Origin of the sequence: Mesorhizobium sp. M0808 (assembly GCF_040320025.1) — a bacterium.
Taxonomy (GTDB): domain Bacteria; phylum Pseudomonadota; class Alphaproteobacteria; order Rhizobiales; family Rhizobiaceae; genus Mesorhizobium.
Genome location: NZ_JAMYOX010000006.1, coordinates 114422 through 170316, shown reverse-complemented (window position 1 = coordinate 170316; position 55895 = coordinate 114422). Strand labels below are relative to the sequence as shown.

Genomic DNA, 55895 nt, shown 5'->3' with positions numbered 1-55895 from the left:
AACAAAATGGCCTTCTCCGGCCTGACCAGCGACGACGACATCGCCAATGTCATCGCCTACCTCAAGGCCGATCCCAAGCCCTGAGCGTCGCGCCCGACCTAAAATCCAGCCGCGGTTGAAGCGGTGTCTGACCGGACGGCAGTTACACCGTAATCATTGCCTGACTATCCTGCGGTCGGCCTCCTGAAATTCTTTTGTTTTCCTGTAATCCCATGGCTTCCGTCTTTCATTCGCCAAACCCGGCACATATATTCGCGGCGGTTTGCGAAACGAAACCGATGCCGAAGCGGGAGGCCCCAATGGCGACATTGCAGAATTTCGATGCCGAGATTGCCAAGACCAAGCAGGTCGTAGAGGACATGCGCACCAAGATCGAGCAGTCCGGTTCTGTGCTCGATACGCTCGCCACCGCCGACAAGAAGATCGGCGACGCCAATTTCGACATCGAGAATGCCCGCATTGAGGATGTGCTGAAGCAGCAGAAGGTGATGGAAGGCAATATCGCCGACCTGATTATCGGCCTCGAGGACGCCACCAACGTCTTCGGCGCCGAATTCGAGAGCATGAAGAACTACACCGGCTGGGAGAATTTCGTCGGTGTCTTCTCCAGCCAGCGCAAGCAGCGCCTGCGCACCGACCGCGTCCGCAACATGTCGCTGGCCGGCAATCTGCAGGAGCTGCTGGCGAAATCCGACACCATCGTCGGCATCCTCAAGGCACAGAAGCAGGTTCTCGACACGCGCTACAAGACCTCCGAGGCCAGCCTGTCGCAGGTGATCGAGCGCCGCAAGACCACCATGTCCAATCTCGAGACCGTGCAGAAGCGCATCGAGGAACTCAACCCGATGCTGCTCGACATCGAGAACAAGATCGCCGCCTCGACCAGCCAGAAGGAGCGCACGCAGCTTGAAGGCGAACGCTCGAAACTGGCCACGGAATACAACGAGAAGCAGGCCAAGGAGCAGGAATTGCTGGCCGAAAGCCAGACGCTGGAGCGCTACACCTCGATGTTCCAGACCTTCGTCGATTCGCTCAACAACCAGATCGCGGCGCAATCGACGCTGATCAACAAGCTGACCATCGATACCGAGCAGCGCATCGTTCTGTACAAGGCGCTGGAAGATTCGCTGAAGACCGCCGCCCAACAGGATGTCGCCCACAAGATCAACACGCTGGGCAGCCAGGTCGACAACACCGCCGAAGAGACCATGGCCGGCATTGGTGCCGCCTCGCAAAAGCACATCGGCGATCTCCTTGAAATGCACGAGAAGAACATGGTCGCCACCGCCGACATCCAGCGCCGCAAGAAGCTCGCCGACGATGCCTTCGCCCGCCGCTTCGACGATGTGATGAAGAAGCACAATTCGGCAAATTACGTGCAGTCGTAATTGCTGCACGTGCATTGCTCCCAAGGGCTGGCAGCATGACCCCCGAAAACGAAGCTGCGGCGCGCTATTTCTCGGCGATCGCGGCGGCACTTGGCGGCCTCGAAGTGTTCATGCGCGACGATCGCTCGCCGCTCTACCGGCACGGCATCGTCGCCAAGGTCGTCGCCGAATATATTGCGCGGCTCGACAAGTCGTTCTCGTGCTGGCGCAACCGGCTGGGCTTCACCGAGACGTTCCGCATCTCGCGCGCCGAAAGCGGTTTTCCGGTTTTCCAGAACCTGCTCGAACTGGAAAACGACCGACTCCAGGCCGACAGCCGTCTCGCCGTCATCCCTTCGGCCAGCGAGCTGCGCGAGGAAATGGCCGACTTCATCCTGCGCCACAAGGAATTCCCCGAAGCGCTGCAGAAGTCGATGGCCGAGCGGCTTTACCTCGAGGACGTCAAGAGCGAGACCACCTTCGGCCCGTTCACGCTAGCCCAGACGGTCAAGGTGTCGGTCAATCCGAAGACGTTGCGCCCCTATTATCTGGTCCACTGGGCCTGCTTCGACGGCAGCGCCAACCTGCCGCTTGTGTATATGGTGACGGTCGAGGATTCCTCGGACGACATGATCCGGCAGCTTGTCGACTCCAGCGGCAAACTTAATGAGAGGGTCGACATTCCGCTGCCGGTCGACGGCTTGCTCAATCCCGAGCTTGCCCACCGTTTCGACGATTTCACCGAGAAGAATTCCGCCTACGCGCTGTCGCCGGCGACCATCGCGGTCAACCTCGACAAGGATTTCGAGCCGCTGCATCCCAAGCAACTGCGTCGCGTCGTGCTCGGCCCGTTCTATTCTGCAGGGATTACCGATAACAATTCGACGGTGAGCGAAGTGCTGGCCAAGGTGCGCAAGCCGGAAAACGCCTGGCTGCTGACCTGGACCATCCAGGAGGTCTTTTCCAAGGCCGAAAAGCCAGGCCGCAAGGGGCTGTTTTCGAGCGAAAAGACGACGCAGGAATTCTTCATCAATACCGACGATCTCGAGGCCGCGCGGCAAGGCGTGTCGAGCTATGAGAACCATGCGCTGATTCCGCACGAGGCCTATCAGGCGCTCTATGCCGCCGGCGAGGCGCAGAAGATCTTTTCGGGCTACAAGGTCCACATCCTGTCCAAAGGACAGGTCATCAGCGACGTCTGACCGTCAAATCGCGGAGCATCCTCCATGGACACCGGCCTGACCACCATCCCGGAAGCGGCAATTGAAAAGCACCGTGCCACTGCGCAAAGTTTCATCACTCGCATCGTCGTGCTGGAGGACCCATCGCGCGAGTCCGGCACCGCGCTTGCCGGCACCAACCGCCGCTTCGTCTCTACCGTCTCGGTCGGCTCGGTGCGCCGCACGCGCGAGGTCGAGCTCTCCAAAACCGTCGCCGCCGTCCATTCCGACGACCAGTTGCTGACCATCCCGCAGCACACGCTGTTGTTTCGCGCCCGGCGCGGCACAGCGATAGCGCTGGCCATATCGGATGTCTTCGCCGAGGGCTCGGACCTCGAAAGCCTGCAGGCGAAAAACGCCCGCGCGCCGCTCGAAGGCGATGAAGCTGCCACCTTCAAGAAGCTGCTGTCGGCCTCTGCCTACATCTCCGCCTTCAGCCTTGCCTCCTATTTGTTCCAGCTGATCGACAGCGACGGCGAGGCGCCGAACGACACGCCCGAGCCGGACTTTCTGTTCGACACGCCCCAGGATGCGGTGAAGTCGATCGTGGCCGGGCTCGACAGGGCGATAGCAGGTTCGAAGGACGATGCCGACCTGATGACCCGCGCCCGCGCCTTTGCCCGTGTCGCCATCGACGGGCTGTTGGCGCGAAAGGGCCGCTTCGACGGCATCGGCCCGTTCGAGAACGCGCATATCCGCATCGACGTCGACGATTTTACCCTTGACGGCTTCGACGTCGCGCCGGGTAAGCGGGCAAAGCCGCTGGTGATGACCTTCAAAAAACCGGAAGAGGTCGTCGGCAACCACATCGCCAAATACCAGTCGGTCAAGCTTGCCAAGATGCTGATGGCCTATGACTTCGAGCGCGAGCTGAACCCGTTCGTCGAGCTCGGCGGCTTCCTGTTCACTTTTATCGGCGATGGCGCGCCCGGCACCGGCAAGACAACCTTGATCCAGATGATCGCCGGTCTTCTCAATGGTTATTGCCAGGTCGCCGGCTATCCCTTCGCCTACGAGAATTTCGGCGTCGACCAGATCTCGTCCTACCAGGGCAAGTCCGGCCAGAACTGCCGCCAGTTCGTCAACAATGTGCTGAACCCGCGCGTCATCGGCTTCGGCACCATCGACGATATCGACCAGGTGGCGGCACGCCGGTCCGACGACCGCGCCTCGGCCGGCCAGCAGGAAATCACCGGCGTCCTGATGGACGCCTTTGGAGGTGCGGCGACCGTGGTGCGCGGCAACTGCTCGTTCGGCATGTTCTCCAACTATCCCGAAAACGTAGACGACGCGCTACGCCAGCGCGCCGGCGCGCGCTGGCTGGTCGATGGCCCGCAGAGCCGCGACGACTACATCGACATCTTCGTTCTGCTCGCCGGCAAGAACCACAAGATCCCGCTCGGCGACCACAAGCTCTATGCGGCGCAAGAGATCCAGCGCGCGGTGACGGAAGCTTACGAGGAACATGAGAAGCCACAGGAAGACGGGTTGATGAAGGTCTATGAGCGCTACATGAAGGAGAATGGCGCGCCAAAGACGATGGCCGACATCGGCACTTATCTGCATATGATCAAGGATGCCGAGCCGCGCTTTACCGGCCGCGCCATCAAGAACGTTACCGATGCCATCAAGATGCGCGCCATGGACATCGAATTGCCGGACGAGTGGTTCGAAAAGCCGGAAGCCTTCATGCACAAGGGTTACGACGACAAGAAAGCGATGATCGAGGAGCTGCGCGGGCCATTCTCGATGGACATGGTCATGCAGGAGATCAACCGCTACGCGGATTCCGAGTTCCGCTATTCCGACAAGTCCGATGATGCGGCGGTGACCAAGATGATCCGCGACACCCGTCTGCGGGAGCGTGCCGTGCGCGAGATCGAGGAGTTGAAGAAAAAGGGGCTGTGGAATGCGTGAGATGCGCCGACGCCCCCTTCTCCCCTTGTGGGAGAAGGTGTCGCCGAAGGCGACGGATGAGGGGTATTCGTCAAGCTGGAACACCCCTCATCCGACCGAGCTTCGCTTGGCCACCTTCTCCCACAAGGGGAGAAGGAGCGTTCGCGCCCCTCATCCGCCCTTCGGGCACCTTCTCCCCGTGAACGGGGAGAAGGAATAATGGCCAAGAAACCCGATCTGTTGCGCGACAACGAACTGATCTACGGCCGGCTGCTGACGATCGACGAGCCGCACCTGATCCAGCGCTACAACAAGGCGATAGTCGCGTTCGGCTTGAAGCCGACCAAGCTGAAAAGCTTCGAGATCGACCGCACCGGCTTTTCGCCGCAGGTCGCCGAGGAATGCGGCGACTACAGCTACCTCGATCCGAACGAGGTCAACCGCCGCTTCATCATCCTGACGCCGTCGCAGATCGACCTGCCGGTGGTGCACACGGCGTTCTCCAACACTTCGCTGCTGATGTACGAGTTCATGTCCAAGAACCAGCGCGCCATCGATGCGCTGACGATCAAGGACGTCATCTACGGCGAGATCGAGGATTCGGTCCCCAAGGTCGACGACATCGAGGACCTGCTGTCGATCAATCAGGTCGAGTTCAAGGTGTTGTCGGCGGAGGATGTGCTCGGCAAGGCCGCCGAACTCGGCAAGCTGGTCGACCGGCTGAAGCAGGAGCCGGATGCCTGGCGCGACAACGCCATGCTGGCCCACATGGTCGAGCTGGCGAAGATCTGCGGCGACATCCGCGAGAATGCGCTGGTGCCGGACCAGGTGATCTTCCGCCACAATGCCTATTGGACCAGCCATTTCGGCGGACTTTATGTGTTCGTCGATCCCGACGTGACGACGGTGATCAGCGACCCGGCAGCGCCCGGTTTCCGCCGCTCGCGGCCATGGCAGGTGAGTTACCTTTCGATCCACGATGCCGACAAGGTATTCAAGTTCCTCGCCTCGACCGGCCGCATCGAGCTGCCGCGCGCCTCATGGATCGAAACCTCCGGTTATCTCGAGCATCGCGCCGAAATGGTGGTGCGCGCGCTGATCCGCGACGCCGATCCCGACCGCAATCTGACCGACGTCGACAAGGTCTGGCTGCAGACCTGGATCCACGGCCATACCGATCTGATCACCAGGGACGGCAATTTTCCCTTCCTCAACGCCGCCAAGCGCGAGATCGCCCAGCTCGGCCATCTCAAGATAGAGGACGTGTTCCCGCAGCAGCGCTTCCTGGTCATCCGCGCCAAGCCGGACCATCCCGACGCCTGGCTGACCAACCAGCTGATCTCGGACTTCGTGCCGCAGGACTTCGTTTCGCGTTACGTCTTCAACAAGCCGGGCTTCTACAGGGACTATGAAGGCTTCAGCGACGCCTGGCGATCGCATGTTGTGGACGTTCTGAAAACCACATATCTGAAGGACAAGGTGGCGTTTCGCACACGCCTCTACGGCTTGACTGACTGAGGGGTGACATCGCCATGCTTGATCCGATCGTGAATTTCTTCACCCGGATTTTCCAGTGGATTGGCCGCGGCATCGGCCTGCTCATCGGCGCGATCCTGTGGCCGTTCCTGTGGGCGGGGCGCTGGTACACGCAACGCGGCTGGATCCTGAAGGCGGTGCTCGGCCTGGCTGTGCTCGTGCTGATCGGTCTCTATGTCAACTTCTTCTACGCCACCCAGTGGTGGAACAATTTCGACCCGAATTACGTCGACAAATACACGTTCGAAAAACGCAACAGCTCCGCCGGTGAACAGGTTTCCGCGGGCGCCGGCACCGACACGGCCAAGACCTGCGGAAATTCAGCCATTGCCCAGGTCGCTGCCGACCTGACCGACTTCAACGTCAACCAGAATGCCTGGGTGTCGTCGATGATCCTCTACAAGCTCGGCCTGTTCGGCATCGACTGGGACCACACGCCGTTCATGGACAACAAGGCTTCGTTCCAGCGCGGCATCAACCAGGCGGTGCGGCGCACGGCGACCGAACTTGCCGATAATCTCGGCCGCGTCCGCACCACTTCGCAGATCGACGCCGACCTGCAGGACGCCCGCGGCAATCTGCAGTTTGATGAGGAAACCTGGTACTTCGGCTTGAACCCGTTCGGTCCCAAGACGCCGACGCCGAGCTACTATCGCGACGCAGTGCGCAAGCTGCGTTCCTTCAACGCCCGCCTCGCAGCCTGCCAGGCGACGTTCGATGCCCGCGCCGACAATCTCAAGCAGTATATCGACCGCATCTCGTCCGACATCGGTTCGACCTCGGCGATCCTCAAGGAGCGTGCCGAAAACCACAATAATGGCTGGTTCGACACTCGCGCCGACGACCGCTTCTGGTTCGCCTATGGCCAGCTCTATGCCTATTACGGGCTGATGAAGGGCGCACAGGCCGACTTCGAGGACGTCATCAAGGAAAAGCACCTGCAGAACCTGTGGGATACGATGGACGCGCAGTTCGTCTCGGCGCTGCGCATCCAGCCCTTCATCATCGCCAATGGCCGCGAGGACGGCTGGCTGTTGCCGACACATCTGACGACGATGGGTTTTTACATACTCAGGGTGCGCTCGAACATGGTCGAGATCAGCAACGTGCTGACGCAGTAGCGGATCGTCCCGCACAGCCGGCGCTGGTGAATTTGCGCCGTTGCTTCTGTCGCTTTTCGCGTATTACGCGGCTGTTTTGAGACGGCGGAACCGCGCCTGCTCTGGCTTCTATACGGCGCGGCAACCGGCGCGAAAAGAACCTGTAGCAGGGCAGCCGGCCGCAGAGGCATTTTCTTCGTAGGAAACATAGTTGCATGAAAGTTGACGCCGCGGCAGCGACAGGGGTAGAACATGCCCGCGCCTGCAATGCCGGGCTATTCTTGCGACCACACTAGTCAAATCCGTCCAATTCAGAGGGAAGTCGTCCATGGCCGAAGTGAAGTCCGACATCGAGATCGCGCGCGGCGCCAGGAAGAAGCAGATCCAGGAGATCGGCCAGAAGATCGGCATTCCGAGCGAACATCTTCTGCCCTACGGCCACGACAAGGCGAAGATCTCGGCCGAGTTCATCAAGTCGGTGAAGGGCAACAAGGATGGCAAGCTGATCCTCGTCACCGCCATCAACCCGACACCGGCCGGCGAAGGCAAGACGACGACGACGGTGGGCTTGGGCGATGGCCTCAACCGCATCGGCAAGAAGGCCATCGTCTGCATCCGCGAGGCTTCGCTCGGACCGAATTTCGGCGTCAAGGGCGGTGCCGCCGGCGGCGGCTACGCGCAGGTCGTGCCGATGGAGGACATGAACCTCCACTTCACCGGCGATTTCCATGCCATCACCACCGCGCATAATCTGCTGTCGGCGCTGATCGACAACCACATCTATTGGGGCAACGAGCTCGGCATCGACACCCGCCGTGTCGTCTGGCGCCGCGTCATGGACATGAACGACCGGTCGCTGCGCGAGATCATCTGTTCGCTCGGCGGCGTCGCCAACGGTTTCCCGCGCGAGGCCGGTTTCGACATCACAGTCGCCTCGGAAGTCATGGCCATCCTGTGCCTGTCGACCGACCTGAAGGACCTGGAAAAGCGCCTCGGCGACATCATCGTCGCCTATCGTCGCGACAAGTCGGCCGTCTATGCGCGCGACCTCAAGGCCGACGGCGCCATGGCCGTACTCTTGAAGGATGCCATGCAGCCCAATCTCGTGCAGACGCTGGAGAACAACCCGGCCTTCGTGCATGGCGGCCCCTTCGCCAACATCGCGCATGGCTGCAACTCCGTCGTTGCCACGACGACGGCGCTGAAGCTTGCCGACTACGTCGTCACCGAAGCCGGTTTCGGCGCCGATCTCGGTGCCGAAAAGTTCTTCGACATCAAATGCCGCAAGGCCGGCCTGAGGCCCGCCGCGGCGGTCATCGTCGCCACGGTTCGCGCCATGAAGATGAACGGCGGCGTCAAGAAGGAGGACCTCGGCAAGGAGAACGTCGAGGCGGTCAAGAAGGGATGTGCGAATCTCGGCCGCCACATCGAGAACATCCGCCAGTTCGGTGTGCCGGCAGTGGTCGCCATCAACCATTTCTACTCCGATACCGAGGCCGAGGTCCAGGCGATGAAGGACTACGTCGCCTCGATGGGCGAAGAGGCGATCCTGTGCAAGCACTGGGCTCAGGGATCGGCCGGCATCGAGGAACTGGCCAAAAGAGTCGTGGCGTTGGCCGAATCCGGCGCGTCGCAATTCGCCCCGCTCTATCCCGACGCCATGCCGCTGTTCGAGAAGATCAACACCATCGTCCAGCGCATCTATCGCGGTTCCGAAGCGATCGCCGACAAATCGGTGCGCGACCAACTCCACGCCTGGGAGCACGCCGGCTACGGTCATTTGCCGGTCTGCATGGCCAAGACGCAATATTCCTTCTCCACCGATCCGAATCTGCGCGGCGCGCCGACCGGCCACACCGTGCCGGTGCGCGAGGTCAGGCTGTCTGCCGGCGCCGGCTTCGTCGTCATCATCTGCGGCGAGGTGATGACCATGCCCGGCCTGCCCAAAGCGCCATCCTCGGAAAAGATTTTCCTGAATGAAATGGGCCAGATCGAAGGCCTGTTTTAGGGATAATCAATGCTCGAACGGCAAAGGGCGCCGCAACGCTGCGGCGCCCTTTTTGGCGACTTCGCGACGAGCTCGTCCCTAAGCCGCGCTTCGCGCCAGCGCGCGCTGGTTGGAGGCATAGGGTGTGTCGTGCTGGGGTACCACGCCGGTCTTCAGGCAATCGATCCACTCGGCGGTTTTGAGAACGGCCGCGAAGCGCGACTGCAATACGACCGTCACGACGCGATGGATTTCCTCCCCCGAAGCGTAGCCGGCGCTGTTGGCGTACGGCAACGATCCCGTTGCGTCCGACAGGAACTCGACCTCAAAACCCATATGCACGGCGTGGATGACCGTCGACAGGTCGCAATTATGCGTCATGTAGCCGATGACTGTGATCGTATCGATAGAGTTGGCGCGCAGCCACTCCTCGAGGTCCGTGCCGGTGAAGGCGCTGGGCAAGTTCTTTTCGATGTAGTGGTCGCGGTTTCGCCTGGCGATTTCCGGGTGCAACTCGGCGCCATGGCTGCCCTTGGCGAACACCGGTGAGGTTTCCGGCGCCAACTGTTTGATGACCACCACCTTGACGCCTGCCTCGGTGGCCGCATCCATCGCTCGCGCCACATTGACGACGCTATCGCGGAAGGGCGGATGCTGGATGGCGAGGTTGCCGCCGTCATAGTCGTTTTGAACATCGATGACGATGAGGGCGCGGCGTGGAGCTTTGCCTTTGGCTGGTTGCGACATGGGGTTTTCCTTTCCCGTTGGACATTGACGGGTGCACGATAAGCTCGGCACCGGATTGCAAGAAGTGTCCCGATTGACATTATTCGAAAGAATTGGGACAATCGGCCTCACCCGTTGCTGGAGCTCCCATGACCGATCCTGCCGTTGCCGCCATCGCCTTCGATGGCATCAGCCCGTTTCATCTCTCCGTGCCGTGTCTCGTGTTCGGCGCGGATCGCACGGAGCTCGGCCTGCCGCGCTTCGACTTCCGGGTCTGCGCGATTGAGGACGGGCCGATCCGCACCGATGCCGGGCTGACCATCAGCGTCCCGCACCGGCTTTCCGCGCTCGATGACGCCGACATCGTCATCGTGCCAAGCTGGAAGGATCTCGGGAGCTCGCCTCCAGCCGCATTGATCGACGCGTTGCTTGGCGCGCACGAGCGCGGCGCGCTGATCGTCGGACTGTGCTTGGGAACGTTCGCTGTTGCGGCGACCGGACTGCTTTCGGGGCGGCGAGCGGCGACGCACTGGGCCTACGCGGATCAGCTGCAGGAACTCTATCCCGACATTCTCGTCGAACCGGAAGTGCTCTACATCGACAATGGCGATGTCGTGACATCCGCCGGTGTCGCCGCCGGGCTCGACTGCTGCCTGCACGTCGTACGGGCTCGTTACGGCGCGGAGGCGGCACTTCGCCTTGCCCGGCAGATCGTGCTTTCTCCGCACAGGCAGGGCGGGCAGGCGCAATTCATCGAACGTCCCATCGCCAGGACCGGCAATGCGGACCGCTTCACCCAGGCTCTCGAAACGGTGCGCAAAACCCTGGGTGGTCCGCACAGTCTGGACAGCGTTGCCGGTCTCGCCGGCCTCACCCGCCGGACGTTCACGCGCCGTTTCCAGAAAACGATCGGCACCAGTTTCGGCGACTGGCTGACCGACCAGCGTGTCCAGCTGGCGCAGCAGCTGCTGGAAGCAACGGAAAAATCGATGGACACGGTTGCCTTCGAGGCCGGCTTCGGCAGCGCTACCTCGCTGCGCCAGCACTTCGCAGCGCGCCTCAGAACCTCGCCGGCGCAGTACCGGCGCGAATTCTCGAGGAGTGCTCAGGAGCAGCGCGTGGCGCACATGCCGAGGTGAAATTCGGCTCGCGCTCGATTCCAAGGCAATCGCTTCAGTGCCGACGTTGGACTGCCAGCTGGCCCGAGTAGGCTATCTTTTCTCTCGAAGCGATTGCCCTGCTCTCGATCCTGTCGTGCTTGAAAGGCTGCGTCATCTGTCATATATTAAAGCGACAGATGACGCGAAGAGGGCTCGCCGTGGCGATGGCATTGGAAAAGGCTGCGCCAGCAGCAAAAAACAATGAACTTCAGAAGGTGGCGAGATTGCTAGGCGGCAGCCGCATTCTGGCAAGGCGCCTCAGCAGCGCTTTGGATGCCCACGAGTTGCTTCTGCACGGCCTGCCGGCGTCAGCGCTGGACCATCTTATCGGGCAACTCGTCTTCATCCAGAAGACCGATACGCTGGAGAAGGCCGTCGGCATGAGTCTGCGCACCTATCAGCGCCGCAAGGATGCTCCTTCCAAGCCTCTCAGTCAGGACCAGAGCGGACGCACCTGGAAGTTCGCGGAGATCCTGTCGAAAGCTACCGACGTGTTCGGTTCGCAGGCGGAGGCAGAGCAATGGCTGGAGCGCCCGGCGATTGGGCTCGACCAGCGTCGTCCAATCGACCTTCTAGCGACGCCGGCGGGGATCGAGCTTGTAGAAGACTATCTGGAACGGCTTGAATATGGCGTTTATGCATGACGCCGCTGCCGGCGGCGCTTGGTGGCTCCGACCTCATCGGATGGCGCCTCGATCAAGCCGCGTTTGCGCCTACATGGGATAGTGGCGAGGGCGCATGCAGGGTGGGCGGACGCTGGAACAGCAAGGGCGTGCGCGCCGTCTACTGCTCGATCGATCCGTCGACTGCGATCCTCGAAGTTGCGGTCCATAAGGGCTTCAGGGCGCTCGACACGATAGCGCATGTCATGACGGCAGCGATCGTCAGCGATGTCGCGGATGTGCATATCGTCGACCCCGCCGCCGTGCCCAACCCCAACTGGTTGCGCCCGGGCATTCCGAGCTCCGGGCAACAGGCGTTTGGCGACGATCTTCTGCAACGGCACCGGTTCGTGGTAATTCCGAGCGCCGTATCGCAGCATAGCTGGAACCTGATCTTCGACGCGAGCCTCGCCAGAGGGGCATACGCCATGAAGACCCAGGGGGCGTTTGCGCTCGACACACGGTTGCATCCACCTCCGGCCAAATGACACAGCCGCCCATGTCCATCAGAACGAGGACATGACCGGCGACAGAAGCACGGTGCTCAGCTGTTGCTGACTATCCGTGCCGGATTGCCAACCACCGTGGTGTTCGCCGCGACGTCGCGCGTAACCACAGAACCGGCGCCGACGATAGCGCCATCGCCGATCCTGACTCCGCCGAGGATGACGGTACTGCCGCCGATCCAGGCATTGTCGCCGATCTCGACCGGCTTGGCGATCTCCAGCCCTGCCCGTCACCCGGCAGCCTCCTTGTGGTGCTCGGCGCAATAGATCTGCACATTCGGGCCGAGCAGCGTTCCCTTGCCGATGCGCACTGGCGCCGTATCGAGAATGATGCAGCCGGCATTGAGAAAAACGCGGTCGCCGAGAAAGATGTTGAAGCCATAAGCGCAGTGGAACTGCGCCTCGATCCGGGCGCCCTCGCCCGCAGCGCCGAGCAGCGTCCGCAATTCAGGCCCGATGTCGCGACGCTGCCGGGGCGGCAGGCTGTTGTGCTCGAACACCGCGTCTCGCGCCGTGATGCGCAACGCCTCCAGTTCCGGATCGAGGCAGCAATACCACTCGCCCGCCGCCATTTTCGTGCGTTCGCTTTCGGCCATGGCCGCAACTCCAGTCTCAATCTTTGCCAAAGCACAAGTGCTGCAAATACGGAAGCGCCGGCGGCGACACCACCTCTGGTCAAATACCGGACCTATGGTAGCTTGCTCTCTCGGACCTGTCCCAAGCCGGCCATCGAGGGGATCAATCATGCTGTACATTTTTGCACTCCTGATTGGCATCGTTGCCGGGCTTCGCGCCATGACCGCGCCCGCCGCCGTCGCCTGGGGCGCCTGGCTTGGCTGGTTGCCGGTCGCGGACACGTGGGCGAGCTTCATGGGCCACTGGATCGCCGTCGGCATCTTCACCATCCTGGCCATCGCCGAACTGGTCACCGACCAGCTGCCCTCGGCGCCGAGCCGCAAGGTGCCGCAGCAATTCGGCACGCGTATCGTCTTGGGCGCTTTCACCGGCGCGGTGATCGGAGCGACCGGCGGCGCCACCATCGGCGGCCTGATCGCCGGCGCCATCGGCGCGGTGATCGGCACGCTGGGCGGCGCCGAGGCGCGTAAACGCCTGGCCGCCGCCTTCGGCAAGGACCCGCCCGCCGCCTTCATCGAGGACGCGGTGGCGATCGTCGGCGGGCTTCTGATCGTGGCGGCGGCGGCATGACGGCAAAGACATTCGACGCCATCATCGTCGGTGCCGGGCAGGCCGGGCCACCGCTCGCCGGCAGGCTGAATGCGGCCGGCATGAGCGTGGCGCTGATCGAGCGAAAGCTGGTCGGCGGCACTTGCGTCAACACCGGCTGCACGCCGACCAAAACGATGGTGGCAAGCGCCTATGCCACGCATCTCGCCCGCTCCGCCGCGGATTACGGGGTGACGCTATCCGGTCCCGTCGGCGTAAACTACAAGGCGATCAAGGCGCGCAAGGACAAGGTCTCCAACGACGCCCGCGGCAATCTCGAAGACTGGATTGCCGGCATGGACAAATGCACGCTCTATCGCGGCCATGCGCGCTTCGTAAGCGCCAACACGGTGCGCGTCGGCGACGATCTGCTGAGCGCCGAAAAGATATTCCTCAACACCGGCGGGCGCGCCTCGGTGCCCGACCTGCCCGGCATCGACGGCATTTCTTACCTGACCAATTCCTCGATGATGGATCTCGACGTGCTGCCGCGCCATCTCATCGTTGTCGGCGGCAGCTACGTCTCGCTCGAATTCGCGCAGATGTTCCGCCGCTTCGGTTCCGAAGTCACGGTCATCGAAAAAAGCCCGCGTCTGATCGGTCGCGAGGACGAGGATGTCTCGGACGCCATTTTGTCGATCCTCGAAAACGAAGCCATTGCCGTCCATCTCGGCGCCGACGACATCCGCTTCGCCAGGCGAGGCAACGAAATCGCCGTGACCTTCTCGCCAGGCAAGGCGGCTGCGGTCGGCTCGCATGTGCTGCTGGCGCTCGGCCGCACGCCAAACACCGACGATCTCGGCCTCGACAAAGCCGGCGTCGAGGTCGACAAACGCGGCTTCATCGTCGTCGACGACCAGTTGCGCACGAGCGTGCCCGGCATCTGGGCGATGGGCGACTGCAACGGCAAGGGCGCCTTCACCCACACCTCGTACAACGATTACGAGATCGTCGCCGCCAACCTGCTCGACAATGATCCGCGCAAGGTCAGCGACCGCATCGAGGCCTATGCGCTCTATATCGACCCACCACTCGGCCGCTGCGGCATGACCGAAGCCGCGGTAAGGAAATCCGGCCGCCGCGCCCTAGTCGGCCAGCGGCCAATGACCCGCGTCAGCCGTGCAGTCGAAAAAGGTGAGACGCAAGGCTTCATGAAGATCCTGGTCGATGCCGACACCAGGGAGATCCTCGGCTGTTCGGTGCTCGGCCCGGGCGGCGACGAGGCGGTGCACTGCGTGCTCGACCTGATGTATGCCAAAGCGCCGGTCAGCACGCTGGCGCGCGCCGTGCACATCCACCCGAACGTCTCGGAGCTTCTGCCGACCATCGCCCAGGAACTCAAGCCGCTGGTGTGACGGCCGGGTAGAATCGTGCGCCCATGGCGGCGCCGGCTGGACCAATCGACAGCCCAGCGGCAAAAGGGCATGTGTTCCGCCTCTTCTCCCGGAGGCATCCCATGCAGAAGTCCATCGAACGCGTCGCCGGCGACAGCGAAGGCGTTTCCTACGAATTCCCCGTCTTCCGCTTCGCCGGAACGGACAAGACAGCGCCTTCCGTCTATCTGCAGGCGGCACTTCATGCCGGCGAATTGCCGGGCGTCGTCGCCATCGACACGCTGATGCCGAGGCTCAGCAAGGCGGAAGCCGAAGGCCGCATCACCGGCAACATGACCATCGTGCCCTGGGCTAATCCGATCGGCCGCGCGCAATATCTTTACGGCGACCATCAGGGCCGCTTTCATCTGGGCACGCGCACCAATTTCAATCGCGGCTTTCCGCGGCTCGCCGCGCCCGACCTCACGCTGCTGCCGGCGCACGGCACAGTCGACCAGCGGCTGAAAACGCGGCTGCTGCAGCTCTCCATCGGCCACGACATCGTGCTCGACCTGCATTGCGACGATGAGGGCCTCGCCTATCTTTACGTCCACACCAGCCTGTGGCCGGCCATGGCGGATTGTGCAGCGGCCATGGGCGTCGATGCGGTGATGCTGTGGGACGAAGACCCCGACGGCACCTTCGAAGGCGCCTCGATCATGCCGTATCAGAACGTTCCCGCCGACGTCGCGTGCCTCGACCGGCGCGTCGCCACCACCGTCGAATATCGCGGCATACTCGATGTCGACGGCGCCCTCGCCGGCGCCGATGCCGAAGGGCTCTACCGGCTGCTGGTGGCGCGCGGCGTCATCCAGGACCAGGCGCTGCCCGCGCCTGGCAGCTTCGTTGGGCTCGTCGCGCCGCTCGAAAACATGGAGATGATGCCGGCGCCCTGCTCGGGCGCGATCCTTTACGACGTGAAGCCGGGCGACCGCGTCACCAAGGGTGCGCGCCTTGCCACCATCGTCCACGCGCCCGGCGAGCCCGACGGCCGCACGGAAGTGTTGGCGCCGCAGGCGGGCCTCATCCTGACGCGGCGTTCCCGCCGCATCATCCGCGCCGGCGAAGACCTCTTGAAGCTGGTCGGCGACGGGACGAGCGCCGATGCAAGGTCGGGAACGCTGGAGGACTGACGCACCCCGCCAGGCTACCCCGAAATCGCCTGTCGCGCCTTGGTCTCCAGCCATTCGGCCATCTGCCGGTACGGCACCGGACCATGGCTCACGCGGGCGACGCCGAGTTCGGCAAGCCTCTGGCGCGGCGGCACATGCGCCAGGGCAATGATGTTGACCGGCAATGCCGTTGCCTCGCAGAGCGCCTCGATCAGGCCTTCATCGGCAAGCCCCGGCGCAAAGAAGCCATGCGCTCCGGCCCTTTCGTAGGCGTGCGCCCGCTCGATCGCCTGATCGAGAAGAGCCTTGTCGTGCGCATTCGGTTTAGTCTTCAGGAAAATGTCGGTTCGGGTGTTAATGAAGGCCGGAATACCCGACGTCTTCACCGCCGCTGCAGCCGCTTCGATCCGCCTCACCTGTATGGCGATGTCGTGCAGCCCACTGCCGCCGACGATCTGATCCTCGAAATTAAAGCCGACGGCTCCAGCCTGCACGGCGAGCGTCACGCTGCGGGCGACAACCTCCGGAGCGACCCCGTAACCCCCCTCGAGGTCCATGGTTACCGGCACATCCACCGCCGCAACGATGCGTTTGATGTTTTCGAGCGCCAGTTCCAACGGGATTTTCTCGCCATCGGCGAATCCGAAAGCGGCCGCGACCGGCCAGCTTCCGGTGGCGATGGCCTTGGCCCCTGCTTTCTCGATGATCTTGGCGGAGCCTGGGTCCCAGGCGTTGTAGAGGACAATCGGGTTTCCCTTGACATGGAGGGAATGGAACGTCCGTGCGCGGTCGAACTGCTGGGTCATTTGATGTTTTCCCGTCTTCCTGCTGTTTGATGCAGAGTCTAGGCAGGACTGCCGGTCTTGGCCATGTGCCATGGGTTGCGAAAGCGGCAGCCACCCCACAGACTTTCAAACCTGTTGCGCATACCGCTTTTCGCGGCTATGGATTTCGCCATGAATATGCGTTCGATCAAGACCATTTGGTGGTGGGCTCGCTGACAGCGGCCTGTTCGAACGCGTTCGCGTGACAATAGAGGGTGGCCGCAGCGGAATGTCCGGGCGGCCATTTGTTTTTTCAAGCCATTCCCGGGTCCGTTGCCCCAAAGACGCTGATGGAGACGGCAATGACGACGAAAATTCTGGAGAATGGCGCCGAGCGCTTCGTCACGGCGGGTGGCGTGGCGATTACCCGCCAGCGCCATGACCGGCCTTACGAGGGGGCGATCGACGGCTATGTCGATGGGCTGAATTCGCGCCGCGGCGCCGTGTTTTCCTCGAATTACGAATATCCCGGCCGCTATACGCGCTGGGACACCGCCATCATCGATCCGCCGGTGGTGATCTCGGCACGCGGCCGCGCCATGCGCATCGAGGCGCTGAACCGTCGCGGCGAGGTGCTTTTGCCGGTGATCGGCACGGTGCTTGCCGGCCTTGACGACGTAACGATCGCCGAGACGTCCAACAAACTCATCCGCCTCGAGGTCGCCAAGCCCGATCGTATCTTCACTGAAGAGGAACGCAGCCGCGTTCCCTCCGTCTTCACCGTGCTGCGCGCCATCACGGCTTTGTTCAAGACCGAGGAAGACGCCAATCTCGGCCTCTATGGCGCCTTCGGCTACGACCTCGCCTTCCAGTTCGATCCGGTCGACTACAAGCTCGAGCGCAAGCCAAGCCAGCGCGATCTCGTGCTGTTCCTGCCCGACGAGATCCTCGTCGTCGACCACTATTCGACCAAGGCCTGGACCGACCGCTACGACTATTCCGGCGATGGCTTCTCGACCGAAGGCCTGCCGCGCGACGAAATCGTCGAGCCGTTCAGGACCGCCGACCGCATCCCGCCGCGCGGCGACCACGAGCCCGGCGAATATGCCAAGCTGGTGCGCAAGGCGATGAAGAGCTTCGAGCGCGGCGACCTGTTCGAAGTGGTGCCGGGGCAGATGTTCTACGAACGCTGCGAAACCCAGCCCTCCGAGATTTCCCGCAAGCTGAAGAGCATCAACCCTTCGCCCTATTCCTTCTTCATCAATCTCGGCGAGGGCGAATATCTGATCGGCGCCTCGCCGGAAATGTTCGTGCGCGTCAACGGCCGTCGCGTCGAGACCTGCCCGATCTCCGGCACCATCAAGCGCGGTGACGACGCCATCTCCGACAGCGAGCAGATCCTGAAGCTGCTCAATTCGAAGAAGGACGAATCCGAACTCACCATGTGCTCGGACGTCGACCGCAACGACAAGTCGAGGGTCTGCGAGCCGGGCTCGGTGCGCGTCATCGGCCGCCGCCAGATCGAAATGTACTCCCGCCTGATCCACACCGTCGACCACATCGAGGGGCGGCTGCGCGAAGGCATGGACGCCTTCGACGCCTTTCTGTCGCATGCCTGGGCGGTCACCGTCACCGGCGCGCCGAAATTATGGGCCATGCGCTTCATCGAGCAGAACGAGAAGAGCCCGCGCGCCTGGTATGGCGGGGCGATCGGCATGGTCAATTTCAACGGTGACATGAACACCGGCCTGACGCTTCGCACCATTCGCATCAAGGACGGCATCGCCGAGGTGCGCGCCGGCGCCACGCTGCTCTTCGACAGCATTCCCGAGGAAGAAGAAGCCGAAACCGAACTGAAGGCATCCGCCATGCTCTCCGCCATCCGCGACGCCAAATCAGGCAATGCCGCCAGCACCGAACGCAGCACCGCGCGTGTCGGCGACGGCGTCAACATCCTGCTGGTCGACCACGAGGACAGTTTCGTCCATACGCTCGCCAACTATTTCCGCCAGACCGGAGCCAACGTCTCGACGGTGCGCACGCCGGTGCCGGACGAGATCTTCGACCGGCTGAAGCCAAACCTGGTCGTGCTGTCGCCTGGCCCCGGCACGCCGAAGGACTTCGACTGCGCCGCCACCATCAAGCGGGCCCGTGCGCGCGACCTGCCGATCTTCGGCGTCTGCCTCGGGCTGCAGGCGCTGGCCGAGGCCTATGGCGGCGAGCTGCGCCAACTGCACATCCCGATGCATGGCAAGCCGTCGCGCATCCGCGTGTCGAAGCCGGGCATCATCTTCTCCGGCCTGCCCAAGGAGGTGACGGTCGGCCGCTATCATTCGATCTTTGCAGATCCGGTGCGGCTGCCCGATGGTTTTGTCGTCACCGCCGAGACCGAGGACGGCATCATCATGGCCTTCGAGCACCGCAAGGAGCCGATCGCCGCAGTGCAGTTCCACCCGGAATCGATCATGACGCTCGGCCACAATGCCGGCATGCGCATCATCGAGAACATCGTCGCGCACCTGCCGCGCAAGGCCAAGGAAAAGGCCGCTTAATTCGAGGGCTCAGTGTTGGGATCTTTTCCCCAGTGACCGCGGCGGAAATCAAAGCCGCCGCCAGGCAGAAGGTCGCCAGCCTCGCCTTCTGGTCGATCATCGTCGCCTGCGTCGTGCTCGGCCTGAAGCTGGTGGCCTGGTACGTCACCGGTTCGGTCGCGCTTTATTCGGACGCGCTGGAATCGATCGTCAACGTCATTGCCTCTGCCGCCGCCTATTGGGCGATCCAGGTCAGCTACAAGCCAGCCGACCAGGACCATCCGTTCGGCCACCACAAGGCCGAGTATTTCTCGGCCGTCCTCGAAGGCGTGCTGATCGTGCTTGCCGCCTTGCTGATCCTCAATGAGGTCTGGTGGTCCTGGCAGCATCCCGCCCTGCTGGAACAGCCATGGACCGGCCTTGCCGTCAATGGCGTCGCAACGGTCATCAACGCTGTCTGGGCTCTGACGCTGATCCGCACCGGCCGACGCGAAAAATCGCCGGCTCTCGTTGCCGACGGCAGGCACATCATGACCGACGTGGCGACCTCGGTCGGTGTGTTCATCGGCCTGGTCGGCGCCGTACTGACCGGCTGGCAGGTTCTCGATCCAGCTCTTGCGGTGATCGTGGCGCTGAACATTCTGTGGCAGGGCTGGCACGTCATCGGCTCGTCGATGAACGGGCTGATGGACCGCGCCGTCGACACCCAGGAACATATCCGCATACGCGACATCATCTCGGCCAATTGCAAGGGCGCGCTCGAGGTCCACGACCTGAAGACGCGCATCGCCGGCCGCGCCACCTTCATCGAGTTCCACCTGGTCGTCGACGCCGACATGTCGGTCGGCGCCAGCCACGTCATCTGCGACCGCATCGAGGACGCGCTGCAGGCAGAGATTCCTTCCGTCCGCGTCATCATCCATGTCGAGCCCGACGACGAGGCGAAACTGCCCAAGGGCACGACGGCCGTGCCCTTCGCGTGAGGTGGCGTCGCGGAGAAAAATCGCTCAGTCGTGATCCTTCGCGCCCCCCTCTGTCCTGCCGGACATCTCCCCCTCAAGGGGGGAGATTGGATGTCGCTTCGGCTTTCGCCAATCTTCAAAGAAGAACGCTGTCGGTGAAGCTGCCGATCTCCCCCCTTGAGGGGGAGATGTCCGGCAGGACAGAGGGGGGTGCTGTCTCGCCGGCATCGCGTCTCTGAACTGCTACAGCCCGCAGGCAGCCTGCGGCATAGGCTCCAGCCGGTAGACCTTGTCGTCGGAGCTGGTGTCGCCTTCCGCCGCTTTCGAGCACAGATCGATGATCGGCAGGCCGCTGTTCGGGTTGGCCAGCATCATCGTGCCGTTGGCGCCGCGGCGAAGGAAGACCTCTCTTTGCGCGATATCGCAGGACGCAGCACCCGTCTTCGCGCTCGCCGCGCAGCGCCACTGGTCGCCCTCGCCCTGACAGTTATAGACCTGCGTGACCTTGGCCGATTTCTGCCGCGTGGTAACCGAAACGGCGATATCGGCGCCGCTTGGCCAATTGGCCGGATCGCCCTCCTTGGCGAAAGACGCCAGCTCGACCGGTCCGCGGAACACCCTGATCGACTGGGTCAGCTGGTCTGGATGCGAGCCGAGATGCGCGGCATCGTAGTCGCGTCCGTAGCAGAAGGCCTGGTCCGGCTTCAGTCGCTCGCGCAATGGCGCGCCAAGGGCCGGGTCGATCGGGTCGATGCGCGCGAACTCCGCCTTGCAGGTGGCGGCCGGCATCGGGTCGAGCCTGAAGCCGTTGTCGTCCTTGCCCAGCGCCTGCCTTTCGTACTCCGCCTTGCCGAGCTCGTCTTCCGACCCGGCGTCGAGATAGAGATCGGGCTGCACGTCCGAGACGATCAGCCGGCCTTTGTCGTCGACCTTCAGCGAAGCCATGGTGCGATCGCAGTCCATGCCGCAGCGGATCGGGCCGGACTTGCCGTCCTCCGACTCATGACTGCACCAGCCGCCGAGCCATTCAGGCGCCTCGGCGCCGCGCACCGTCGTCGCCATGAAGCCATTGTAGGAGGAATCGATGCCGGTGCTTGGCTCCTCGTTTGGTCGGCTGACCGGATCGCGGCCGTAATAGAAGAAGATGCGCGCCACCTTCTGCTGCGGATGCGACTTGAGATGCGCGGCGTCGTAGACGCGGCCGAAGCACGCGTCCTTGCCGTCGGGGCTGAGCTCGGTGAGTTTGAGCGTGTCGTCCGCGAAAGCAGCACCGGCGACGGCGGCAAGCAAGGCAACCCCAACTCCGGCGCCCATCACGGTCCTTGATATCATGCTGGCTCCCCCTGCCCCGACAAGACGTGGCTTCAATTTATGCTAGGATCGAGGTCGAGGCCACGCAAATTGCGCCGGCCGGCCAAATGGGAGATGAAGCCATGCGACGCCGCGATATTTTCCGCGTCGGTCTTGCCGGAGCCGCCGGGCTTTTCGGGCTGCGCCCCACCAAGGCGGCAGCCATTGAAGTCAAGGCCGTCGAAGAGGAAAGGCAAAAGGTCGCCTATCACCTCAGCGATCTCGACAAGGTCAATTTCGTGCTCGGCAACATCAAGAACCACTTCGAAGGCACCGACGGCAAAGTCGACATCGCGCTTGTCGTGCACGGCCCGGCACTTGCCGCCTTCAAGTCGAAGGGTATATCGGCCGCCATTTCCGGGCGGTTCGCCGGCCTTGTCCAGGATGGGCTCAGCCCGCACGCTTGCGCCAACACCATGCACGGCATGGATATCGGCCTGGCCGACCTGCTCGACGGCTTCCATGCAGCCGACAGGGGCGGCGTCGTCAAGCTCGCCGAATTGCAACGCCAGGGCTACGCCTATCTCAGGCCATAGGGCAATTCCAGGAAAAGTGTGAAACGGTTTGCCGTCCGGAATTGCGTCAAGACAAAGAGGGAGCGGTTCGCCGTTTCCGTGAAACGGTGAACCGCCCTAAACTTTTACGGACTTGAACGCGAGGACTGCGAGGGCCTACGAAGAGCAGGCAGAGTCCCCGGAGGAATAGACGTGCCAGCCACCACCACCCTTGTCAGCCCCTCTCTCGTCATCCCCGACCTTGCCGGAAAGGCGGTCCTGGTCACCGGCGCCTCGACCGGCATCGGCGCGGCGCTCGCACTCGCCTACGCCGCGCAGAAATGCCGCGTCGCACTGCATTACAATTCGAGCCGCGCGGCTGCCGAAAACCTGGCCGCGACCATTCGCAACGGCGGCGGCGACGTGTTCCTCGCCCAGGGCGATTTCTCGATTCCCGCCGATGTCGAGCGCGTCGTCGAGGACAGTGCGCAACATTTCGGCCGGCTCGACGGCCTCGTCAACAATGCCGGCGGCATGCTCGGCCGCGTGGCCTATGCCGAGCAGACCGAGGCGCATTACGACGCGGTGATGGACCTCAACGCGCGTTCCGTGCTGACAGCTTCGCGCAAGGCAATCCCATGGCTGAAGCGGCAGGGTGGCTTCATCGTCAACACCTCCTCGATCGCCGCGCGCAACGGCGCCGGCGGCGGCGCCGGCCTGTACGGCTCGGCCAAGGCCTTCGTCTCCAACGTCACGCGCGGCATGGCCAAGGAGCTGATCGGTTTCAACATCCGCGTCAACGCGGTGGCGCCCGGCACGATCGCGACACCTTTCCACGAGCGCTACTCGACCGACGACCAGATGAAGGGCATGATCGCCACCATCCCGCAGGGCCGCGCCGGCACCGCCGAGGACTGCGTTGGCGCCTATCTGTTCCTCTCCTCCGATCTGTTGAGCGGCTACATCACCGGCCAGGTGATCGAGGTGAATGGCGGGCAGTTGATGCCGTAGACGGCGAACTGCATACTCCTGGTTGCGTCATCTCAACGGAGCAAAGCGAATGTACGGACTGATCGGCAAGATGCGGGCGATGCGCGGCCAGCGTGACGCAATGATGGATATCCTGCTCGCCAGCACCGGCGCCATGCCCGGCTGCCTGAACTACATCATCGCCACCGACCCGGCCGATGCCGACGCGATCTGGGTGACCGAAGTGTGGACCGACGCCGAAAGCCACAAGGCTTCGCTGCAGCTGCCCGAAGTCCAGGCGGCAATCGCCAAGGCACGGCCGATCATCGCCGGCTTCGAGTTCCAGGTGGAGACGCATCCTGTTGGCGGGTTCGGGTTGCCGGCGGTGAAGGCGGGATAGAGGGAGAGGCCTATGGGACAGTGCCCCCCTCTGGCCTGCCGGCCATCTCCCCCTCAAGTGGGGAGATTGGCAGCTTCGCCGACAGCGCTCTTTTTTGGAGATTGGCGAAGGCCGACGTGACATCCAATCTCCCCACTAGAGGGGGAGATGTCCGGCAGGACAGAGGGGGGCGCGAAGGATCGCTGCGGATGGTTGGTGCCATTACCACCCAAGCCCTTTTCCGCGCAAAAAGGGTTCGCATTTTTTCGCCACCGGTCTAAGAGCCCATCTATGGATTCTTCCCCGAACCCGCCGGCCATCGAGCATCTGGCGCGGATCCACAGGGCCTGGCAGTGGCCGGTCCTGGTGGTGGTCTCGGTGCTGTTTGCCGGCGCGCTGGAACTCGCCGCCCTGCCCGCCGCGCTCTTGATCGGACCGATGCTGGCGGCCATCGCTGCCGGCACCAACGGCGCCACGGTGCGCGTGCCGCGGGTTCTGTTCGGCTCAGCCCAGGCGGTCGTCGGCTGCCTCGTCGCCAGTTCCATCTCGGCCGATATCTTTCCCGTCTTCTACAAGGAATGGCCGCTGTTCCTTGGCGTCGTGATGGCGACGGTCGCGGCATCCAGCCTGCTCGGCTGGCTGATCAGCCGCTGGCGCATCCTGCCCGGCACCACCGCGGTCTGGGGCTCGTCGCCGGGCGCCGCTACCGCCATGGTGCTGATGGCCGGTGCCTTCGGCGCCGACCAGCGCCTCGTCGCCTTCATGCTTTATTTGCGCGTCATCTGCGTCTCGATGACGGCAGCCCTGGTGGCCAAGCTTTGGGTCGACACCTCAGGCATCGAGGTGCCGGCCATCGTCTGGTTCCCGCCGGTCGACCCGCAAGGCTTGGCCGCAACATTCGGCGTGGCGCTGGTCGGCGGCCTCGCCGGAAAGCTTTTCCGGCTGCCGTCGCCGTTTTTCCTCGGCACCTTCATTTTCGGCACCGTGATCCATCTCGGGCTCGGCGTGACCATGCAGTTGCCACCCTGGCTGCTTGCCTTGAGCTATACGATGATCGGCTGGAGCATCGGCCTGAATTTCACCAGGGCCATTTTGCGCCACGCGGCCCGCGCGCTGCCGCAGATCGTCGGCTCGATCATTGCCCTGATCGTCTTTTGCGGCGGCCTCGCCTTCCTGATCAGCCGCCTGCTCGGCATCGATCCGCTGACCGCCTATCTGGCAACCAGCCCCGGCGGCATGGACAGCGTCGCCATCATCGCCGCCGCCGCGCAGCATGTCGACATCTCCTTCGTCATGGCGCTGCAATCGGCACGCTTCCTGATCGTGCTTCTGGTCGGCCCAAGCGTGGCGCGGCTGGTGGCGAGAAGCCTCAAACCATAGCAGCTTGCCTCTCCCTGATTGGCAGCTGGTTTTCCTGAAACCGGTCGCACTTTGCTGTCGCCGACCGTATCGGGCCAGCACCCGCACGAGCTCAAAAAATAACTTGACTCAAATACTCAGATTTGAGAGCCCCTTCCGTCAATGTACGGAAGAGTGGAGACGAGTTGATGCGGAAACGGACGATGACATGGCTCCTGGGGATATCACTGCCGGGCAGCATGGCCCTGCTCGGCCTGTCCGGGCCGGCTCACGCCCAGGACCAGGGCGGCGTCACCGTTCTCAACAAGATCGAGGTCGATGCCGAGAGCGACGAGATCCTCGTGCAGGACGGCTACGTCGCCAAGAAGGACCGCATCGGCACCAAGACCGACACGCCGATGGTCAAGATTCCGCAAGCCGTTTCGGTTGTGACGCAAAAGCAGATCGAGGACCAGAAGCCACGCGCGCTGAACGAATCGCTCGGCTATGTCGCAAGCGCCAATCCGAACAGCTTCGGCTTCGACACCCGCTATGATGCCTTCTTCCTGCGCGGCTTCCAGGCCTTTTACAACGGTATGTTCCGCGACGGGCTGCGCCAGTACAACGGCCCCTCGGCCTGGTTCAAGACCGAGCCCTACGGCATCGAGGGCATCACCATCCTGAAGGGTCCGGCCTCCTCGCTTTACGGCATCAGCGGTCCGGGCGGCATCGTCAATCTGGTCACCAAGCGCCCCAAGGAAGAACAGTTCCGCGAAGTCGAAATGCTGCTCGGCGCACACAATCGCTTCCAGGCCGCACTCGACGCTTCCGGCCCGGTGAACGAAGATGGCAGCGTCCTCTATCGCTTCACCAGCCTCGGCCGCACCAGCGACACCGACCTGGTCGGTTATCCCGACGACAAGATCTATCTGGCGCCGGCAGTCACCTTCAAGCCGGATGAGGACACCAAGCTGACCATCCTCGGCGAATATTCGAAATCCGTCACCGGCGGCACCGCTGCATTTTACAATTCGGGCGGCGCTCTGACGCACCTCTATGAGGGCGATCCCGCCTGGAACGACTTCGACCAGACCCAGGGCCGCATCGGCTACGAATTCGAGCACCGTTTCAACGACGTGCTGACGGTCCGGCAGAACCTTCGCTACAGCGCCGTCGACGCCGACATCGAATATAGCGGTCATTACCCGGCCGGCGTGGATCTGAAACGCTATTGGGGCCACTACACCGAGACCATGAAGAACTTCGTCGTCGACAACATGGCGCAGTTCGAATTCGATACCGGCCAGGTCAGGCATACGGCGGTAGCCGGCATCGATTACGCCTGGTCGAACTATGACGCCGGCAACGGTATCTCCTACGTTTCCGTCGACGACATCAAGGCCGCTCCGGTTCCTTACTCTGGCGGGCAGGAGATGAACCAGCTCGGCGCCTACCTGCATGACCAGATGGAGTGGAACGATTTCACCCTGTTCGCCAGCGGTCGCTACGACTGGGCCGATACCACCTCGACCGCCGCCGACTTCACCAAGTCCAAGCAGGACGACAGTGCCCTTTCCGGCCGGCTCGGCCTGTCCTACCAGACCGAATGGGGCATCACGCCCTATGTCAACTATTCGACGTCGTTCTCGCCCAATATCGGCTTCGTCTATGACGATGTCAGCAGCCCTATCGGTCGCGTCGCCCGTCCGACCATCGCGACGCAAAAGGAAATCGGCGTCAAATACGAGTTTGCCGATTACAACGCCGCCGTCAGCGCCGCTCTGTTCGACATCGACCAGAAGGATGGCGTCGTCTTCGACGCCTCGACCGGCATCAACAAGCAGCGCCAGCTCGACCTGAACTCGCGCGGCGTCGAACTGGAAGCCAGCGCCTCGCTCGACAACGGCCTCAGCATACTCGCCTCTTACACCTATCTGCGCGTGAAAATCGAACGCGGCGCCACGGGAACCGCAGGCAAGGAACTGTCGGCGACGCCAAATCACATCCTGTCGCTCTGGGCGCAGTACCAGTTCGAGGACGGCACGCTGCAGGGGCTCGGGCTGGGCAGCGGCGTTCGCGTTGCCGGCTCGAGCTATGGCGACGACACCAACACCTTCAAGAACGACGCGCGCGCCTTCGTCGACGCCTCGCTCTCCTACGATTTCGGCTACCGCAATCCCAAACTCGAGGGCGTGAAGCTGCAGGTCAACGCCAAGAACCTGTTCGACACTCAAAAATCCATCTGCTCGGCCGGCTATTGCTACCGCGACGAGGGCCGCTCGCTGTTCGCCAGCCTGCGCTACCGCTTCTGATGTCGATCGCCGTTTCCAGCCGGGCATCGACGCCTGTCGCGATCGTCCTGGCGATCGGCGGGCTCTACGTCGCGCAGAGCGTAATCGGCGGCATCACCTGGGCGGGCCTGCCGGCGGTGATGCGCGACCAGGGCCTGCCACTCGACCGGATCGGCCTGGTCTCGCTGATCGCGCTGCCATGGGCGCTCAAGTTTCTATGGGCGCCGGCCGTCGAGCGCTATCGGCTGCCGCCGGTCGGCAAGAACCGCACCGGCACGATCGTCGCCGCCGGTGGGCTCGTGTCCATCGCCGGGTTGTGGGCCGTCGGCGCGCTCGGCCCGGAGGCCTGGTGGCCGGTTCTGGCCTGCCTGACCATCGTCGCCTTCGCCGCCTCGACCGTCGACATTGCCTGCGATGGTTTCGCCGTGCAGAGCCTGGCCAAGGAAAACCACGGCTGGGGCAATGCCGCGCAGGTCGGCGGCGCCTATCTCGGCTCGGCCATCGGCGCCGGCCTGTTTCTGCTTCTGGTCGACGCTTATGGCTGGCGCATCGCCGTTTGGGCGATGGCCTTGCTGCTCCTGCCGCTCGGTCTGCCCTTCCTGCTTGGCGTGGCCAACCGCGCGCGCGAGGAGACGCGCGAGCATGTTCCCAGCCTTCTCGACGCGTTGAAGCGTCCCGAAATTCGGCGCGGCCTGGCAGCGTCGGCCATCTATGTCCTGGCCCAGAAGGCGGCACTCGCCATGCTCGGACCATTCCTGATCGACGCCGGGCTCGACCTCTCGATGGTCGGACTTGTCAACGGCGTCGGCAGCATGTTCGTCGGCCTGGCTGCCGCACTCGCCGGCGGCGCTCTCGTCAAATGGTTCGGCCCGCGCAACGTGCTCGTCCTGGCGCTTTTCCTGCAGGCCGGATCGCTGTTCTTCTTTTCGGTCTTCGATTTTCTTGGCGGCTTCTCGACCACCGCTTTGATGGCCATCGCGGTGCTCAGTTCGTCCGGCTTCATGGCTCTCGGTTTCGTCGCGCTTTACGCGCAGTTCATGCGCTGGTCAGATCCAAGACAGGCGGGCGTCGACTTCACTCTGTTCCAGTGCATGGACGCACTGATGAGCGTGGCCGGCGGGATCGCGGCCGGCTACGCCGCGCAGTATTTCGGCTATGGCGCGTTCTTCGCAGGCGCCGGCCTCGTCGCACTTCTGGCCGCCCCGGCGATCGCCTTCGTATCCGACCGCCGCTGACCGCGGAGCATCGTCGCGCACTATTCTTCGCCACCGTCCGCCGCTTGCGTCCCGCGGCGCCAGTAGGCGGTGACCAGATGCCGGTCGCGCGGCACACCCCATTCCTTGCGGACGATCCTGCGGATCTCGCGGAAATCGCCGAACTCGCATCCGGCCCAGACATAGAGATTGTCGGCAAGCGCGGTGCGGTTCCACTGCCGCAGCACCGCCGGCAACAGGCTGGCCGTGCCGGCCTCGCGCCCATGCCGATAGAGCCAGGTGACGGCAACGGTCTCGCCCGCGGCCAGCGGCATCCGATCGTCGGGACCATCGACCTCGATGAACGCTTCGGCGCGGGTTGACGGCGAAAGCTGCTCCAGGATCCTGCCGATCGCCGGAAGCGCGGTGTCGTCGCCGAGCAGCAGCAGGTTTTGCGCCTCGGGCACGCCGCCGCCACCCGGTCCGATCATGCCGATGACCTCGCCGGCAACCGCCTTTTCGGCGAAAGCGGCCGCCGGCGTATCCATACCGGGGTGGAGGACGAAATCGACATCCAGCCAGCCGCTTGCGGCGTCCAGCGCCCGGATCGTGTAGACCCGCACGACGAGCGCGTCCTCGCCCGACGGCCAGACCATCAGGCCGTCGGCGCCCATCGACGGCCACACCGGCAGCCTGCCGCGCGGCGGCAGCAGCAGCCGCACATGCAGGCCGCCACGGCCAAAGCGGCCGAGATCGTTGCCGGTGAAGCGGACGCGCTGCATATGCGGAGAAATCCGCGTCGAGGACACCACGGTGATCTCGCGGAAGAACACCGGCGTGCCGGCATCGCTGCCGTCGCCCTGCCAGGCGATGCCCCTGGTCGTGCCGAGATGTTCCGAAAAATGGCCGGCGACCGCCATCTTCATGTAGGACAGGCAGGTTTCATCCTCGGCCGCGACGCGGATCAGCACGTTGTCGTCACCGAGCGTCGCTTTCAACGAGCCGTAGTGCGTGCGAAATTCCCAATGATCGGCAAGGCCGGTATCGATCTCGGATTCGCCGTGCTCGGCGCGCAGCCTGTCCATCACCGACCGGATGGCGGCACCGCTGATCCGGGTTTGCGCACTCAATTGCTCCATCGCTCAGCCTTTCGATGCCGTTTGAACCCGAGCGCGCCATACGGCGTCCTCGCCACGCCGGAATGCCACAGCCGGCCCGCTGTTTCCACTTAAAAGATGATAAGTATAGTCATGTTTTGAAATCAGGCTGAAGGGAAGTCCATTTGCAGGCCGCATCACCTAAGGTCGTGAACTCGTAAAGCGGGGCGTCGCCAGCGGCAGGGATCGAACCCGCACCTGAGCAAAGAGGCTCAGGATCACTGTGGTGATACGTTTACCAATTCCGTCACGCTGGCACCTGCCTCGTAGCGCAAATTTGCGCGGATTGCCATTCGAGGCTTCTCTTGTGGCGTCCGAGCCGATTCAGCGTCGGCATGAGCCGATACGACCTGCCCGACTTCGAGTGGCGCGTGATCGAGCCGCTCCTGCCCAACAAGCCGCCAGGCGTGCCGCGTGTGGATGACCGCCGCGTGCTGAACGACATCTTCTCAAGGCGACTGTGGCTGCGCTTATGAGTCTACGGCCTAATCCAGCCGGTGCATCAGATCGTCGTCCAACCAGCGGGCGAAGAAATAGACCAGTTGCTTGTGCCACCACGGCCAGTCGTGGGCGACATCGCCGCCCCAGTAGTCGACCCAGGCCGGAATCGACTTGTCACGCAGGATCTGTTCCAGCGCCTGCGTATCGGCCAGCATCCGTTCCTCCCAGGCACCCTGCCCGCAACAGAAGATCAGCCGCAGCGCCTTCAGCCTGACAAGCGGCCCCGGATCGACGATACCCGGCAGGTAGTCGAGCGGCGAGTTGAAGAAAATCTGTCCGTCGAGCGCGCTGCCGAAGAAATCGTGGGTCGAGTAAACCCCCGACAGCGCGATGACGCCGCTGGCCAGTTCCGGAAAGCGGAAGACGAAATTCGACGAATGGTAGCCGCCCATCGAGCAGCCGCAAAACAGCGGCTTCAGCGTACGCCCGCCATTGGCCTCGGCCGCGGCAGACAGGAGTTCCGGCAGCGCCTCCTCGCGCACATAGCGGAAATACGCTTCATGCCGGGCGATGCGATGGGCCGGCTCGGCATGGCGGTCGAAGAAGGATTCCGCATCGATGCCGTCCAGCGTGAACAACTGGATGCGACCGGTGTCGACGAACTCGGCGAGAGCCGAGACCGCGCCGGAATCCTCGAACTGGTAGAACCGCCCTTGCGAAGTCGGGAACACAACCACGGGTCGGCCGGCATGGCCGTAGCGCTTGTATTCCATGTCGCGGCCGAGGTTGCGGCCAAAACCCTTGTGGTAGGAAACGTCCATCGCCTCACGCCTTTTCCGCATGGATGTAGTCGACCGCCCGGCGCAGCGCCTTCGGGTCCGTGGAGCGCAGCTGATAGGCGTAGTTTCCCATGGCGCGGCTGAAAACCTCCTCAATGGCGTGATGATGGACGATCATGCCGCCATGGGCGGCCAGCACGTCGGCATGGCTGTGCACATAGTTGAGATGCCGCTTGCGGCTGGCATAGGCGGTGAAATACTTGCCCTTGTAAGGGCCGCCGGCGGCGTCCTTGACCACCATGTCGGCCCAGGCGGCATAGACATCGATATCGAAGGTGTAATTGATGGCATCGGTCATCCAGGCGCCAGGCGGCCGCATGTTGACCTCCAGCGCGATGACCCGGTCGTCCCTGGTTTCGAACAGCTCGATGTGGAAGAAGCGCTCGCGCACGTCGAACGCCTTGAGGATTTTCCTGCCGGCCTCCTCGACCGCCCGGCTGATCTCGGGAAAACAGACATAGCTCATATGGCGGTCGCGGTTGACCACCTCCATGACGCTCTGGTCGTAGCGGTGGCTGGCGGCCAGCACCACCTCGCCGTCGCGGTTGACCAGCCCGTCATAGGTCACCACCAGCCCTTCGATGAATTGCTCCATGATGAAGCTGACGCCTTCCGGCTTGTCCCTGAAGAAGCTGTCGAGTTCGCCGGCGTTGGAGATTTTGAAAGTGTTCGAGGCGCCGGAGCCGGAATCCGGCTTCACCACCACGGGATAGCCGACGCGGCGGATGAAGGTCATGGCGCCGGCGCGGTCGGAGCACTTGCGTTGCGGGATGGTTTCGACGCCGCTCTTGCGGAAGAACGCCCGCATGCGGCTCTTGCGTTTCAAATTCTTGACGAAGTCGAGCTTGGTACCGAAAATGTTGAAGTCGGTGCGGATATTTGCTTCCAGCTCCAGCCAATGCTCGTTGAGCGATTCGAACCGGTCGACGCGGCCCCATTTGTGGATGAAATGGCCGATCGCCCGGAATACCGGCTCGTACTCCTCCATGTCGTCGATGCGGTAATATTCCGAAAGGGCTGCCTTCAATTTGCCGTCCAGCGCATCGAACGGCGCGTCGCCAATGCCGAGCACGGTGGCGCCGGCCTTCTTCAGCCGGTCGCAGAAATCGGCGCCATTGGCTGGAAAATGCGGCGAGAAGAACACGAAGTTCATGGACGATCCCTCCCGGCGGCGAGCCATTGCACCCCCGCCGACAATCGACTCTGGCGCATTTGCCGGGCTCGGGGAAGAGCAACTGGATCAGGTGAGCGGCTGGGTCCGCGAAAGGTGACGCCAAAACCGTGAAATAAAAAACCCGCCTCAACGGCGGGTCCTCGGCGCCAGTCAGCACCATACCCAAATTAGTAGCATAGCTGCCGGCACAAAGCAAGAACAAAGTTGCTGTAATCAGGAAAAATCGCTTCATGTCGGCGCCGCGCCTTCATTGCAGCTTGGGTTCCTCGCCCCACGAAAATGGGGATAGGTGGCTCGGCGAAGCCGAGACGGAGAGGGGACTGCGCCCTACGAAGGCCCCCTCTCCGGCCGCGGAGCCTGTCCTCGGGCTTGCCGAAGGCAAGACCCGTGGGCGGCCATCTCCCCCCGTTTCGCGACGGCGAGGAACCCAGGTCTTGAGGCTGGATCGGTAGCTTCTGCGACAGCGAGGCTCCCACTTGCCTCGCTTTGCCCGCTCCTGTATGAAAACCGCCATGAGCCCGCGCGCCACCTCTTTTGCGTCCCGTCCGACCGGCATTGCCGGCCAGACCGTTCGCGCGCTCGCCTCCACCCTGCTGCTTCTCGGCCTTATCGGCGATCGCCGGGTTCGCTGAAGGAGCGCCCGGCGGTCGAATTCGCCGCTCACGCGCACGCTCCTTGGCCAGTCACAAATTGGCACGTCACATCAAGCGAACGAAATTCTGGTAAAGGCGCCGCTCGCCACCAATCCGCCTGAAGCTGGATCCGCGAGCCGCCGGGAGAAAAGACGATGAACGCACGAGAAGATATCCGTCTGAATGTAGAGGAAACCGCCAAGCCCGCGAGGGGCATGCCGGATGCTGCCCGGAAGTACCAGCCCTATCCGACCGTCGGTCTTGCCGATCGCACCTGGCCTTCGAAAGTGATCGACAAGGCGCCGATCTGGTGCTCGGTCGACCTGCGCGACGGCAACCAGGCGCTGATCGATCCGATGGGCCAGGAACGCAAGGCGCGCATGTTCGCCCTGCTGCTCGACATGGGCTTCAAGGAGATCGAGATCGGCTTCCCGTCGGCCTCGCAGACCGACTTCGATTTCGCCCGCTGGTGCATCGAACAAGGCAACGTGCCCGCCGACGTCTCGCTGCAGGTGCTGGTGCAGTGCCGGCCGGAACTGATCACCCGCACTTTCGAGGCGCTGAAGGGCGCCACCAATCCGATCGTCCATTTCTACAACTCGACCAGCGAGCTGCAGCGCCGCGTCGTCTTCGAGAAGGACGTCGCCGGCATCAAGCGCATCGCCACCGACGCGGCCAAGATGATCACCGACATGGCGGCCAAAGCCGGCGGCGGCTACCGTTTCGAATATTCGCCGGAGAGCTTTACCGGCACCGAGCTCGAAGTGGCGCTGGAGATCTGCAACGCCGTCACCGAGATCGTCAAGCCGACGGCGGAGAACAAGCTGATCATCAACCTGCCCTCCACGGTCGAGATGTCGACGCCCAACATCTATGCCGACCGCATCGAATGGATGTGCCGCAACCTCGACAACCGCGAGAACCTGTTGATCTCGCTGCATCCGCACAATGACCGCGGCACCGGCATCGCCACCACCGAACTCGGCCTGATGGCGGGCGCCGACCGCGTCGAAGGCACGCTGTTCGGCAATGGCGAGCGCACCGGCAATGTCGACATCGTGACGCTGGCGCTCAACATGTACACGCAAGGCGTCGATCCCGGGCTCGACTGCTCCGACATCAACCGCATGAAGGACGTCTACGAATACTCCAACCAGCTGAAGATCCCCGAGCGCCATCCCTATGTCGGCGAGCTCGTCTACACCGCCTTTTCCGGCTCGCACCAGGACGCCATCAACAAGGGCATGAAGGCGCTGCGCAAGGCCAACACGCCGCACTGGGAGGTGCCCTATCTGCCGATCGACCCGGCCGATGTCGGCCGCAGCTATGAAGCCATCATCCGCATCAACTCGCAGTCCGGTAAGGGCGGCATCGCCTATGTGCTGCATGCGGATTACGGCCTCAACCTGCCGCGCAACCTGCAGATCGAGTTCAGCCAGGCCATCCAGGCGATCACCGACGCCGAAGGCAAGGAGGTGCCGGTCAAGCGCATCTACGAGCGCTTTCTCGACACCTATGTCGACCAGCCCGGCGCGCGGCTGAAGTTCCTCGACCACCACACCTATCCCGACACCGAGGTCAAGGGCCGGCGCGTGATCGAAGCGGTGATCCTCGACAAAGGCAAGGAGGTGACCATATCAGGCACCGGCACCGGCCCGATCGACGGCTTCGTCGATGCGCTGTCGCGCCATGTCGGGGTGCCGATGTCGGTGCTCGATTATTCCGAGCATTCCATGCAGCGCGGCTCGAATGCCTCGGCCATTTCCTATGTCGAGATGGAACATCCGGGCGGCAAGCTGTTCGGCGCCGGCATCAACACCAACATCGTCGCCGCCTCGCTAGAAGCCGTGGTTTCGGCCGCCAACCGCATCGTCGGCCGAAAGCGCGGCTAGCCGAAACGGTCAGGCTTCCGCCATCGGCCCACCGGAATTTATCCGGTGGGTACGCTATCGCACCATAAGCAGATGCTTGTATGGCGGCGCCAGCGCGATATGATTGTACCTCAACCTGTGCCGAATTCGAAGGGATCGACACTTGCAGCATACCACGCCTGCCGCCCCCGCAGTGCGCGAAACGCTGGAGCGATTGCTTGCCAGCGAAACGTTCGGACGATCCGAGCGCGCGCGCAAGCTGCTCCGCTACCTGGTCGAGCGCGAGCAGGCAGGCGAAGCCGACAGGCTCAAGGGCTTCTCCATCGCGATGGACGTGTTCGGCAAGGACGGCGATTTCGATCCGTCGACCGATGCGGTGGTGCGGGTGCAGGCCGGCAGGCTGCGCGAGCTTCTGCAGCAGTATTTCGCCAATGAGGGCGTTGCCGAACCGGTCCGCATCGCCATTCCGCGCGGCGGCTATGTTCCGTCCTACGAACTCAACGCCATTCGCTTGCCGGCAGAGGCTGAGGCAGAGAGCAAGCCGCAGCCGGCGACAGAGGAGGCGACAAACGCCCCGCCCGGATCGCCGGAAGATGCCCGCAACCGGGCACATCCGGCTGCATTGCTGAGCGTTCCAGCCGTGGCCCCTGCTGCACCTTCGCTGCAGCGGCATTTGCAGTTCTTCTGGCTGGCGATCGCGCTGGTCATTCTCATGCTGGGTGTGCTGATCCTTCGCCAGGGCAGCGTGGTATTGCTGACCGGCGGCGACACGGCGGTCGAGACCGCGGTGGCGACCGGCAGCATAGCAGCGCCTCCGGTTGAAACCCTCCCCCAGGTCTACATCGCAATCAAGGCCGACAGCGACCTGGCTCGCCGTGTCGCCGCATCGCTGCGCGCCGGCCTCAGCGGCTTCGATACCATCAATTTCATCGGCCGTGATGCCGACAGCCCGCCCGATCCAGTAACCGACGCCGCCAGCTTCGTATTCGATGTCCTGCCCGGGCCGCGTAGCGGCGACATCATGCTCGAGCTGCAAAGCGTGGCGACCGGCCGCGTGCTGCTCTCACGCAACCTGACCGCCGGCGACAGCGCGAACACCGCCATCGAGGACCAGATCTCCGGCATTTTGAGCTCGGCTCTTCCCGCCTCGGGCACGATCTACAACTACATCGAGCAGAGCGGCATTCAGACCGGGCTAACGGCGTGTCTGGTGCTCAACGGCAAATATTATCTCGACCAGAACGCCCAGACGCACGAAGCCGCTTACCGCTGCCTCGAAGATCTTGCCAACCGGGAGGCGAAGTCGTCGCTCGTCTATTCGGAACTCGCGTCCTTGCATCTCGAAGCGGTCACCGACCACTATCCCTACCCCGCCGACGCGACGATCGACAAAGCCATGACGTTTGCCCATCGCGCCATCCAGATGGGCCCGACCAGCCCCTACGCGCACCGCGCCCTTGGTTATCTCAACTCGCGCATGGGCGATTCCGCGGAATCGATCCGCTGGATGCGCAAGGCCTATGAGCTCAATCCCTACGATCTCGCAATGGCCGCCGCCTATGGCTACGGGCTGGTTTTCGCCGGCAGGTACAGCGAGGGCACCCCGATCATCGCTCACGCGGTGGACATCGCCAGCGCCCATCCGACATGGTGGGATTACGGGCTGTTCGCCGGAGAGTTCATGATGGGCGACATGAACAAGGCCACGCTCGCCAGCGACGGCTTGCGAACGACGGAAATGAAATCGCATTATCTGGCGGCGCGGCTGATCGGCGCCAAGGCTGCCGGCCGCGAGAAGCTGGCGAGCAGGCTGCTGCAGGAACTGACCACCAAATTTCCGAAATTCGCAGCCGATCCGCGCACAACCTTCGTCGAGCGAAGATATCCCGCCGATCTGACCAACCGGCTGGTGGAAGCCCTGCGTGCCGCCGGGCTTGGCGGCGCCAGCTGACGTCTCCCGGCGCGTGCACGACGTCAGGTGATCGCGAAGATTTTACTGGCCATCCGGACGGCCAAAGCGCAATTCAGACACAATTTGAACCGGCCAATCTGATCCCACATAGGTCTGATCCCGCATAAGACTGATCTCCGCATAAGTCTGACCTCCCGCAAAGACTGATCCGCATAAGACCGCCCCGGCATCCTGACTGATCCCGGCACCAAGCCATAAAGTTTGCATGACCTCATCCCTTTACGCTGCCGAACGGGGCACCGGCCCGACAACGATTGCTTTCCTGCATGGTTTCGGTGGCTGCCACGACGACTGGCGCGATGTGGCCGAGTCTCTGGCGCCCGGCGCGCGGACCCTGGCCTATGATCTGCCGGGACATGGGCTGTCGCTCGATTTTCCGGGCGGCGGTCCGGCCAGGATCGCGGCCAGTGCCGTCCTTGCCGATCTTTCCGCTCGCGGGATAAAGCGGGCTCATCTCGTCGGTCATTCGATGGGCGGCGCCGTGGCCGCCCTGATGGCATTGAGCGAGCCGGAAAAGATGGCCTCGCTGACGCTGCTGTCGCCGGGCGGTTTTGGTCCTGAGATCAATGGTCCGCTGCTGCGTCGCTACGCCGCCGCTGCCGGCACGGATGAAATCCGCGCCTGTCTTGCCGCCATGTCGGGACCGCAAAGCCGGCCCTTGCAGCATAGGGTCGATCTCGTCAACGAGATGCGCCGGCGTCCCGGCCAGTCGCGGACACTTGTCGAGTTCGCAGCCGCCATGACCAGGGATAATCGGCAAGGCGTCATTCAGCGCGAACGGCTGGAAACGCTGAATATGCCGGTCATGGTGGTTTGGGGAACCGACGACGCGGTGCTGCCGGTCAGCCAGGCGGACGGCGTGCCGAAGCATTTTCATCTGCACCACGTGCTGGAAGCCGGCCATATGCTGGTCGAGGAAGCGCCCGGCCTGGTCGTCGAGGCCGTCCGTCGCAATATGCGACGCCGCAGCAGGCGGCTTCGTCGGGGATTCGCCGCTGCGGCGAGCTGATCGGTCTTCGCGCAGGCACGGCGGCGGCGCTGGTGCTGCTCCAGCGAACCCTTGCCCGCTCATCGATCTCGCAAGTGCAATTTGCCGGCGGCTGTGTTAATTCGGTGTTAACCAAACCCCGCGAGGCAACGCCGATGAAGGACGCAGGCGAGAACATCACCCAGATCGATCAGTCGCGAAAACTGTCCGATGCCATTCGCGACGTCAAGAACGCCTTCGCCGACCGCGACGACGTCGTCGTCGAGATGCGCGAAGCGCATCGCATGCGGCTCGATCTGCTTGCCGCCGAACTCGCGCCGGTCTTCGGCGACGTACCCACCGACATGGACAGTTTCGACTTCGCCGTCTCGTCCGGCCTGCAGCCACGGCTGTGGATCGACGCGATCAGCCATGTCGCCATGGGACGCGACCGCCGCACCTACCGCTTTCTCAAGGACACGCGCATCGGCCGCGTCGTGCTCGCCGAGTCGACCGAGATGAAGGTCGTTGCCGACCAGGTGACGCGCTATGTCGCCGAGCGCGTCGTCGAACGCCAGAGGATGATGGAAGGCGGCATCGAGCAAGCCGTCGCCGGCCTGAAACGCGCCCTGGTGGCGGAGGCTGAGCCGCCGCTGCATGTCGCTGGGCGCAGCAACGGCTGGTCGGCGTTCTTCTCGGGCCTCGGCCTGATCGCCGCCGGCGCCCTGGTCGGCCTGGCGATTTCGCTCGTGCTGTTCTGGGACCGCATCGTCGCGATGAAAATCAGCTTTTAAAGCATTTGCAGCCAAGGGATGTCACTTGGCGTCGCCGAGTGCGGCTGACGACCGGCGAGACGCTCCCATCTGAGTTCACCGCGCCCCGGCAAGCGTGGCCTCGGCCCCCACGCCAAGCTCCATTGTCTGCAGGTCGCTGGGCGGCAATGCCGGCCCGGTCAAGCCGCGGCGCGTCAGCCTGATCCGCCACTTGTCCTTTTCACCGTCGATGTCGAGCAGATTGTATTGCGCCGGCGCATGCGAACTGCCGGGCGCCTGCCCCGCGGCGGCGACCCCGACCACCGGAATTTTGGTCCTGCGGGCGCCGACGAAGAAGAGCGACGGCACATGCGAATGGCCGTGCAGCACAAGCTCGGCGCCGTGCCGGTGAAGAACCTTGTGGAAGCGCGAGATGCCGAACAGCCGCTTGTTCTGCGAAACGGCGCCGCGCACCGGCGGGTGGTGGATCATGATCACTCGGAACAGGCCCTGCTTGCCCGTGGCGTCGAGGATGCCGCGCAGCCTTTCCGCCTGGCCTTCCAGAAAGAAGCCGTTGGCCATGAAGGGAGCCGTGGCGCGCGCCGTCGAGACGCCGACCAACGCAACATTGCCGCGTACGCGCAAATAGGGAAAGGTGTTGCGGTCGACCGGCGTATTGACGCCGTCGCCGGTCATCCATGCTGCCCAGGACCGGCAGGTCTTGTCGAAGGCGCCCGGCACATAGGCATCATGGTTTCCCGGCACGACCGACACGTCATTGGGCGAGCCCAGCGTCTCCAGCCAGTGCTTGGCCATCTCGAGCTCACCGTCGAGCGCCAAATTGACCAGGTCACCGGTGATGGTGAGATGGTCCGGCCCGCTGGCCTTCATGTCGGCGACGATGGTGTCGATGACGGCATCGTGCATGTAGCGGCGGCGGTTGCGCTGCCAATTGACGTAACCGACCACGCGCTTGGAGGCGAGATCGCGATAGGTTACATCGGGAAGCGGCCCCAGATGGACATCGGAAATATGCGCGAGCCTGAACATCTTTTCTTCATAGGCGAGCCGCGCGCGGCTTTCCACTCACGGTTTCGCGGACGATGACGCCGGATCCGGAGCAAGCCCTGCGCCAGACCGGCTGGCCGGGCTTCAGGGCAAGGCTGTTTCACCTGTACTTCGTACTGCGGCGGCCGATGACGCTCGGCGTGCGCGGCTTGATCCACGACCGCCGCTCCAATTCCGTCTTCCTCATCCGCCACACCTATGTCCCGGGCTGGCACCTGCCCGGCGGTGGCGTCGAGTTGGGCGAGACGATGATCGAAGCGCTGACGCGCGAACTGTTCGAGGAAGGCAACATCGCGCTGACTGGACCGCCGGTGCTGAAATCCCTGCATTTCAACCACCGCGCCAGCCGGCGCGACCATGTCGGCCTCTATCTGGTCGAAGAGTTCGACCAGCCAAGCCCTAAGCTGCCCGACCGCGAGATCGCCGAAGCCGGCTTCTTCCGGTTCGACCGCTTGCCGGAGGGCACGACACCGGCGACGCTGCGGCGGATTGCCGAAGTTTTTGATGGCGCGGCGATATCGCCCTACTGGTAGATCACGCAGCCTTCCTGAAGCGCGCGCGGTCGTGCGGCGCGGAATAGTCGAGCTCTGGCCCGACCGGCACGATGCGCGTCGGGTTGATCGTCTCGTGGCTGCCGTAATAATGCAACTTGATGTGGTGCAAATTCACCGTGCCGGCGACGCCCGGCACCTGGTAGAGGTCGCGCAGGTAATTCGAAAGGTTCGGATAGTCGCCGATGCGGCGCAGATTGCACTTGAAATGGCCGACATAGACCGGGTCGAAGCGGGCCAGTGTCGTAAACAGCCGCCAGTCCGCCTCGGTGATGCGGCCGCCGACGAGATAGCGCTGCTTTGACAGACGGTCCTCCAGCATGTCGAGCGCCGAGAACAATTCGCCGAACGCCTCCTCGTAGGCTGCCTGCGTGGTGGCGAAGCCGGCACGGTAGACGCCGTTGTTGACCGCGGGATAGACCAGCGCATTGACCGCATCGATCTCGCCGCGCAACGGTTGCGGATAAAAATCGAGCTTGGCATCGCCCCATTCGTCGAAGGCCGAATTGAGCATGCGGATGATCTCGGAGGATTCGTTGGAAACGATGGTCTGCTCGCGTTTGTCCCACAGCACGGGAACGGTGACCCGGCCCGAATAGCCGGGATCGGCCCTGGTGTAGATCTGGTGCAGGAAATCGAGGCCGTAGAGCGTGTCGCCGGTGGCGCCGTCCTCGGCCAGGAACGTCCAGCCGTCGTCGCCCATGAAATGATGGACGACCGAGACGGAAATCACGTCCTCGAGTTTTTTGAGCACGCGAAAGATCAACGTCCGATGCGCCCACGGGCAGGCGAGCGAGACATAGAGGTGGTAGCGGCCGGGCTCGGCCTTGAAGCCGCGTTTTCGCCCTTCGGCCGGCGCGCCGTCGCGGGTCACCCAGTCGCGCCACTGCGACTGCGCGCGCACGAATTTGCCGCCGCTCTCCCCGCTATCGTACCGGCGGTCCTGCCATTGGCCTTCGACTAGCAATCCCATGCAATATCCTTTCGCGTTCCTACCCGATGTAGGGCACCAAGCGGCGCCGCGGAAATCCCCGATGCTGAACAGATCGTCAACGGCTGCGTCGTCGAGTGCGGTCGGCTGCGCCGGCCGATTGCGGCGGCTGAAAATTGGTGCTAGCGGACATCCGCATGTTCGACTTTGCCATGATCCGGTTCGACCGACGACGAAAGAGCGCCCGCGCTTGATGAAGCGCTGACTGGCGAACGCTGCCGCTTGCAGCAAACCTTTCCTCGCATACCGGAACGCAAAGACCATGAGCCTTGCCGACTTGAAATACCTGGCCGACGTGAAATACCTGCCGGAAACTCCGGCGCACGATCCTGAAATCGAAGCCATCAATGACGAGGCCTTCGGGCCAGGTCGTTTCGTGCTCGCCGCCTACAGGATCCGCCAAGCTGGCCCGCACGAACGCGCTTTGTCATTCGTGGCCGTCGACGGCGCAACCGTCGTCGCCTCGGTACGGATGACGCGCATCGCCGCCGGTGCCGGCCGCGCGCTGATGCTCGGGCCGCTCGCCGTGCAGCCGGCCTTCAAAAATCTCGGCATCGGCCGCAAGCTAGTGGCAATCGCGCTGGAAGCCGCCGCCAAGGCCGGCGCACCGGCGGTGATGCTGGTCGGCGACGAACCCTATTACGGACCGCTCGGCTTCAAGAGGCTGCCGCGCGGGCAGATCTCGATGCCACGTCCGGTCGATCCCGACCGGCTTTTGGGGCACGAGATCGTGCCGGGCGCGGTGGCAAGGCTGGCGGGCGAGGTTTGCCACGCCGACCAGGCAAGGATTGCCGCGCACATCGCCGCCATGGCATGACCGTGCCGGTGCTGTCGCATGGTGGCTTGGCGGCGTAGGCTGGGCACGGAGGAGGACGTCGAGATGAACCCGAACGGCCAGATTGCGATCGTCACCGGCGGCGGCTCCGGCCTTGGCGAGGCGACGGCGCGCGCTCTTGCCGCCGGCGGCGCCAGGGTTGCCGTCCTCGATCTCGGCATCGAGCGTGCGGCCAAGGTGGCGGCTGACATCGGCGGCATCGCCGTCCGATGCGATGTGAGCGACGCCGAGAGTGGTGCCGCCGCAGTCGCGGAAGCGGCAGAGACGCTCGGCGCACCGCGCATCCTGGTCAATTGCGCCGGCATCGTTGTCGGCATGAAGACGATCGGCAAGGACGGACCGCATCCGCTCGATCAATACCGCAAGGTGATCGAGGTCAATCTGGTCGGCACCTTCAATATGATTCGCTTGGTTGCCGACCGGATCGCCAGGCTCGAGCCGCTGCAGGGCGGCGAGCGCGGCGTCATCGTCAACACCGCGTCGGTCGCGGCCTATGACGGCCAGATCGGTCAGGCCGCCTATTCCGCCTCCAAGGCCGGTGTCGTCGGTATGACGCTGCCGGTGGCGCGCGATCTCGCCCGCTCCGGCATTCGCGTCTGCACCATCGCCCCCGGCATCTTCAGGACGCCGATGATGGCCGGCATGCCGCAGGAGGTGCAGGATTCGCTCGGCGCCGCTGTGCCCTTCCCTTCCCGTTTGGGCGAGCCTTCGGAATACGCGGCACTTGCCTTGCACATCATCGAGAACCAGATGCTCAACGGCGAGACCATTCGCCTCGACGGCGCCATCCGCATGGCGCCGAAATAAATGCGACGGTGATGCCTTGGACGAACCCAGGAAAGACGTGATCCGCGCGACCGATACCGAGGCGATCAGGCTGGCAAAGACGCTGATCCGCAGCGCCCGTTTCGGCGCGTTGGCAGTGCTCGAACCAGGAACCGGTTCGCCGCTGGCCAGCCGGGTCGGCGTCGCCACAGACATCGACGGCACGCCATTGATCCTGGTATCGATGCTGTCCGCCCATACCGGCGCCATCCTTGCCGACCCGCGCTGCTCGTTGCTCGTCGGCGAACCCGGCAAGGGCGATCCGCTGGCGCATCCGCGATTGACGCTCGTCTGCCGCGCCGTGCGGCTCGAACGCGGATCGAACGAACACGCCCGCGCCGAGCGGCGCTACCTCAACCGCAACCCCAAGGCAAAACTCTATGCCGGGCTCGGCGACTTCTCGATCTTCCGGCTCGAACCGGAGCGCGCCAGCCTGAACGGCGGCTTCGGCAAGGCCTATCTGCTCGACCGCACCGATCTGGTCGCGACGGGAGCGATCGTCGAAGAGCTTGCCGCCGGGGAGCAATCGGCGGTCGACCACATGAACGCCGACCATCTCGATGCGATTGCCCTCTACGCAAGTCATTTCGGCGGGGCCGAGAGTGACGGCTGGATCGTCACCGGGTTCGACGCCGACGGGATGGATCTCATATCGGGCGACAATGTCTGTCGGGTTTTCTTCCCCGAGCCGCTGAGAGCGGCGCGCGACCTCAGGCCTGTCCTGGTCGACATGGCCAAGGCTGCCCGATCGGCAAATTAATCACAGCCGCGCGGTTAATCGGCTTGCATGGAAAGCAAGCCTTGAGATTTGAGCGAAATGTTCTACCTTTGCGAGTGACGCTGAATCGCTGGCGTGCATCTATAGGGAAAGTCTATGGAATCCGACGCTATTGCCCCCATAGCGGCGGATGAGCAAGAAGGCATGGGGGATCTATGGTCTCGAACAAACTAGTCGCCAACGCCGGAACCGCGGCTGCGTTTCTGACGCTGATGGGCAACGAAAAACGTTTGTTGATCATGAGCTATCTGGCCGAGGGCGAGATGTCGGTCGGCGCCATAGCCGAGAAGGTGTCGCTCAGCCAATCCGCCCTGTCACAGCATCTGGCCAAGCTGAGGGCTTCCGACCTTGTCGAGACCCGCCGCGACCGGCAAATGATCTATTATTCCTGCAAGTCCGCGGCGGTGCGCGAATTGCTGCACATGCTGGACGGCATTTTCGGCGAAGGTGAACTGTCGCAGATGGCTCACCGGCTGCGTCGCGCCGGGACCTGAGCGGCCGGAGCGGAGAACGCCCCGCGAAATCCGCTTTGCTGCCAAGTCCGCCTTGCTGCCAAGTCCGCTTTGCTGCCAAGTCAGGCTTGCTATTGAACGCGCTCGTCCGCGGCCTGCGCAATCTCGTCCTTGAACTCGACATTCGTGCCCGGCTGCACCATGGAGGCAAGGTCTTCGGCATCCCAATTGGTCAACCGGATGCAGCCATGCGAAAAGGTCGTGCCGATCTTGCCCGGTTCGGGTGCGCCGTGGATGCCGTAGCTTTCGATGGAGAGATCGATCCAGACTGATCCCACGGGATTGTTCGGCCCGGCAGCGATGGTGAAGGGCTGCTTGGTCTTGACCCCCTTGAAAGCGAAGTCCGGATCGTAGTGATAGGTAGGGTTGTGCACCACGCGCCTGACCTCCGCCATGCCGCTTGGCGCCGGCTTCTCCTCGCTCCCAATCGAGGCGGGGTAGACCGCCAGCCATTTGCCGGCACGGTCGAGCACACGCACCAAGCGGGCGCCCTTGTCGACCTCGACGGCGGCAACGCCGGCGGGAGGGTCGCCCCTGCTGACATCAGGCACAACCAACGTCCTGCCTGGTTTCCTGAGGCTGGTGCCCGGATTGAGCATTCGCAGCAATTGTTCGCTGACGTGGAAGCGCTCAGCCAACCTCTCCACCGCATTGCGGTAGCCGAGCCGCCGCAAGCGGGCCATCCTCTCCAAGCGGGCGGGAATACGCCGGGTGAACGGTCCACGCACATCCTTGCGCATCACCTCATAGGTCACCAGCACCGGCTTGGCGGAGGTTGCGATGAGTTTGCTCCAGGTCTGTGGATCGAGCTTGCCATCGGGCGGAAGTCCGTTTGCCGCCTGAAACGCGGCGACGGCTTTGGCGAAGTTCTGGGAAAGGCGGCCGTCGATGAGGCCCGGCGAGAAGCGGGCGCGATCCAGAAGGATCTGTGCCTTCAGCAGCATCGGATCGACGCCCTTCGGTTCGCCGATGGTGAATTGGACCTGATTGACGGTGGCTGGATCGAGCTTGGCCGCGCGAGCCACGCCGCATGCGAGGGCAAGCGTGGCGGCAAAGACGAGGAGGAGCCTGATCATCGATGTCCTCCCAAGACCGCAGCAGGAGCCCGCCTCTATGACGCGGCATGGCCCTGTGTGGTTCCTTCGCCCATCGAAATTCTGCATTGAAGCGGCTTGGCCGAAGAGCCGTGCCGCGGAAATCAAATATCGCCGTGCCGCCAGGAGGGCCAGGCAGGGCGTCTCCGCCCGGCGCCTGGTGATTGGATTTGACCGTTAGAACGGCGTGCATCCATTTGGACGCTGAGATACGGTCAGAGCTTCGGATCCGGCATCATGCCTTCCGAATCCGAATCCCGATTCGCGGCCGACGCCAGGGTCCGCCGAGGAAGCCATGAATCCGATCCGCATAGACGACCCGCAGGATCCTCGCGTCGCCGCCTATCTCGACATCCGGGAACGCGATCTTGCCGGCCGGCAGGGCCGTTTCGTCGCCGAAGGCAAGGTGGTGCTCGACACGCTGCTTGCCGCCCGTCGCTTCGAGGCAGAATCGGTGCTGGTGCTCGAGAACCGGCTGGCCGGCCTCGATGACGTCCTGCGCAAAGCGCCTGCCCGGCTTCCGATCTATGTCGCTTCCGGCGAAGTCGTGGACAGGATTGCCGGATTCCACATGCATCGCGGCATATTGGCGATCGGCCGCAAGGGCGCGGCCGTCTCCGCTGAAGCTTTGCTCGGCGCACTGCCCGCCCGCGCGCTGATCGTGGTGCTGGTCGGCATCGCCAATCATGACAATATGGGATCGATCTTCCGCAATGCCGCCGCCTTTGGCGCGGATGCCGTGCTTCTCGATCCGACCTGCTGCGATCCGCTGTACCGCAAGGCAATCCGCGTCTCGGTGGGCGCGGCCTTGAAAGTCCCCTTCGCCTGCTTTGCCGATACCGCCGGCTGCACCGCAATGCTCGACCGGCAAGGCTTCAGCCAATTCGCCTTGTCGCCGCGCGGGCAGATCGATATTCGCGATGCCAAGAGAAACGGCCGGCTGGCGCTCTATCTCGGCACCGAGGGCGAAGGCCTGCCAGAAAGCCTGCTTGCCCGCCTGCAGACGCTGCGGATCGGTATGGCGCAGGGTTTCGACAGCCTGAACGTCGCCGCCGCGTCAGCCATCGCACTGCATTATTTTTCCGGAGCTTAATTTAGAGCCGGGGCGTCCCGCTCGCGCTTGCGGAATCTCAGTCGGTCGAAGCGGCCTTCTGCAGCGCCCGCACCCGATCGGCAAGGCTGCGTCCGCCGCTCCCCGGCCGCGTATTCTCAGGCGCTGCAAGCGCCCGGGCGATCGGTGAATCCGGCCCGTCGAGCTTTGCCGTCAAGGCCACGACTTGCGCCGCCAGATCGTTCATCTCTTCACGCAATGCCGCGCTGGCGCTGCCGGTATCGTCTCCGGTCCGCGATTTCGACGTTTCGACGGCAGCAAGATCTGTCTTCAGCCGCCTGTTCTCGCGTGTCAGCGACGTCAGCCTGGCCTCCAGCCGCTCGCGGTCGGCGTCGAGCTTGGCGGTTGTCTTTTCGATGTCGCCGTTGGCGGCCACATTGACCTGACTGCCTGGCACGCCGGCAAGACCCACCGCAGGCGTCCTTTCAGCGCCTTTCGGCTTTTCGCGAAGGCGCACCAGTTCCTTCTCGCGGCGCTCCAGCCTGTCCTCGCGATCGGCCAGCGAGGCGAGCAGGCGTTCGACTTTCTTTTCGAGGTCGCCGGTTCTTTTCTTTTCGGCCTTCAGCGCGTCCCGCAAAACCTTGCTCTCGGCTGCCAATTCCTGGCTGCGCCTGTCCGCCTCCTTGCGCTGGCCGCGCAGCAGCGAAATGTCGCTTGCCAACTTCTGCAACTCGGATTCGCGCGCCACCAGCTCGATCTGCCGGCTGCTGGATGAAAAACTGGCGTCGTCATACATGTGCTCCAGTTTCCGCAGTTCGAGCCCGCGCTTTTCGAGCGCGCGCTCGGTCTCCGCAAGCCGTTCCGACAGCTGCTGCAGCTGCTCATCGCGCTTGCGAAGCTCCTCGCCCCTGGCTGTAAGATCGGCGACGACCCGGTTCTTGTCCTGTCGCTCGGCCGCCAATTCCTTCAGGGCTTCGCGGTCGCGGCCGATCTCGACCAGCTGTTCGGCGGCCTTCTCGCGCAATGATTTGACGGTCATTTCAAGCCGGCGCACCGAAACGGCGAACTCGGCGCGAATGCGATCCTTGTCCGCCTGGATCTCGGCCAGCGTCAACGGCATCGAGCCCTCGACGCGCTTGCGCGTCAGCGCCACCGCCCGCCGCCACACGGCCGGAGCAATCATCAGCGCCAGAAAGCCCGCGCAGAGAAAGCCGAGGACAAAGAACAGGATCGACTGGACCAAGATGACTATCCGTTGTGCATGGCAATCGCCAAAGGTCGACTTTGCCATCTTCGCATGACGGAAATCCGGCGCCACGGCAAGAGTATGCCGCGGCAAAGCTCAGACCGTGGGATCACAGGTCCAATCGCAGTGGCGCCATCATGCAGGTCAGAACGGATTCCAGGTCGCGCGCTGGGTGAGCTTGAGGTAGCCGAGATTGACGCCGAGACGGGCGCCGACGCCGGTACGGATCGGCACGAGCAGCACATTGTTGTTCTTCAGCACGTTGAAACCGACGCCGGCGATGACATAGGCGGAGCCGGCGACGCCGCCAAAACGATTATAGAGGCTGCTCACATCGTCGAGATTGTAGACCAGCATCATGACGCGCGAGCCCTCGCCGCCGAAATCCCAGCCGAGCGACGGGCCTTGCCAGAACACTTTGTGGTCGCCGGCATTCTTGGTGTAGAGCGTGCCTTCGCCATAGGTCAGGCCACCGATCAGCGCCCCGGACCCCTCTTCGCCGAGCAGATAGCCGTTCGGCAGGCCATAGGTGGCGAAAATCTTCTCGACGACGGTGGCGAGCCCGCCCGACGTCGCGCCGAAGAATTTATGACCGGAATCGACGATCTCCTGCGCGGTGTATTCCTGCGCCCGCGCGGCCGATGCCGAAAAAGCGACAAGGCCGATGAGCGCGATCGTCATTGAGATGACACGGAAAAAAGTCCGGTCGTAGAATCGGGAAACCATGCTTCCAATCTCCGTCAGGGAGCACTTTCGCCGACGCCTCGCACCCGTACGGCTCTTTGGCGGCCGTTAAGGATGACTGTTAGGGGCAAACTATGCCGTAATCCTTTTTCAACCATTAAACTCCCACATGAAGATGGCGGTTCGAAGGCTGTTTTCATATCGCCCGCGCAGCACCTTGCTGCGTGAACACGCCATTTTCGACAATCATGATTTCGGATTTGTTGCTGCACGCACAAGCGCTGTGTATTCAGAATGCTTGGGAGAGAGCGTGATTCGTGTGGACAGGCGTGATCATGATCGCCCGGTCATTGTGTTGTGAAATTTGCAGGGATTTTTGCCGATGGCCGAGCTTTTCACTCTTTCCGCACCCGATCTGGCAGCGCTGCTGTGCAGCCGGGTCTGCCACGACATCATTTCGCCGGTCGGCGCCATAAACAACGGGCTTGAGCTGCTCGACGAAGGCGGCGCCGACGAAGACGCCATGAAGCTGATCCGCCAAAGCGCCAAAAACGCCTCCGCCCGCCTGCAATTCGCCCGCATCGCCTTCGGCGCCGCCGGTTCCGCCGGCATGCTGATCGACACCGGGGACGCCGAGGCCGTGGCCATCGCCTTCCTGAAGAACGAGAAGCCGGAACTGATCTGGAACGGAACCCGCGCACTGTTGCCCAAGAACAAGGTCAAGCTGCTGCTCAATCTCATCCTCGTCGCTAACGCCGCCATTCCGCGCGGCGGCAGGCTGGTGGTCACGCTGGAGAACCTCGAGACCGAGCCGCGCTTTGCGCTCGCGGCGAGCGGCCCGATGCTGCGCGTGCCGCCCAAATTCCTGGAATTGCATTCCGGCCACAGGCCGGAAGAGCCGATCGACGCGCATTCGGTGCAGCCCTATTACACGCTGCTCCTGGCCCGCGAAGCCAACATGACGATTTCGATCCATGCGACCGCCGACGAGATCGTCCTTTCTGCAGTCTGAAGTTCTGCTAAGAGCCGCGAAAGTATTTTCTCCAAATCATATTTGCGGCGTCGTCTTAACATCTGTGAGACCGGCTTGCAGATTAATTGCGTGAAGCATTTCGAAAGAAGATTTCACTTAAAACACCTTCAGGAAAATTTTACCTAACGGCTTTTCGGCTTCTTTACCAGATCGGCCTATGTTCCCCGGCAGATGCCACGACGCTGTCGGTTTGCCGCATGGCAAAGAGGGTCCGGGAATGAAACGCTGCATGTTCGTCGACAATTCGAGCGTCATCAGGAAGGTTGCAAGGCGTATCCTGGGCGGTTCCGGCATGATGGTGATCGAAGCCGCCAGCGGCCATGAGGCGATCGAGATGTGCGCGGTCGACATGCCTGATATCATCGTCGTCGACGGCGCCTTGCCGGACATGCAGGCGCAGGACCTCATCCGCCGCGTGCGCGCCATGGAAAGCCCGGTAGCGCCGCAGGTTTTGATTTCGCTGGTCGAGGTCGACGTCGGGGCGATCATGCGGGCAAAGCGCGCCGGCGCCCAGGGCTACCTGCTGAAGCCGTTCAACCGGCCGCAACTGCTCGAGTGCTTCCGCGCCTTGAAGATTGCCGCCTGATCAGAGCCTGTTCAATCTCGATGAAATCGGGATGAGCTCTATCTTATTGTTTTACTGCGTTGTTTTCCGAAAAACGGCGCCCACTTTGGGATCATGCCCTCAGTTCAGGCGCTGACCCGGATATCTTCAGGCTCACGCAGCACATAGCCGCGGCCCCAGACGGTCTCGATGTAATTCTGCCCGCCAGACGCGGCGTCGAGCTTCTTGCGCAGCTTGCAGATGAAGACGTCGATGATCTTCAGCTCCGGCTCATCCATGCCGCCATAGAGATGGTTGAGGAACATTTCCTTGGTCAGCGTGGTGCCCTTGCGCAGCGAGAGCAGTTCCAGCATCTGATATTCCTTGCCGGTCAGATGGACGCGCTGGCCACCGACTTCAACGGTCTTGGCGTCGAGATTGACCACCAGGTCGCCGGTGGTGATGACCGACTGGGCATGGCCCTTGGAACGCCGCACGATGGCATGGATGCGGGCGACCAGTTCGTCCTTGTGGAAGGGCTTGGTCATGTAATCGTCGGCGCCGAAGCCGAGGCCGCGCACCTTGTCCTCGATGCCGGCCATGCCGGAGAGGATGAGGATCGGCGTCTTCACCTTGGAAAGGCGGAGTGTTCTCAACACTTCGTAGCCCGACATGTCGGGGAGATTGAGGTCGAGGAGAATGATGTCGTAATCATAAAGCTTGCCTAGATCGACACCCTCTTCACCAAGGTCGGTCGTATAGACATTGAAACTTTCTGATTTCAGCATCAGCTCGATGCTTTGTGCGGTTGCACTGTCGTCTTCTATCAGCAGAACGCGCATTTCATTCCCCTTTTCTGCTGCCGGACCATTTCACGACCCGTCCAGGACCGGAGCAGTGATTGCCCTGAGCAGAGGCTGCCATCGAATGGTTAATAAAACCTAATTCCCCGTCCGTGACGGTATCAGATTTTTTAACCCCTTTCTACACCTTGTTGAATCCAATAACGAATCACAGACCCAACCGTTAATGCGGCACATTAATAAGCCAGACTAAGTGACTCTTCGGACTCGTTGGCCAGGTTTCGCGACGAGAAGCAGAATTTTTACCCGCCCTTAAGTCCTGAGCCGTATGATTAACAATGCCCGTAAACGAATGGTTACCGCCGGCAAAAAACTTTAGGAGTTTGTTTCCCATAGTTCGGGGAAAGCCGGTGGAAACGGGTCAAGCCTGGGCCTTGCCGGGTGAATTGGACGATATGTGCAGGTGTGCGTTTCCGGGAGTACCGAATCATGAAGTCACGTGAAAACCTCGTTCGGCTGAAGCAATTTCAGGTGAGCGAGAAGCGGCGGCAACTGCTGCAGCTCGACATGATGATCGCCGAATTCGAGCGCATGGCCGTCGAGCTGGAACTTCAGATCGCCGCCGAAGAGAAGAAGGCCGGCATCACCGACATCAATCATTTTGCTTATCCGACCTTCGCCAAGGCGGCACGCCTGCGCCGCGACAACCTTAGAAATTCGCAAAGCGACCTCGCCCAGCAGCGAAATGTCGCCGAATCATTGTTGAGCGAAGCCGAAGCGGAGCTTTCCAAGGCCGAGATGCTGGAATCGCGCGACACCAAGGCGCGCGACACGGAAGCCGGCGGCCGCAGCGCCATGATCGGCTGAAAACAAGACTTTAACGCGCGTCGCGCTTGCGCGCTATTGCTGCGCACCGAACTGTGCCCGCCTCAGGCATCCAGATCTTCTTGCTGTTCCGCCGCCCGTGCGCGCGCATTTTTGATGTCGGGCACATGCTGCTCCGACCAGGCTCTGATCTGATTGAGCAGTCCTGCCAGGTTCTGGCCAAGTTCGGTCAGCTCGTATTCGACCCGCGGCGGAATGACCGGGAAGATTTCGCGCCGCACAAGGCCGTCGCGTTCGAGGATACGCAGCGTCTGCGCCAGCATTTTCGGCGTGATGCCTTCGAGCTTGCGCGCCAATTCGCCGTTGCGGAGCCGGCCGCGGCGCAGCGCACAGATCACCAGGTAGACCCATTTGCTGGCGAGCGTCTCGAGCACGGCGTGTGACGGGCACGACCGCCGAAAGGCGTCATAGCCGAAAGGGGAAACATCTTCACTATCCATGAGGTGCGTATATATCAAAAAGGTACATACTAGACAAGAGAATGTAACTATCCAAATGATAGTGGTACATCAAAACCAGCAGGAGAGCCTTCCATGCGTGCCATTATCCAGAATTCCTTCGGCGGACCCGACGTCCTCGTCATTGCCGATCGCCCCGCGCCATCACCCGAGGCCGGCGAAGTGCTCGTCCGCATCGAGGCGGCCGGCATCAATCCGGTCGATGGTGCGGTGCGCGGCGGCCACTATCCGCTGCTCGGCGAGCCGCCTTTTGTCCTTGGCTGGGACGTTTCGGGAGTTGTCGAGGCGCTGGGCTCCGGCGTCTCCGGCCTCAAGGTCGGCGATGCCGTGTTCGGCATGACGCGCTTTCCCAAACAGGCGGCAGCCTACGCCGAACTCGCCGCTGTCCCGGCTGATGAGCTTGCGCCGAAACCTGAAGGCATAGATCACGCGCAAGCCGCCGCGCTGCCGCTGGCCGGCCTGACGGCCTGGCAAGGCCTTGTCCGCCATGGCCGGCTCGATTCTGGCAAGCGCGTGCTGATCCACGCCGGAGCCGGCGGCGTCGGCCATCTGGCGGTGCAGATCGCCAAGGCGCACGACGCTCACGTCGTCGCGACCGCCAGCCCGGAAAAGCTCGATTTCGTCCGCTCGCTCGGCGCCGACGAGGTGATCGACTACACAAGGGATGATTTCACCGGGAAGGCCCGCGACATCGATCTGGTTCTGGACCCGTTCGGCGGCGTGCATGCGGAGCAATCACTGAAAGTGCTCACGGCCGGCGGCGTTCTGGTGTCGCTGCTCGATGTCAGCGATGCCACCAAGGCAAAGGCCAGGACGCGAGGCATCCGCGTCGAGCGCATGTCCGTAGTGCCCGACCGTGCCGCTCTGGTGGAGCTCGGCAAATTGATCGACGCGAAAAAGCTGGCCGTCCACGTGGCAAAGGCGTTTCCGCTCGAACAGGCCGGTGCCGCCCATGCCTTTCTCGCCACCAGGCCGATCGGCAAGGTGGTGCTGACGGTCTGAAATTGCAGATCGTCGCCCCTCGCAAACGTAAGGGCGCTGATCAGCGCCCTTATCGGCCTAATGCCGGTATTGCTGGATGCGCGTGGTGCGCAGGCCGGCAAGGCCGTATTCGTCGATCGACGCTTGCCAGGACAGGAATTCCTCGGTGGTGAGCTTGTAGCGCTGGCATGCCTCTTCGAGGCTCAAAAGCCCGCCACGCACCGCCGCCACCACTTCCGCCTTGCGCCGGATAACCCAGCGACGTGTGTTTGTCGGCGGCAGATCGGCGATGGTAAGTGGGCTGCCGTCTGGCCCGATAACATATTTGACTCGCGGTCTAATTAGATCGGTCATCGTACTCTCTACAAAAAACTCAAAGACCCAATCCCCACCACATTACCGCCACAGCTTTAAAATTTGCCTAAGCAGACCCTAATGGTTAGGTAAGGATCATGAACGCGGCGTTAGCCTTTTCATCGGCATTTGAAACATCTGCCGGCAAGCGCATTGAACCCGGCAGGAAAAATGAGCCGGTCCGGCAAAGCTGGCGCAGCCGAGACGCTTGACCTATATTCCGGCCATTGGCATTGAAGCGCCGCGCAGAACGAAAGAACCATGAACAGCCTCGATCTTCCCGGACGCCCCGAAAACACCCGCGTCGTCGTCGCCATGTCGGGCGGTGTCGATTCGTCGGTCGTTGCCGGCCTCCTGAAGCGCGAGGGCTACGACGTCGTCGGCGTCACGCTGCAGCTTTATGACCACGGCGCGGCGACGCACCGGGCCGGCTCATGCTGCGCCGGCCAGGACATCGACGATGCCCGCCGCGTCTCCGAGACGCTCGGCATCCCGCATTACGTCCTCGATTACGAGGAGCGCTTCCGCAAGGCGGTGATCGACCCGTTCGCCGAGAGCTATGTCGCCGGCGAAACGCCGATCCCTTGCGTTTCCTGCAATCAGACGGTGAAATTCGCCGACCTTCTTGCGACCGCCAAGGAACTCGGCGCCGACGCGCTGGCGACCGGCCACTACATCCGTTCCGGCGCCAATGGCGCCCACCGCGCGCTTTACCGGCCGGTCGACGCCGACCGCGACCAGAGCTACTTCCTGTTCGCCACCACCCAGGCGCAGATCGACTATCTGCGTTTTCCGCTCGGCGGCCTGTCGAAGCCTGAGGTTCGCGCCATCGCCGAGGAGATGGGACTGACGGTTGCGGCCAAGCAGGACAGCCAGGACATCTGCTTCGTGCCGCAGGGCAAATATTCCGACATCATCGCCAAGCTGAAGCCGGCTGCCGCCAATCCGGGCGACATCGTCCATATAGACGGGCGCGTGCTTGGCCGCCACGAGGGCATTTTGCGCTACACCGTCGGTCAGCGCCGCGGCATCGGCATCGCCTCGGGCGAGCCGCTCTACGTCGTTCATCTCGACGCCGACCGGGCCCGCGTCGTCGTCGGCCCGCGCGAGGCGCTGGAGACCCACAAGATCTTCTTGCGCAACATGAACTGGCTGGGCGATGGCCCGCTGACCGCTATCCCGGCGGCCGGGCTTGAGCTTTTCGCCAAGGTGCGCTCGACGCGGCCGCCGCGCCCGGCCGTGCTGCATCACCGCGCCGGTGTCACTTCGGTGGAACTGGTCGACGGCGAATCCGGCATCGCGCCCGGTCAGGCTTGCGTGCTCTATTCCGACGATGGCAACGAGGCGCGCGTGTTCGGCGGCGGCTTCATCGAGCGCTCCGAGCGCGGCGCCGAGGCCGAGGCGATGCTGACGCGGCTTGCCGTCCAGCCGGCGCGGGTTCCCGCCGAATAGACGGCGTTTTCTTTTAGGGCCTTGTATGGGCGGGCCTTGTATGGGCGACGGTGCCGGCGGTCAGGATGCGCAGCACGCGGATGGCCTCCTCGCCGCTGGTGCGCGGTTCGGCCCGCGTCTCGATGCAGTGGATGAAATGCTCCAGCTCGCGCGTCAGCGGCATGCCCTCACCGACCGCGACATAGGACGGCTCGTTGGCGGTGAACGCCCATTGGCCGCTGTCCTGCCACACCGCGTGGCGATAGACGGCAAGCTTGCGCTCCCACGGCTCGACATCGTCGAACACCGCCATCGCCTTGGTGCCGACAACGGTCAGCCGCCGTTCGCGGTAAGGGTTGAGCCGCGAGGCGAACAGATGGCCGCGCAGGCCGTTGGGAAAGCGCATGTGCAGATGCGCAAAGTCGCTGAGATTGTCGAGAAGAGCAGCGCCTTCGCCGCGCACTTCGACCGGTTCGGTGCCGGTGATGGCCAGGATCATCGACAGATCGTGCGGCGCCAGATCCCATAGCGCGTCGTTTTCGGTGTGGAACTTGCCGAGGCCGAGCCGATGCGAATGGATGTAGCGGACTTCGCCGAGTTCGCCATTGTCGATCAGCGCCTTCAGCGTCTCGAAGGCGGGATGAAAGCGCAGCACGTGGCCGACCATGAAGACACGGCCATTATCGGCGGCCGCCTGCACCGAGCGTTCGGCATCGGCCACCGTCAGCGCGATCGGCTTCTCCACCAGCACGTCCTTGCCGCCGAGCACGGCGCGCACCGCCATGTCGGCATGGAACTGCGGCGGCAGCGCCATGACAATGGCGTCGACATCGTCGCGGGCAAACAGCGCCTCCGGCTCTATCGCCAGGCAATCCTGCTCGCTGGCAAAACCCTCCGCACGCGCGGGGTTGACGTCCGAAACCGCATGCAGCGCGCCGAGCGCCTTTAGGGTGCGGATGTGGTTGCTGCCCCAGTATCCGCAACCGAGGACTGCAATGCGCGGTTTCATCAATTCATGACCATGGCTTTCGTGGCCGAGACATAGCGACGTGCCTCGCTGAACTCAACCCCGGCCTGTGCGCCCAAATGTCTGCCCGGCAAAGCTTTAGGCGCCAGCAATATGCCGGCGCGGCAGCCACTTCGATGCTTGACAGGCTTGGCCTCGCAACCTTATATCCGCGCGACCTTGGCGAACGCGCCGATATGCCTGCCGATTTAAGCTGGATTTCGGGCCTTCGCCGCCTTGGCGGGGTAGCTCAGTTGGTTAGAGCACGGGAATCATAATCCTGGGGTCGGGGGTTCAAGTCCCTCTCCCGCTACCAAATTCCAAGAAAAATCAGATACATAGAGATGTACGGTGCCAGTCGTCTCATGTAGCGGGTCGCGCGATTTTGCAATTTTGACACCCGGTTTTGCAGCAGGGCGCTTCTCTCAAGACAGGGCGATCCGATAGCTGCGAGGGCCATGACGTTTCGGTGCTCTAGATTGCACTCCCGTACAAGCCTCGAGACAACATCCCATCGCAGCGGTGGCTCTCCTACGCTTTCTTCAGAAATTCCGTCCGCAGAACCAGATTGCCTTTGTGCATTCAGCCCGTTGAGGAGATCGGCGAGTTCCTCGGGATCGTGCTGGTTCATTCCAACGATGGTTCGGCTGCCCATCTCGGCGGGCCGCCCGGTACGAGCATCATTGACGGTCCAGGTGCCGGTCGGATCCTGAAAAGGCCTGTAGCCCGCGGCGGCTCCAATCGAGTGGCCGGCCGAGATAAGGCCCATCGCCGGCGCCATCACGCGCAATCCGAGACGGCTGGCGACAAGACTGGCAGT

Annotated in this window: 52 protein-coding genes, 2 tRNA genes and 2 pseudogenes (1 of these 56 cut by a window edge); 38 read left to right on the top strand and 18 right to left on the bottom strand. The window is 63.0% G+C overall.

Annotation, left to right across the window (positions count from 1 at the left end; all coding sequences use genetic code 11):
• The 7 genes from NKI25_RS10955 to NKI25_RS10925 form a co-directional block, all read left to right on the top strand.
• A protein-coding gene (locus NKI25_RS10955) for a c-type cytochrome (protein ID WP_352998439.1) crosses the window boundary here: on the top strand, positions 1-84 show its 3' portion. Its footprint begins 306 nt before the window's first position; the window shows 84 of its 390 coding nt (coding positions 307-390); its start codon lies beyond the left edge, outside the window; the stop codon is at positions 82-84.
• Between the two features lie 215 nt (positions 85-299).
• Positions 300-1388: a hypothetical protein gene (locus NKI25_RS10950; protein WP_352615510.1), complete on the top strand. Its 1089-nt coding sequence runs from the start codon at positions 300-302 to the stop codon at positions 1386-1388.
• 35 nt (positions 1389-1423) lie between these two features.
• Entirely contained in the window at positions 1424-2569 is a 1146-nt protein-coding gene (locus NKI25_RS10945) for a hypothetical protein (protein WP_352797238.1), read from the top strand.
• A 24-nt stretch (positions 2570-2593) separates the two neighbouring features.
• A complete protein-coding gene (locus tag NKI25_RS10940) occupies positions 2594-4504 on the top strand; it encodes an AAA family ATPase (protein ID WP_352680872.1) in 1911 nt (636 codons plus the stop codon).
• A gap of 198 nt (positions 4505-4702) precedes the next feature.
• On the top strand, positions 4703-6001 hold the full coding sequence (locus NKI25_RS10935; protein WP_352998438.1) for a DUF6638 family protein: 1299 nt from the start codon (positions 4703-4705) through the stop codon (positions 5999-6001).
• 14 nt (positions 6002-6015) lie between these two features.
• Positions 6016-7140, top strand: a complete 1125-nt coding sequence (locus NKI25_RS10930; protein ID WP_023679513.1) for a DUF2333 family protein — start codon at positions 6016-6018, stop codon at positions 7138-7140.
• A 307-nt stretch (positions 7141-7447) separates the two neighbouring features.
• Positions 7448-9127 carry a formate--tetrahydrofolate ligase gene (locus NKI25_RS10925; protein ID WP_352645092.1) on the top strand — a complete coding sequence of 560 codons (1680 nt, stop codon included), beginning with the start codon at positions 7448-7450 and terminating at the stop codon, positions 9125-9127.
• A gap of 78 nt (positions 9128-9205) precedes the next feature.
• Here the strand turns inward: NKI25_RS10925 and NKI25_RS10920 are convergent, their stop codons facing one another.
• Entirely contained in the window at positions 9206-9853 is a 648-nt protein-coding gene (locus tag NKI25_RS10920) for a cysteine hydrolase family protein (RefSeq protein WP_352568024.1), read from the bottom strand.
• 128 nt (positions 9854-9981) lie between these two features.
• Here NKI25_RS10920 and NKI25_RS10915 point away from each other — a divergent pair, with 128 nt between their 5' ends.
• The 3 genes from NKI25_RS10915 to NKI25_RS10905 all read left to right on the top strand — a co-directional run bounded on the left by NKI25_RS10915 (position 9982) and on the right by NKI25_RS10905 (position 12142).
• Positions 9982-10971: a helix-turn-helix domain-containing protein gene (locus tag NKI25_RS10915; protein ID WP_352680878.1), complete on the top strand. Its 990-nt coding sequence runs from the start codon at positions 9982-9984 to the stop codon at positions 10969-10971.
• A gap of 185 nt (positions 10972-11156) precedes the next feature.
• A complete protein-coding gene (parS, locus tag NKI25_RS10910; RefSeq protein WP_502897362.1) occupies positions 11157-11636 on the top strand; it encodes a type II RES/Xre toxin-antitoxin system antitoxin in 480 nt (159 codons plus the stop codon).
• Positions 11633-12142 (top strand): RES family NAD+ phosphorylase, encoded by a 510-nt coding sequence (locus NKI25_RS10905; protein ID WP_352680885.1) that lies wholly within the window; start codon positions 11633-11635, stop codon positions 12140-12142. Before parS ends, NKI25_RS10905 begins: the two co-directional genes overlap by 4 nt.
• A 56-nt stretch (positions 12143-12198) precedes the next feature.
• Here NKI25_RS10905 and NKI25_RS10900 read toward each other — a convergent pair.
• Positions 12199-12756 (bottom strand): annotated as a pseudogene (locus tag NKI25_RS10900) (sugar O-acetyltransferase).
• A gap of 148 nt (positions 12757-12904) precedes the next feature.
• On the opposite strand from NKI25_RS10900, the gene NKI25_RS10895 reads away from it, so the two are divergent.
• From NKI25_RS10895 to NKI25_RS10885, 3 genes are all read left to right on the top strand, one after another.
• A complete protein-coding gene (locus tag NKI25_RS10895) occupies positions 12905-13366 on the top strand; it encodes a DUF4126 domain-containing protein (protein WP_352680889.1) in 462 nt (153 codons plus the stop codon).
• Positions 13363-14739, top strand: coding sequence for an FAD-containing oxidoreductase (locus NKI25_RS10890; protein WP_352680891.1), 1377 nt, complete (start codon positions 13363-13365; stop codon positions 14737-14739). Before NKI25_RS10895 ends, NKI25_RS10890 begins: the two co-directional genes overlap by 4 nt.
• A gap of 101 nt (positions 14740-14840) precedes the next feature.
• Positions 14841-15890 (top strand): M14 family metallopeptidase, encoded by a 1050-nt coding sequence (locus NKI25_RS10885; protein ID WP_352998436.1) that lies wholly within the window; start codon positions 14841-14843, stop codon positions 15888-15890.
• 14 nt (positions 15891-15904) lie between these two features.
• Here the strand turns inward: NKI25_RS10885 and NKI25_RS10880 are convergent, their stop codons facing one another.
• Positions 15905-16675, bottom strand: a complete 771-nt coding sequence (locus NKI25_RS10880; RefSeq protein WP_352998435.1) for an isocitrate lyase/PEP mutase family protein — start codon at positions 16673-16675, stop codon at positions 15905-15907.
• Between the two features lie 320 nt (positions 16676-16995).
• On the opposite strand from NKI25_RS10880, the gene NKI25_RS10875 reads away from it, so the two are divergent.
• Together NKI25_RS10875 and NKI25_RS10870 are read left to right on the top strand one after the other, a co-directional pair.
• Positions 16996-19185, top strand: coding sequence for an anthranilate synthase (locus NKI25_RS10875; RefSeq protein WP_352575745.1), 2190 nt, complete (start codon positions 16996-16998; stop codon positions 19183-19185).
• Positions 19186-19217: 32 nt separating this feature from the next.
• On the top strand, positions 19218-20147 hold the full coding sequence (locus tag NKI25_RS10870) for a cation diffusion facilitator family transporter (RefSeq protein ID WP_502897358.1): 930 nt from the start codon (positions 19218-19220) through the stop codon (positions 20145-20147).
• A gap of 222 nt (positions 20148-20369) precedes the next feature.
• On the opposite strand, the gene NKI25_RS10865 is transcribed toward NKI25_RS10870, so the two are convergent.
• Positions 20370-21458: a hypothetical protein gene (locus NKI25_RS10865; protein WP_352998434.1), complete on the bottom strand. Its 1089-nt coding sequence runs from the start codon at positions 21456-21458 to the stop codon at positions 20370-20372.
• A 101-nt stretch (positions 21459-21559) separates the two neighbouring features.
• Between NKI25_RS10865 and NKI25_RS10860 the strand changes: the two genes are divergently transcribed.
• The 6 genes from NKI25_RS10860 (at position 21560) to NKI25_RS10835 (ending at position 28182) form a co-directional block, all read left to right on the top strand.
• Positions 21560-22012: a DsrE family protein gene (locus tag NKI25_RS10860; protein ID WP_352450551.1), complete on the top strand. Its 453-nt coding sequence runs from the start codon at positions 21560-21562 to the stop codon at positions 22010-22012.
• A 171-nt stretch (positions 22013-22183) separates the two neighbouring features.
• Positions 22184-22981, top strand: coding sequence for an SDR family NAD(P)-dependent oxidoreductase (locus NKI25_RS10855; RefSeq protein WP_352450552.1), 798 nt, complete (start codon positions 22184-22186; stop codon positions 22979-22981).
• A 49-nt stretch (positions 22982-23030) separates the two neighbouring features.
• Entirely contained in the window at positions 23031-23339 is a 309-nt protein-coding gene (locus NKI25_RS10850) for a putative quinol monooxygenase (RefSeq protein WP_352450553.1), read from the top strand.
• A 270-nt stretch (positions 23340-23609) separates the two neighbouring features.
• Positions 23610-24698 (top strand): AbrB family transcriptional regulator, encoded by a 1089-nt coding sequence (locus NKI25_RS10845; RefSeq protein ID WP_352450554.1) that lies wholly within the window; start codon positions 23610-23612, stop codon positions 24696-24698.
• Between the two features lie 182 nt (positions 24699-24880).
• Positions 24881-26968 carry a TonB-dependent siderophore receptor gene (locus tag NKI25_RS10840; protein ID WP_352998433.1) on the top strand — a complete coding sequence of 696 codons (2088 nt, stop codon included), beginning with the start codon at positions 24881-24883 and terminating at the stop codon, positions 26966-26968.
• Positions 26968-28182: an MFS transporter gene (locus tag NKI25_RS10835; protein WP_352998432.1), complete on the top strand. Its 1215-nt coding sequence runs from the start codon at positions 26968-26970 to the stop codon at positions 28180-28182. The genes NKI25_RS10840 and NKI25_RS10835 overlap by 1 nt, the downstream gene beginning before the upstream one ends.
• A gap of 20 nt (positions 28183-28202) precedes the next feature.
• Here the strand turns inward: NKI25_RS10835 and NKI25_RS10830 are convergent, their stop codons facing one another.
• Positions 28203-29279, bottom strand: coding sequence for a siderophore-interacting protein (locus NKI25_RS10830; RefSeq protein WP_352998431.1), 1077 nt, complete (start codon positions 29277-29279; stop codon positions 28203-28205).
• Positions 29280-29468: 189 nt separating this feature from the next.
• Positions 29469-29554: transfer RNA gene (locus NKI25_RS10825), tRNA-OTHER, on the bottom strand.
• Between the two features lie 78 nt (positions 29555-29632).
• On the opposite strand from NKI25_RS10825, the pseudogene NKI25_RS10820 reads away from it, so the two are divergent.
• Positions 29633-29752: pseudogene (locus NKI25_RS10820) on the top strand (IS5/IS1182 family transposase); the annotation flags it as partial.
• Positions 29753-29782: 30 nt separating this feature from the next.
• Here NKI25_RS10820 and NKI25_RS10815 read toward each other — a convergent pair.
• Together NKI25_RS10815 and NKI25_RS10810 are read right to left on the bottom strand one after the other, a co-directional pair.
• Positions 29783-30559 carry an esterase family protein gene (locus NKI25_RS10815; protein ID WP_352998430.1) on the bottom strand — a complete coding sequence of 259 codons (777 nt, stop codon included), beginning with the start codon at positions 30557-30559 and terminating at the stop codon, positions 29783-29785.
• Between the two features lie 4 nt (positions 30560-30563).
• Entirely contained in the window at positions 30564-31730 is a 1167-nt protein-coding gene (locus NKI25_RS10810; RefSeq protein WP_352998429.1) for an ATP-grasp domain-containing protein, read from the bottom strand.
• Positions 31731-32538: 808 nt separating this feature from the next.
• Between NKI25_RS10810 and leuA the strand changes: the two genes are divergently transcribed.
• The 4 genes from leuA to NKI25_RS10790 all read left to right on the top strand — a co-directional run bounded on the left by leuA (position 32539) and on the right by NKI25_RS10790 (position 37987).
• Positions 32539-34275, top strand: a complete 1737-nt coding sequence (gene leuA / locus NKI25_RS10805) for a 2-isopropylmalate synthase (protein ID WP_352690562.1) — start codon at positions 32539-32541, stop codon at positions 34273-34275.
• Between the two features lie 142 nt (positions 34276-34417).
• Positions 34418-36205 (top strand): tetratricopeptide repeat protein, encoded by a 1788-nt coding sequence (locus NKI25_RS10800; RefSeq protein ID WP_352998428.1) that lies wholly within the window; start codon positions 34418-34420, stop codon positions 36203-36205.
• Between the two features lie 226 nt (positions 36206-36431).
• Entirely contained in the window at positions 36432-37235 is an 804-nt protein-coding gene (locus tag NKI25_RS10795; RefSeq protein ID WP_352998427.1) for an alpha/beta fold hydrolase, read from the top strand.
• 134 nt (positions 37236-37369) lie between these two features.
• Complete coding sequence (locus NKI25_RS10790) at positions 37370-37987, top strand: hypothetical protein (RefSeq protein ID WP_352998426.1); 618 nt, start codon at positions 37370-37372, stop codon at positions 37985-37987.
• A gap of 75 nt (positions 37988-38062) precedes the next feature.
• On the opposite strand, the gene NKI25_RS10785 is transcribed toward NKI25_RS10790, so the two are convergent.
• A complete protein-coding gene (locus NKI25_RS10785) occupies positions 38063-38995 on the bottom strand; it encodes a metallophosphoesterase family protein (protein WP_352998479.1) in 933 nt (310 codons plus the stop codon).
• Positions 38996-39048: 53 nt separating this feature from the next.
• Between NKI25_RS10785 and NKI25_RS10780 the strand changes: the two genes are divergently transcribed.
• Positions 39049-39546 carry an NUDIX domain-containing protein gene (locus NKI25_RS10780; protein ID WP_352998425.1) on the top strand — a complete coding sequence of 166 codons (498 nt, stop codon included), beginning with the start codon at positions 39049-39051 and terminating at the stop codon, positions 39544-39546.
• Between the two features lies 1 nt (position 39547).
• Here the strand turns inward: NKI25_RS10780 and NKI25_RS10775 are convergent, their stop codons facing one another.
• A complete protein-coding gene (locus NKI25_RS10775) occupies positions 39548-40537 on the bottom strand; it encodes a glutathione S-transferase family protein (protein ID WP_352998424.1) in 990 nt (329 codons plus the stop codon).
• A 280-nt stretch (positions 40538-40817) separates the two neighbouring features.
• On the opposite strand from NKI25_RS10775, the gene NKI25_RS10770 reads away from it, so the two are divergent.
• The 4 genes from NKI25_RS10770 to NKI25_RS10755 all read left to right on the top strand — a co-directional run bounded on the left by NKI25_RS10770 (position 40818) and on the right by NKI25_RS10755 (position 43487).
• The gene (locus NKI25_RS10770) at positions 40818-41372 is read left to right on the top strand and encodes a GNAT family N-acetyltransferase (RefSeq protein ID WP_352998423.1); all 555 of its coding nucleotides are present in this window, start codon (positions 40818-40820) and stop codon (positions 41370-41372) included.
• 63 nt (positions 41373-41435) lie between these two features.
• A complete protein-coding gene (locus NKI25_RS10765) occupies positions 41436-42197 on the top strand; it encodes a 3-hydroxyacyl-CoA dehydrogenase (RefSeq protein WP_352837240.1) in 762 nt (253 codons plus the stop codon).
• Between the two features lie 16 nt (positions 42198-42213).
• On the top strand, positions 42214-42975 hold the full coding sequence (locus NKI25_RS10760; RefSeq protein WP_352998422.1) for a HugZ family pyridoxamine 5'-phosphate oxidase: 762 nt from the start codon (positions 42214-42216) through the stop codon (positions 42973-42975).
• A 173-nt stretch (positions 42976-43148) separates the two neighbouring features.
• Positions 43149-43487, top strand: a complete 339-nt coding sequence (locus NKI25_RS10755; RefSeq protein ID WP_023679553.1) for an ArsR/SmtB family transcription factor — start codon at positions 43149-43151, stop codon at positions 43485-43487.
• A gap of 89 nt (positions 43488-43576) precedes the next feature.
• On the opposite strand, the gene NKI25_RS10750 is transcribed toward NKI25_RS10755, so the two are convergent.
• Positions 43577-44581: a L,D-transpeptidase family protein gene (locus NKI25_RS10750; protein WP_352998421.1), complete on the bottom strand. Its 1005-nt coding sequence runs from the start codon at positions 44579-44581 to the stop codon at positions 43577-43579.
• Positions 44582-44894: 313 nt separating this feature from the next.
• Between NKI25_RS10750 and NKI25_RS10745 the strand changes: the two genes are divergently transcribed.
• Complete coding sequence (locus NKI25_RS10745) at positions 44895-45692, top strand: TrmH family RNA methyltransferase (protein WP_352998420.1); 798 nt, start codon at positions 44895-44897, stop codon at positions 45690-45692.
• A 37-nt stretch (positions 45693-45729) separates the two neighbouring features.
• Here the strand turns inward: NKI25_RS10745 and NKI25_RS10740 are convergent, their stop codons facing one another.
• Together NKI25_RS10740 and NKI25_RS10735 are read right to left on the bottom strand one after the other, a co-directional pair.
• Positions 45730-46893 (bottom strand): coiled-coil domain-containing protein, encoded by a 1164-nt coding sequence (locus NKI25_RS10740; RefSeq protein WP_352998419.1) that lies wholly within the window; start codon positions 46891-46893, stop codon positions 45730-45732.
• 147 nt (positions 46894-47040) lie between these two features.
• A complete protein-coding gene (locus NKI25_RS10735; RefSeq protein WP_352664551.1) occupies positions 47041-47622 on the bottom strand; it encodes a DUF1134 domain-containing protein in 582 nt (193 codons plus the stop codon).
• Between the two features lie 340 nt (positions 47623-47962).
• Between NKI25_RS10735 and chpT the strand changes: the two genes are divergently transcribed.
• Positions 47963-48592: a histidine phosphotransferase ChpT gene (gene chpT / locus NKI25_RS10730; RefSeq protein ID WP_023679558.1), complete on the top strand. Its 630-nt coding sequence runs from the start codon at positions 47963-47965 to the stop codon at positions 48590-48592.
• Between the two features lie 238 nt (positions 48593-48830).
• Entirely contained in the window at positions 48831-49199 is a 369-nt protein-coding gene (locus NKI25_RS10725) for a response regulator (RefSeq protein WP_352586705.1), read from the top strand.
• Between the two features lie 104 nt (positions 49200-49303).
• Here NKI25_RS10725 and ctrA read toward each other — a convergent pair whose 3' ends face one another.
• Positions 49304-49999 (bottom strand): response regulator transcription factor CtrA, encoded by a 696-nt coding sequence (gene ctrA, locus NKI25_RS10720; RefSeq protein ID WP_006203583.1) that lies wholly within the window; start codon positions 49997-49999, stop codon positions 49304-49306.
• A 450-nt stretch (positions 50000-50449) separates the two neighbouring features.
• Here ctrA and NKI25_RS10715 point away from each other — a divergent pair, with 450 nt between their 5' ends.
• The gene (locus NKI25_RS10715; protein ID WP_023719275.1) at positions 50450-50827 is read left to right on the top strand and encodes a flagellar export protein FliJ; all 378 of its coding nucleotides are present in this window, start codon (positions 50450-50452) and stop codon (positions 50825-50827) included.
• 62 nt (positions 50828-50889) lie between these two features.
• On the opposite strand, the gene NKI25_RS10710 is transcribed toward NKI25_RS10715, so the two are convergent.
• Positions 50890-51285: a winged helix-turn-helix transcriptional regulator gene (locus NKI25_RS10710; protein ID WP_352568054.1), complete on the bottom strand. Its 396-nt coding sequence runs from the start codon at positions 51283-51285 to the stop codon at positions 50890-50892.
• A gap of 93 nt (positions 51286-51378) precedes the next feature.
• Here NKI25_RS10710 and NKI25_RS10705 point away from each other — a divergent pair, with 93 nt between their 5' ends.
• A complete protein-coding gene (locus NKI25_RS10705) occupies positions 51379-52305 on the top strand; it encodes an NADP-dependent oxidoreductase (protein ID WP_352568055.1) in 927 nt (308 codons plus the stop codon).
• A gap of 57 nt (positions 52306-52362) precedes the next feature.
• On the opposite strand, the gene sciP is transcribed toward NKI25_RS10705, so the two are convergent.
• Complete coding sequence (gene sciP, locus NKI25_RS10700; RefSeq protein ID WP_023679563.1) at positions 52363-52638, bottom strand: CtrA inhibitor SciP; 276 nt, start codon at positions 52636-52638, stop codon at positions 52363-52365.
• A gap of 261 nt (positions 52639-52899) precedes the next feature.
• Between sciP and mnmA the strand changes: the two genes are divergently transcribed.
• On the top strand, positions 52900-54090 hold the full coding sequence (gene mnmA, locus NKI25_RS10695) for a tRNA 2-thiouridine(34) synthase MnmA (RefSeq protein ID WP_023679564.1): 1191 nt from the start codon (positions 52900-52902) through the stop codon (positions 54088-54090).
• 13 nt (positions 54091-54103) lie between these two features.
• On the opposite strand, the gene NKI25_RS10690 is transcribed toward mnmA, so the two are convergent.
• Positions 54104-55078 carry a Gfo/Idh/MocA family protein gene (locus NKI25_RS10690; RefSeq protein ID WP_352452922.1) on the bottom strand — a complete coding sequence of 325 codons (975 nt, stop codon included), beginning with the start codon at positions 55076-55078 and terminating at the stop codon, positions 54104-54106.
• Between the two features lie 236 nt (positions 55079-55314).
• On the opposite strand from NKI25_RS10690, the gene NKI25_RS10685 reads away from it, so the two are divergent.
• Positions 55315-55391: transfer RNA gene (locus tag NKI25_RS10685), tRNA-Met, on the top strand.
• Here NKI25_RS10685 and NKI25_RS10680 read toward each other — a convergent pair.
• Positions 55386-55856, bottom strand: a complete 471-nt coding sequence (locus NKI25_RS10680; RefSeq protein ID WP_352568056.1) for a hypothetical protein — start codon at positions 55854-55856, stop codon at positions 55386-55388. The genes NKI25_RS10685 and NKI25_RS10680 overlap by 6 nt on opposite strands.
• Positions 55857-55895 lie beyond the last annotated feature (39 nt).

What these genes read in the sequence shown, in the direction of transcription:
- NKI25_RS10950 (WP_352615510.1), top strand. Translation starts at nt 300, where the DNA reads ATGGCGACATTGCAGAATTTCGATGCCGAGATTGCCAAGACCAAGCAG.
- NKI25_RS10945 (WP_352797238.1), top strand. Translation starts at nt 1,424, where the DNA reads ATGACCCCCGAAAACGAAGCTGCGGCGCGCTATTTCTCGGCGATCGCG.
- NKI25_RS10940 (WP_352680872.1), top strand. Translation starts at nt 2,594, where the DNA reads ATGGACACCGGCCTGACCACCATCCCGGAAGCGGCAATTGAAAAGCAC.
- NKI25_RS10935 (WP_352998438.1), top strand. Translation starts at nt 4,703, where the DNA reads ATGGCCAAGAAACCCGATCTGTTGCGCGACAACGAACTGATCTACGGC.
- NKI25_RS10930 (WP_023679513.1), top strand. Translation starts at nt 6,016, where the DNA reads ATGCTTGATCCGATCGTGAATTTCTTCACCCGGATTTTCCAGTGGATT.
- NKI25_RS10925 (WP_352645092.1), top strand. Translation starts at nt 7,448, where the DNA reads ATGGCCGAAGTGAAGTCCGACATCGAGATCGCGCGCGGCGCCAGGAAG.
- NKI25_RS10920 (WP_352568024.1), bottom strand. Translation starts at nt 9,853, where the DNA reads ATGTCGCAACCAGCCAAAGGCAAAGCTCCACGCCGCGCCCTCATCGTC.
- NKI25_RS10915 (WP_352680878.1), top strand. Translation starts at nt 9,982, where the DNA reads ATGACCGATCCTGCCGTTGCCGCCATCGCCTTCGATGGCATCAGCCCG.
- parS (WP_502897362.1), top strand. Translation starts at nt 11,157, where the DNA reads ATGGCATTGGAAAAGGCTGCGCCAGCAGCAAAAAACAATGAACTTCAG.
- NKI25_RS10905 (WP_352680885.1), top strand. Translation starts at nt 11,633, where the DNA reads ATGACGCCGCTGCCGGCGGCGCTTGGTGGCTCCGACCTCATCGGATGG.
- NKI25_RS10895 (WP_352680889.1), top strand. Translation starts at nt 12,905, where the DNA reads ATGCTGTACATTTTTGCACTCCTGATTGGCATCGTTGCCGGGCTTCGC.
- NKI25_RS10890 (WP_352680891.1), top strand. Translation starts at nt 13,363, where the DNA reads ATGACGGCAAAGACATTCGACGCCATCATCGTCGGTGCCGGGCAGGCC.
- NKI25_RS10885 (WP_352998436.1), top strand. Translation starts at nt 14,841, where the DNA reads ATGCAGAAGTCCATCGAACGCGTCGCCGGCGACAGCGAAGGCGTTTCC.
- NKI25_RS10880 (WP_352998435.1), bottom strand. Translation starts at nt 16,675, where the DNA reads ATGACCCAGCAGTTCGACCGCGCACGGACGTTCCATTCCCTCCATGTC.
- NKI25_RS10875 (WP_352575745.1), top strand. Translation starts at nt 16,996, where the DNA reads ATGACGACGAAAATTCTGGAGAATGGCGCCGAGCGCTTCGTCACGGCG.
- NKI25_RS10865 (WP_352998434.1), bottom strand. Translation starts at nt 21,458, where the DNA reads ATGATATCAAGGACCGTGATGGGCGCCGGAGTTGGGGTTGCCTTGCTT.
- NKI25_RS10860 (WP_352450551.1), top strand. Translation starts at nt 21,560, where the DNA reads ATGCGACGCCGCGATATTTTCCGCGTCGGTCTTGCCGGAGCCGCCGGG.
- NKI25_RS10850 (WP_352450553.1), top strand. Translation starts at nt 23,031, where the DNA reads ATGTACGGACTGATCGGCAAGATGCGGGCGATGCGCGGCCAGCGTGAC.
- NKI25_RS10845 (WP_352450554.1), top strand. Translation starts at nt 23,610, where the DNA reads ATGGATTCTTCCCCGAACCCGCCGGCCATCGAGCATCTGGCGCGGATC.
- NKI25_RS10840 (WP_352998433.1), top strand. Translation starts at nt 24,881, where the DNA reads ATGACATGGCTCCTGGGGATATCACTGCCGGGCAGCATGGCCCTGCTC.
- NKI25_RS10835 (WP_352998432.1), top strand. Translation starts at nt 26,968, where the DNA reads ATGTCGATCGCCGTTTCCAGCCGGGCATCGACGCCTGTCGCGATCGTC.
- NKI25_RS10830 (WP_352998431.1), bottom strand. Translation starts at nt 29,279, where the DNA reads ATGGAGCAATTGAGTGCGCAAACCCGGATCAGCGGTGCCGCCATCCGG.
- NKI25_RS10815 (WP_352998430.1), bottom strand. Translation starts at nt 30,559, where the DNA reads ATGGACGTTTCCTACCACAAGGGTTTTGGCCGCAACCTCGGCCGCGAC.
- NKI25_RS10810 (WP_352998429.1), bottom strand. Translation starts at nt 31,730, where the DNA reads ATGAACTTCGTGTTCTTCTCGCCGCATTTTCCAGCCAATGGCGCCGAT.
- leuA (WP_352690562.1), top strand. Translation starts at nt 32,539, where the DNA reads ATGAACGCACGAGAAGATATCCGTCTGAATGTAGAGGAAACCGCCAAG.
- NKI25_RS10795 (WP_352998427.1), top strand. Translation starts at nt 36,432, where the DNA reads ATGACCTCATCCCTTTACGCTGCCGAACGGGGCACCGGCCCGACAACG.
- NKI25_RS10790 (WP_352998426.1), top strand. Translation starts at nt 37,370, where the DNA reads ATGAAGGACGCAGGCGAGAACATCACCCAGATCGATCAGTCGCGAAAA.
- NKI25_RS10785 (WP_352998479.1), bottom strand. Translation starts at nt 38,995, where the DNA reads ATGTTCAGGCTCGCGCATATTTCCGATGTCCATCTGGGGCCGCTTCCC.
- NKI25_RS10780 (WP_352998425.1), top strand. Translation starts at nt 39,049, where the DNA reads ATGACGCCGGATCCGGAGCAAGCCCTGCGCCAGACCGGCTGGCCGGGC.
- NKI25_RS10775 (WP_352998424.1), bottom strand. Translation starts at nt 40,537, where the DNA reads ATGGGATTGCTAGTCGAAGGCCAATGGCAGGACCGCCGGTACGATAGC.
- NKI25_RS10770 (WP_352998423.1), top strand. Translation starts at nt 40,818, where the DNA reads ATGAGCCTTGCCGACTTGAAATACCTGGCCGACGTGAAATACCTGCCG.
- NKI25_RS10765 (WP_352837240.1), top strand. Translation starts at nt 41,436, where the DNA reads ATGAACCCGAACGGCCAGATTGCGATCGTCACCGGCGGCGGCTCCGGC.
- NKI25_RS10755 (WP_023679553.1), top strand. Translation starts at nt 43,149, where the DNA reads ATGGTCTCGAACAAACTAGTCGCCAACGCCGGAACCGCGGCTGCGTTT.
- NKI25_RS10750 (WP_352998421.1), bottom strand. Translation starts at nt 44,581, where the DNA reads ATGATCAGGCTCCTCCTCGTCTTTGCCGCCACGCTTGCCCTCGCATGC.
- NKI25_RS10745 (WP_352998420.1), top strand. Translation starts at nt 44,895, where the DNA reads ATGAATCCGATCCGCATAGACGACCCGCAGGATCCTCGCGTCGCCGCC.
- NKI25_RS10735 (WP_352664551.1), bottom strand. Translation starts at nt 47,622, where the DNA reads ATGGTTTCCCGATTCTACGACCGGACTTTTTTCCGTGTCATCTCAATG.
- chpT (WP_023679558.1), top strand. Translation starts at nt 47,963, where the DNA reads ATGGCCGAGCTTTTCACTCTTTCCGCACCCGATCTGGCAGCGCTGCTG.
- NKI25_RS10725 (WP_352586705.1), top strand. Translation starts at nt 48,831, where the DNA reads ATGAAACGCTGCATGTTCGTCGACAATTCGAGCGTCATCAGGAAGGTT.
- ctrA (WP_006203583.1), bottom strand. Translation starts at nt 49,999, where the DNA reads ATGCGCGTTCTGCTGATAGAAGACGACAGTGCAACCGCACAAAGCATC.
- NKI25_RS10715 (WP_023719275.1), top strand. Translation starts at nt 50,450, where the DNA reads ATGAAGTCACGTGAAAACCTCGTTCGGCTGAAGCAATTTCAGGTGAGC.
- NKI25_RS10710 (WP_352568054.1), bottom strand. Translation starts at nt 51,285, where the DNA reads ATGGATAGTGAAGATGTTTCCCCTTTCGGCTATGACGCCTTTCGGCGG.
- NKI25_RS10705 (WP_352568055.1), top strand. Translation starts at nt 51,379, where the DNA reads ATGCGTGCCATTATCCAGAATTCCTTCGGCGGACCCGACGTCCTCGTC.
- sciP (WP_023679563.1), bottom strand. Translation starts at nt 52,638, where the DNA reads ATGACCGATCTAATTAGACCGCGAGTCAAATATGTTATCGGGCCAGAC.
- mnmA (WP_023679564.1), top strand. Translation starts at nt 52,900, where the DNA reads ATGAACAGCCTCGATCTTCCCGGACGCCCCGAAAACACCCGCGTCGTC.
- NKI25_RS10690 (WP_352452922.1), bottom strand. Translation starts at nt 55,078, where the DNA reads ATGAAACCGCGCATTGCAGTCCTCGGTTGCGGATACTGGGGCAGCAAC.
- NKI25_RS10680 (WP_352568056.1), bottom strand. Translation starts at nt 55,856, where the DNA reads ATGGCGCCGGCGATGGGCCTTATCTCGGCCGGCCACTCGATTGGAGCC.